The following is a 56,788-nucleotide window of genomic DNA, read 5'->3' on the forward strand; positions in this document are numbered from 1 at the left end:
GCAACGGGAAGCTCAAGATATAAGTCTTTGCCGACAACACGATAAAGCGCGTCAGGCTTGAAGCGGACTTCAAGGTAAAGATCTCCCGCAGGCGCTTCACCGATGCCCGGCGAACCTTGGCCCTTGAGTCGAATGCTTTGGCCTTCCGTGACGCCTTTCGGAATTTGCACGGTGAGATTCTTATCGCGAACGAGGACGTGGCCACTGTCGTCCATCTCCGGCATGCGCAACGTGATCGTCCGTGTGGCGCCGTCGAGCGCATCACGCAGATCGATGACGATCGAGGCGTGATGATCCTCGCCACGCATATTGAAGCTGGTGCGCGTACGGCCGCCTCGCGACGTCCTTTCACCGCGAGCCTGCGCTCCGAAGATGCTGCTGAAGAAATCGCTGAAGTCTGCGCTTTCCGGAGCACCGGAATATTCGAAACCGGCATCCCAATTGGGGGGCGGTCTGAATTCCTGCCCCGCCTTCCAGTCCTTACCAAGCTGATCGTATGCGGCGCGCTTTTCAGGATCGCCGAGCGCTTCATAGGCTTCGCCGATTTCCTTGAACTTCGCCTCAGCTCCCGCTTCCTTGTTGATGTCGGGATGGAACTTGCGCGCGAGTTGACGATAAGCCTTCTTGATGTCGTCCTGCGTTGCGCCGCGCTCGACGCCGAGAATCTTGTAGTAGTCCTTGAATTCCATTGGCTCTCACATCATCGGATAAGGTTCAGCGCGTCAGTGATAATCTTTCGATGGTCGAAGGCGATTTCAATGCCGTCGAAATTCTTTATCCAGGCCACGGCCTCGGCGTCGTCTCCGGCTTTGGCTTCTTGGTTTTCCGCACGAACGAGAAAGGCGATGGAACAGGTGTGGCCGCGGGGGTCGCGGTCAGGCTTGGAATAGACGCCGACCAATGTGAGCGTCTTGGCGTCGATACTCGTTTCTTCCATCAACTCGCGCTTGGCTGCGTCCTCCACAGTCTCTCCGATTTCGACGAAGCCGCCTGGCAACGCGTATTCACCCTTGAAGGGCGGATTTTTCCGGCGAACCATAAGCACACCGCGGGCGGGATCGACAACGACGCAATCGACGGTGAGCAGAGGAGTTTTCGGAGGCGACATGACAATTCCATTTACGTCGAAAGAGCCGACGTGAAAACGCCGGAGAGCGCAGGGCTGCTTTTATATCGCCGCCAGCAAGACCTCGAAGTCCTTCTTGCACATCCAGGCGGTCCCTACTGGCGGAACAAGGATGACGGCGCCTGGACCGTTCCAAAAGGTGAAATTCACGGCGGGGAAGATCCATACGCGACGGCGCTCCGGGAATTCGAAGAAGAGACCGGATTGCGTCCCCACGGCAAGACACTTTCGCTCGGCTCGCTGCGGCAGAGCGGCGGCAAGCTTGTTCACGTCTGGGCCGTGGAAAATGACTGGGATCCGGCATTCCTCGTTAGCAATCAATTCAGCATCGAATGGCCGCCGCGCTCGGGGCGGACCGCAACGTTTCCGGAGATTGATCGCGCGAATTGGTTCGATCTCGCGACCGCGCGCCGAAAAATTCTCAAGAGCCAAATGGATTTTCTTAACCGATTGGAAGCCGCACTCGATGCCGGAGCGGCCTGACGCCGATCAGGCCCGCGCGCGGAATCGGACGTTGAGACAGCGTTAATGCTCCAATACGAGCCGATGCTAACGGCATATTAAGCAGAACAACAGCCAGCGCTTTGAAACTCCGCAATTTTTAGGAATTCAGGCTCATACCCTTGGATACGCGCCGGCAGCCAAAAAGCGAAAACGCAGGGACGGCGAACACATTTCTCAATCGGGGTTGAGTGCGTCATGAGTAACGAGTTTTCGAACATCAAACCTGCCGAGATCTATGCGGATCTTTCGGCGGACGACATTGCCGAGATGATGGCAGAGGCCGCTGCGGTCGATGCCCTGTTCCAGTCAGGGCACGCTTCGACGACGTATCTGAGCAGCCTTTCAGCTGCCGCCTTCGCGGTCGCCAAATGCGAAGAGGAAGTTCCGGAAGCGCCGGCGACGGCGGCTTAATCGGCCAATATCCGAAAGTTCGCGAAAAGAACATGAGCGGGTCAACGAGTGGCCCGCTCATTCAGTATGTGCCGGACATCGGTTTTAAAGCGATGATGTCGTTCGGCAAAGACCAGGTTGGATCGTCGGACGAGCAGTCGGCGATGCCGTATCGTTTTTGCTCTGCGGCGCAGCGTTTTCGTGCTTCGCCATTCTGACAAGCTCGGAAATACGGACGCATGAAAGCTTCTGGTCCGTGAGAACCAATTTAAGATCGAGCTTGTAGATACGTAATTATCGGATTGGACAGGTCGCAAAACAAAGCCGGAGCCTCACGGTGTGAAGCCCCGGCTGGGATCGTCTCAAAGATCGACGAATTCTTATTTTATCGGCTCGTAAGCAGGCGCAGGAGCAGGAGCAGCTGCAGGCGCACCAAAGAGGTAGGTCAGACCGACGCGCGCAACCCAGAAGCTGTCGTCGTAACCGACACGCGCCGTACAGGTCCCTATGCAGCCGCCGCCATTAGCCGTAAACGTGTCATCCGTAGAGCCGAAATCAATGTATGATGCATCGGCGCGGAAGGCCCAGTTGTCGTTGAGGAGGTATTCGATACCGCCGCCCGCGGTCCAGCCAACCGCGGTATCGCTTTGGGTTCCGGAAAACGTCACGCCATTGAAGGCATTGCTGTTGATGGAATGATCAACTCCGCCATAGGCCAAACCACCCATCGCGAAGATGAGAAAGTTCTCGTTACCGACCAAGCCGACGCGTCCGCGCACCGTGCCGTACCAATTGATTTCCGACCCGAACGTCAGTGACCCGCCGCACGTCGGGCACGTAATGCCCGTCGTCATATCGGCGTTGAAATAGTTGATGTCGGTTTCAGCGCCGAGCAGCCAACCGTTGCACTGCCAGTTATAGCCGGCGACGCCGCCGCCGGTGAAACCTCTATCGTTGTCCTTGAGCTCGATGCCCACGTTGGTCTTCGTGCTTGCACCGCCAAAGCCAATCAGGCCGCCGGCATAGAAGCCCGAGAAAGGGCCGCCACAGGAGTTTGCAGCCGGGGGCGGCGTATAGGCATAGTCCGTCAGATCACCGCCGGCATAGGCGGAGGAGGCGCCGAGAAGACAAAAAATTCCCGCTATAAGTATTTGAAATATATTCATAATTCGTCGCCCTTCCCCCGTCCGGAAACGCGCAAAAATCCCTGCTCTGCGCCGAGTCCCGTTCACATGCCACAAAACGTGATTCGCGAGGCTGCGTCGAGCAGGGTCGAAACTCGCTGGCGTCAATCCCCCGCCCGGGCGAAACTTCCTGAATCATTTTCCGCCATAGCGACAGCCGCATTGCCCGCGATGACGTCGAGATCGGAAACGCCGCGCTCGACTTGAATTTGGACCGCCGCCGCCACGCGAGCGTAGGCGCCGTCATCGAGCAGTTCGTCCACATTCAGAGACAGGCCAGCGATCGCACAGGCCCTCTCGAAGGCCAACCGCATGAGCAAACGCTCATTTCTCTGTAACTCATCGAGTGTCACTGCCTGCTCCTAGCAAAAATGCAGGCGCCTCGGCCGGGGGGATGGGCTTCGAGGCGCCCGCTCAGTGTCAGCCGACGCGGACGCGGCGTGCTGCGCGTGAAACTCTCAAGTTTATTTGCCGCTATCTAGCTTCAGAAGCGGCAGGCACTCGACCCTGGTCGGCTTGGTGCACAATCACAATCGCCGTTAGTTGCATGGGGTGACATTGACCTTGCGCAAAGTTGGAGAACGCGAAGTTTGACGATGTAGATCTCAGTCCGGCGCGAATGGACGGTGCTGCGTAAGACCTGCAAGCTCTGCACCATGCCCGCTTGCGATCTGCGATGCGCCACAGTGAGAATTTCGCCAATATGAGCGTTCCAACTCGCCCTCATCCTTTCTGGACAGAGCCGGTCGAAACGGCAATCCAAGCGTTGGCGAGCAGGCCGACAGGTCTTCATACTGGCGAAGCTGCAGAGCGTTTGGCGAAGGACGGTCCAAATCTCATCGGCATCAGCGGCCACCCAAGCCTCCTTGTGAAAGCACTCCGACGCGTTGGCGAACCGATGACGGCCATTCTGTTGCTGTCTGCGGCGGTCTCCGGAACGGCCGGCGATTGGCAAAGCTTTTTCATCATCGTTCTGATTGTCGCGCTGTCGATTGCATTGGACCTTTATCAAGAGCGCGAAGCCGAGAGGGCCATCGACGCGTTGAAGAAGTCTGTTGCCGTCACGGCGACCGTGCTGCGCGATGGGCGGCCGATTGAGATGCCGGTCAAGGATATCGTTCGCGGCGATGTCGTGAAGCTGCGCGCTGGAGACCTTGTGCCGGCCGACGGCATCGTTATTGCCAGCCGCAACGCTCTGACGAACGAAGCCAGTCTGACGGGAGAACCCTATCCGTGTGAAAAGTGTGCAGCCACATGTGCGAGCGTGCTGATCGCGGAAGCGCATAACGCGCTATTTGCCGGAACCAGTGTTGTCTCGGGTGAGGCGACAATGCTCGTGATGGCGACCGGCCGGGCGACAATGTTCGGCGCCATCGCAGCTTCGGTCGAGGCACGCGAACCGATGACGGCGTTCGAACGCGGCGTGCATCGTCTCGGGACTCTCATTCTCCGACTGACGGCATTTCTGGTGCTCTTCGTGCTCCTGACGCAGCTTGTGCTGCACGGGCTGTCACTCGAAAGCTTCATGTTCGCGGTAGCGCTCGCCGTTGGGCTGACGCCGGAACTGCTGCCGATGATCATGACGGTAACGCTCGCGCGCGGTGCCTTGCGCATGGCGAAGCAAAAGGTCGTGGTCAAGCGGCTCTCAGCCATCCACGATCTCGGCGCCATGAACGTGCTTTGCACGGACAAGACCGGGACGCTGACCGAAGCCAAGATCGCGTTGGTCGAGAGCATCGGAATCGATGGCAGCCACAGCGAGGCTGTTGCGAAGCTCATCAGACTCAACAGCCAATTTGCCAGCGGCGTTCGGAGCAATCTCGACGACGCGGTGATCGCCGCCCTGCCGCCTGCCGACGCGAGCTGGACATTTCTGGATGATGCACCATTCGACTTCGAGCGCCGCCGTTCATCGGTGCTTGTCGCGCACGATGGCAAACCTCAAATCATCGCCAAGGGCGCGCCCGAGATGTTATTGGCGCGCTGCTCGCAAGTTGAGCTTGCGGACGGCACGGTGCATCCGCTCGACGCAGCGCGCCGGTCCGAGCTTGATCGATTATTCGAAGCCAAGGCTCACCAAGGGTTGCGATTGCTCGGTGTCGCCCGGCGCGACGTTGGTCCGGAGTGCACGACGACCCGGCCTGAGAATGAAACGGATCTGACCTTTGTCGGCTGCGCGTCCTTCCTGGATCCCCCCAAAAGCTCAGCGACGGCGGCCGTCGCAAAGCTCCGAGGCGCGGGCGTCGCGGTAAAAATCATTTCAGGAGATGCCGCTCCGGTCGTGCTCAATCTCGTCAAGCAGCTCGATCTGCCGGCGCAGGGCATCATGTCCGGTGAAGACCTCGACGGCATCTCCGAAGTCGCACTGATCGAGAAGGTGTCGAGCAACGATCTTTTCGTACGTGTTTCCCCCGAGCAGAAGGGGCGGATCGTCAGAGCGCTGCGCATGCGGGGTTTTACGGTCGGCTTTCTCGGCGACGGCATCAATGATGCGACCGCTATACATGCCGCAGACGTCGGACTATCGGTTGAAGGTGGAACCGACGTCGCGCGCGATGCTGCCGATATCATCCTGCTTCAACCCGATCTCGGCGTTCTGGCCGATGGCGTCGCCGAGGGGCGCCGGACCTATGCCAACATCATGAAATATGTTCGCATGGGGACGAGTTCGAACTTCGGCAACATGCTGTCGATGGCGCTCGCGTCGTTGATCCTGCCGTTTCTGCCGCTGATGCCGCTGCAGATTCTCATCAACAACCTGCTCTACGACCTCTCCGAGATCGGCATCCCATTCGACAGCGCCGACGACACGACGCTGTCGCGGCCGCAGACCTGGGATGTCGGCTCTGTGCTCGGCTTCACGCTGATCATGGGGCCACTGTCGTCGCTGTTCGACCTGGGAACGTTTCTGATGCTGTCGCAGGTATTCAAAGTCGACGCCGATGTCTTCCGGACGGCGTGGTTCGTCGAATCGATCGCGACGCAGATCCTGGTCATTTTCATCATCCGGACGGCCAAGCCATTCTGGACAAGCCGGCCAAACGGCGTTCTTGCGGCGAGTTCGATCGGGGCGCTCGCCGTGGCGATGGCCGTCGCGCTCTCGCCGCTCGGACATTTTGCAGGGTTCGTTCCACTTCCTGGCACGATCCTTGCGGCCATCGCCGGAATTACCGTTGCCTATTTGGCAGCCGCCGAAACCCTGAAGCCCTATGCGCTCAGGTGGGCGCCTAAAAATTTCTGGGCAATGTCAATAAGCAAAAAGGCGGACGTCGGTCGCTCGTATCTGCATTTCAAATAGTTTCCCCCTGCCATGAGCGGAGACCAATATCGACCGGCGGCCACCGACCGATGCGTGCGCCCCGGGGGGCTCTCCAAGCGGCGAAGCGACGCTTCCTGCCCGAGGAATTTTTGCGTATATCCAACATCTACTCGTCGCAGTCATAGCGATGGGGCGCCTGAACCCTGATCGGGCGCTGCTTGGAAGATCGACAGAAATCCGGGGATCGGGCGTGACGACTGAAATTCTCGTTATCGATGATGACCCGGAGATCAGGCGGCTGTTGCGGACGTGCTTTGAGCGCGAAGGTTATCTGGTCTCTGAGGCCGGAGATGCCACCGATGCTCGAGCGGCCCTGGCAAAGGGCGGCGTCAGCCTCGTTACACTTGATCTAACGCTCGGCCGCGACGACGGCCTTAGTCTTGCACGCGAAATCCGCGCCAACGGCGACATTCCGATCGTCATGGTCTCTGGAAAAGGCGATGCCGTCGATCGCATCGTTGGGCTTGAACTCGGAGCCGACGATTACATATCGAAGCCGTTCAACTTACGAGAGGTCCTTGCCAGGGTACGCGCGGTACTGAGGCGCCATGATGCGAGCCCGTCCGGCGCTCCAGCGCCGCAGGCGAAGCATGAAGTCTATCACTTCGGCTGCTGGGCCTTGGATATAACCAGCCGCGAATTGAAGGATTCAACCGGCGGCGTGCGCGAGCTGACGACAGGCGAGTTCAATCTACTCGAAATATTCATCCGGCGGCCGCATCGGGTCTTGTCGCGGGACGAGATCATGGACTTGCTCAAAGGGCACGACTATTCGCCGCTCGATCGCTCCATCGACGCGCTGGTCAGCCGTCTGCGCAAAAAAATCGACGATGACGGATCGAAGTCCGCGCAGATCAAATCCGTGCGTGGCATCGGGTACATGCTGGCGATAGACGTCCGGCGCGGCTGAGGATCACGCTCAGGTCGACGGCGCAGCGGCTTTCTTGTCGAGGACCGCGCGAAGGATGTTTGCCAAATCCTTCTGGGCATATGGCTTGCGCAAAATCGCCCATGTCTCATCGCCCGACGTCGTGGTCCCTGCGATCTCTTCGGCAAATCCTGTCGTCAGGATAACCGGCAGGCCTGGACGATTTTCTGCGATCCATTTGCCGAGGTCGATCCCTGTCATGCCGCCCGGCATCATGATGTCGGTGAAGACCAGATCGACCGCCAGGCCGCCCTTCAACGCTTCCTTCGCCTCCGCGCCAGTGACGCATTCGACGACGCGATAGCCGAGGCGTTCGAACCGCTTCACCGTCAGGGCGCGGACGTCGCGATTGTCTTCGACGACGAGCACCGTCTCGCCCGTGGCTTGGTGCGTCTCCGAAGCAGGCGACGACTGTTGGGCATTTTTGGCATCGACGCTGCGCGGCAAATAGAGATTGATGGTCGTGCCGGTGCCGGGCTCGCTGTAGATCGTGATGTTGCCTTGTGACTGCTTCACAAAGCCGTAGATGGTGCTGAGACCGAGGCCGGTGCCACGACCCGGCGGCTTGGTGGTGAAGAACGGCTCGAACACACGGTGCAAGGTTTCTTTCGTCATGCCGATGCCGTTGTCAGAGACGGAAATGCGAACGTATTCGCCAGCGGTCAGCGGGCCTTCAAATCCCGTTTCGCCCTCTTCCAGCGTGGCATTGTCGGTGCGGATCGAGAGCTTACCGCCGTCGGGCATCGCATCGCGGGCGTTGATCGCGAGATTGATGACGGCTGCTTCCACCTCGCCGGCATCGACGCGCGCCAGCCAAAGGTCGGGCGCCAGATGTGTTCGCAATTCGATCGTGTCGCCGAGCGTTCGCCGCAGCAATTCGGTCATGCCGCGAACCTGTTCGTTGAGATTGATCACCTCGGCGGCAAGCTGACGGCGGCGCGCAAACGTCAAGAGACGATTGGTCAATCGCGCACCGGAGTCAGCGGCGCGCGCCGCGCGTGTCAGCAGCTCGTGATCCTGCGGATTGGTGATCGTCTCTTCCAGCAGCTCCAAATTGCCGGAGATTATGGTCAGCAGATTGTTGAAGTCGTGAGCGATGCCGCCACTGAGCTGACCGATGGCTTCCAGCCGCTGCGATTTCAGCGCGGCTTCTTTCTGTTTGATGTCCGAAGTCATGTCGCGAAAGAGACCGACGACCGCGACGCGCGAACCATCGGCGCCGACGATATCGGCCACGTGACCTTGGCCTGGAAACCTCGTCCCGTCGCGCCGCCGGAGCGACGTCAGGATGGTCCGGCTGCCGGTGCTGTCGGCCTGATCATCCTCGAGTTTGTGAAGATCATGCGGATCGGCAAAAAGGTTCGACAGATCGGATATCATGGCTTCATCGGACGTGTACCCGAACATGCGTGTCGCCGCCGGATTGACGAGGATGATCTCTCCATCCGGGGACGAAATGACGAGCGCTTCCGGAACGTGATCGAAGACAGCCTGAAACAGCAGAGACTGACGGTCGATCTCGGCCTGCAATCGCGCACGCGCACTCAGGTCGTTGATGATACCGGAGAAGAATTTCTGGCCACCGACCTCGAACATGCCCACCGAAAGATGGATCGGAAAAATGGTGCCGTCCTTGTGCAGACCCTGCACCTCGCGGCCGACGCCGATGATTCTTTTTTCGCCGGTCGTCAAATGGCGCTGAAGATAACTGTCGTGTTGGGACTGATACGGCTCCGGCATCAGCATATTGATCGGCTTGTTGAGCATCTCGCCGGCGGAATAGCCAAACATTTGTTCGGCGGCAGGATTGACGCTTTGGATGCGGCCGGAACTGTCGATTGCCAGGATCGCAGCGACCGCCGACTCCAGGATCGCCTTCAGCATGGCAGACCTTGATATGACTGGTTCTTCCTGATCCACTCTAATGCCTCGATGCCTTGCAATCCAGATGTTGCGATCCGCGGATCGGAGATGACGTATCCCCGTGCGCCCCAGCCATCGACTGATCTCGGTCAAAGCAGTTTCGTGACAATTCCACGAAATTCGAGACATCCGATAGGAGACGTTATGGCTACCAACGACCGCCCCCAAATAGCAGGGACGACAGACAGTGAGCACCCGGCGGCGCGCTTTAAAGCAGATTGCGCTCTGCAGCTCGACATCTGCAAGTCCCTGCTGGCTGTGGCCGATAGCCTACCTGGATCGCTAAATACAACAACAATCGACATCCTGTCGAAATTGTTGCAGTCGACATGGGCAGCGCATCTGAAACTGCAGAGCGAAGTTATTGTGCCGCTCATCGCCAAGCGCCATGAAGCTATTTCCGATGTACACAAATGTTTTACGCCACTGACCCGACAGCACATTGAGATCTCGGGCATTAATGACGAACTGGCGGAATGCTTCGATATGGTCGCTAAGGGCGAGCCGGTCGAGAGCAGCATGCTGGGATTTTTAATCCGCAACGCAGCAGAGCGGCGGCATGAGCATGTCGATTGGGAAAAAACCCTGCTCGGTCCTCTTCTGCCCAAGACCTTAACTCCCGCGGAGCGCCAAGTTTACTGGGACTGGGCGGCCGCCAATCCGTGGCCCTACGAAGGTTTCAAAGTCCTTACTATCAGCAACCTCAATTGATCGAAGTCAATTCGGACTGCCGCCCCGACGCCTGATCATTGGGGGCATGGCGAAGGGCAGCAATAGTGAAACGTACCTGGATCTTAATTGCGGACAGCAGCGGCGCGCGGATTCTCGAAGCGCTCGGGAACAGTCGTGGATTTTTCGAGCACGCCGTCGGGGACGGACGCTATCCATACCGGTCGGACTCCGCGCCTCAGGAAGAGCGACCGAGAGTAACCAAGGCGCTCGATGGGCTGTTTGCTAGCCAGCTCAGCACCATGTTGGCAAACCGACTCAAAAGCCGCTCGTTCGACAGGCTGGTTCTCGTCGCTCCGACGGTGATGCTGGGAAAGCTTCGCAAAATGATCAGCCCCGCCGTTCGCGAGACCGTCATCGCCGAGATCGAAATGGATTTGACCGACGTCCCGACCAGCGAGATCGCACAACACCTAGCCGACGTCACCCTGTTCTAGGACAACGTCTTTTCAGGCGTCATTTGAGCCGCTCCAACGGCTGGCGCTTTGACCGCCGATGCCGCCGGATGCCAAACGACCTCGCGGATCGACGAGTCGCCTTCATAGGGCCGCGTTTCGAAACCGAGGTCCCTCGCCATGTCGAGCATATGGGTATTGGCCACGTTGACGAGGCCGTAGATCTGCTCGACGCCTTCGTACTGGGCGTAGCTCAACAAGGCTGACATCAATTGCCAGCCGAGGCCGTGGCCGTGGAGATCAGACCGGACCAGAATGCCGAATTCGCCACGCGTCTGATCCGGTTCGAGGACAAGGCGTGAACCGCCGATCATTTCATTCGTTTTCGCGTCGATTGCGACGAATGCCATTTCGCGGGCGTAGTCGATTTGCGTCAACGTCGCGAGGAACGGGTGCGGGAATGTCTTGCGGCCGGTAAAAAACCGCAGCCGAACGTCTTCCTCGGAGATCTGCGAAAAGAACTTAGCAAACGCCGGCTCATCTTCGGGGCGCACGGGCCGAATGAGAACTTTGCCCACCGGATTGATTGAAATCTCCCGCTCAAGGTGAGCGGGATAAGGCCTTATGGCGAGCGGCAGACGCGGGTTCGCGTCTTCGTTTGCAAGCTTCATGCGCGCGTCGATCGCGATCACGCCATCTTTGTCGACGAGCAGCGGATTAATATCGAGTTCGCGAATCTCCGGGTGGTCGACGATGAGATCGCTAATGCGAACGAGCGTGTCGGCGATGGCGTCCATGTCGGCAGGAGCGTGATCGCGATAGCCCTTCAACAGCCGGGAAATCCGCGTTTCGCAGATCATCTGGCGCGCGAGATGCATATCGAGCGGCGGCAACGCCATTGCGCTATCGCGCAGCACTTCGACCGCGACACCGCCTGCACCGAAGAGAAGCATCGGACCGAAAGTCTGGTCGACGCTCATACCGACAATCGTCTCAAGCGCATTCGGCCGCTTGACCATCGGCTCAACCGTGAAGCCGTCGATCCGGGCTTTCGGCAATTTGGCCTTGATCTTCGCCAGCATATCGACCGCGGCTTGTTCGGCGGCTGCGTCGCTTTCAAGGTTCAGGTGTACGCCACCGACGTCCGATTTGTGCGAGATGTCGGGCGAGGCGATCTTGATGACGCACGCGTCGTTGTTTTTCAGAATGCCGGCCGCGACAGAGCGAACGGCCGCCGGATCGGGCGCCAGAACTGCCTTGTCCGTCGGAATGCCATATGCTGCCAGGATTGTCTTGGTTTCGAGCGCCGACGCGACGGTTCTGCCGCTTTCGAGAATCTTCCGGATTTCCCGACCAGCGGATCGCGAGTCGTACTTGTGGTCGCCAGCCGCAATTTGCGGCGTACGCATCAGCTCGGCTTGGGAGCGCGCGTGATCGACGAGTTGCATGAACCCGGTGATGGCAGCCGACGTCGAGTCGAAGGTCGGGATGTCATGGGCTTCAAAAAGCGCGCGGGCGGCGCGAACCGCGCCGTCGCCAAGCCAACACGTCATGACCGGCTTATCGGCGACCAGCTTAGGATTGGCCGCGACCGTATCGACCACGGCTTGGCCGGCATCGGTCGCCGAGATCGTCGCTGATGGGCAATGGAGAACCAGGATCGCATCGGAATCCTGTTCGCGCAGAAGTGCTTCAAGCGCATCGGCGTAGCGCTTCGTTCCGGCGTCGCCGATGATATCGACGGGGTTGCCGTGCGACCAGGTCGGCGGCAGAATGCGATTGAGCGCCTCGATCGTATCGGGGCTAAGCGTCGCCAGCGTGCCTTTCCAGTCCTGCAGCTCGTCAGTGGCCAAGACGCCCGCTCCGCCGCCGTTCGTCAGAATGGCCAGCCGCTCGCCACCGAGCCGCGACACGCGCGACAGGGTCTCAGCAGCCGCAAAGAGATCGTCGAGCGTCAGGACGCGCAAGATGCCTGAACGGCGGAAAGCGGCATTGTAAGCAGCGTCGGAGCCGGCCAAGGCGCCCGTGTGCGAGAGCGCAGCGTGGGCGCCGCCGGCGTGACGGCCAGTCTTGACGACAACGACGGGCTTCATGCGCGCGGCGCGGCGCGCGGCTGAAATAAACTTCGGCGCGTGTGTCACGGCTTCGACGTAGAGAAGAATGGCGCGGGTGTTGGCGTCGGTTGCGAGATAGTCCAGCATATCGCCAAGGTCGATGTCGGCCATCTCACCGAGCGAGACGACGTGCGAAAAGCCGATGCCGCGGCCGGCAGCCCAGTCGATAACGGCCGTGACCAAGGCACCCGATTGCGAAACGAACGCCAAGTCTCCGGCGAGTGGCGCACGATGGGCGAAGCTGGCGTTCAGGCCGATGGGCGGGATCATCAATCCGATACAGTTCGGACCGAGGATGCGCAGGCAATTCGGCTGTGCAGCCGCAATCATCGCCTTTTTCTGCTCGCCCATCCCGGCCGCAAGTGCGATTGCAGCTCGCGTTCCCTTGGCGCTGAGCTCCTCGATGAGGCCGGTGATGGTACCGGGCGGTGTCGCCAGGACAGCGAGATCGGGCGCCTCCGGCAGGTCCGCAACAGTTGAGTAGCAACGGCGGCCGTCGATATCGCGATATTTGGGGTTTACGAGGCTGATCGGACCTTTGAAGCCACCCTCAAGCAGGTTCTTCAAAACGGTCGCGCCGACTGACCCTGGACGCTTGCTGGCACCAATTAATGCAACCGAGTGCGGCGCGCACAGGTAGTTCAAATTGCGAACAGTCATCAGCCCCAATCCTTAATCAAGATCATGCCCAGATCCAATAAGCGACCGCGCGACCTGCTGTTCTGATCTGAATCAATAATATCTCGCAATTGCTCACTTGCGCTGCGTCAATGAGATTTAATGCAATGAGCGTAACAAAGCCGCGGGACAAATCGAGCAAAGAGGGCATTTTCGTGCATATGCTAACCAACGTGCAAAATGCTCTTCCGCCGCCGCATTCGAACGTAACCGCACTTCTAACCGACCAGTCGGGAACGCGATCCGAAACGGCAAAATTTACGCCCGCGTCGCTGCCCACCCCCGAGCAGCCGGAACTTGATCGCTATGTCCATTACCTGATCGCACGAATGACCGGCGGGCTTTCTCCCGCCGCTTGCGCCAACGCTTTCTTCGACTGGGGCTCGCACATGGCGGCCTCTCCGGGGCTGCAGCTTGAATTGATGGGTGAAGGTGTCCGCCAATGGATGCGGCTGCTGGCATTCACGCAGCAAGCTATGGGCAGCAACGCGGCCTTGCCGCCGAGTGTCGAACCGCAACCGCACGATCATCGCTTCATCTCCGACGGTTGGAAGCAGTATCCTTTCAATGTTTTCGCGGAAGCCTTTCTGCTTGGTGAAGAATGGTGGCATTCGGCAACCACACGCGTTCGCGGCGCTGAAAAACAGAGCCTCAATCGCGTCGATTTCATTACACGCCAGATGCTCGACGTTTTTGCTCCGGCAAACTTCGTCGCGACGAACCCGGATGTGCTTTCCCGTACGCAGTCAGAAGCCGGGCTCAATCTGCTTCGCGGCTACTCGAACTATCTCGATGATGTGAAGCGCCTGCGCTCGCGCGAGGCTCCGCCGGGAGCGGAGAAATTCAAGGTCGGCGAAACGGTTGCCGTGACTCCCGGAAAAGTCGTCTATCGCAATCACCTCATTGAGCTGATCCAATATGAGCCGACGACTGAGACAGTGCATTCAGAGCCGATTCTGATCGTGCCGGCCTGGATCATGAAATATTACATTCTCGATCTCAGGCCCGAGAACTCGCTGGTCAAATATCTCACCGCGCAAGGCTTCTCGGTCTTCATTATTTCATGGCGCAATCCGGATGCGGGTGATCGCAATCTGGGCTTCGATGATTATCGGCGCCTTGGCGTGATGGCTGCAATCGATGCGATCACACGTATCGTCGGCGATCGCAAAATCCACGCGACGGGTTATTGCCTCGGCGGCACGCTGCTTTCCGTTGCAGCTTCCGCCATGGCCAACGAGAATGACGATCGCCTTGCGACGCTGACGCTGCTAGCCGCGCAAGCCGATTTTCGCGAGGCCGGCGAATTGACGCTCTTTATCGACGAGAGCCAGATCACGCTGCTCGAAGATATGATGGCTGAGCAGGGCTTTCTCGATAGCGCGCAAATGGCTGGCGCTTTTCAGTTGCTGCGATCGAACGATCTGATCTGGTCGCACGTCGTCAACGATTATCTGCTCGGCGAGCGACAGCCCGTTTTCGATCTGCTCGCGTGGAATTCTGACGCGACGCGAATGCCGTACCGGATGCATTCGGAATATCTGCGATCGCTGTTCCTCAACAACGATTTTGCCGAGGGACGTTTCAAGGTCGACGGTCGCTCCGTTGCGCTAACCGATCTCCGCGTGCCGATTTTCGCGATCGGCACCGAGACCGACCACGTCGCACCGTGGCGGTCCGTTTATAAATTCAACATCCTGAGCGATACGAGCGTGACGTTCCTGCTGACAAGCGGGGGGCATAATGCCGGCATCGTCTCGCCGCCCGGCACACCGCACCGCAGCTACCGGATGGCAACCAAGCTCGCAAACGACAAGTTCGTCGATCCCGACACATGGTTTGCAACGACGCCGAAGACAGAGGGATCGTGGTGGACCGCCTGGGCCGAATGGCTCGCCCGCATGTCGACCGGAATAGTCGATCCGCCGTCGATGGGCGCACCGGAGAATGGGTTGAAGCCCCTTTGCCCGGCCCCTGGCACATACGTACTGCAAAGGTGATGTCCAGGCATTTCCTGTCTTGACCTTCGTCAAGGCGCTGGAATGGCCGAGGACGAAAATTTATCATTTCACGGCGCAAGCATAGGAGTGAAGAGCATGCTTGATCGACCTGCCAGAAACGACATGAGCACACAGGTTCCGGCGCCCGGCATTGCGCCGATGCTCAATGCCTTCAATCCGATGACGGCCTATATGGCCTTCTGGGGAGGGCCCGCACTTCAGCTCGGCGGCCAAGTGGCGCAAAGCTGGCTGCATTTTCTTGGTTCTCGCTGGATGAAGGACATGAGATTTCCGCAGCAAATCGCAGGCTGCAAGACAGCAGACGATGTGGTGACCGCCGTTGCCGAGTTCTGGCAGCAGGCGTCGAAAGATTATTCGTCTGAGATCAATCAGCTTGCCAATTTGACGTGGACTGCCACGCGGACGGCGTTCGACGGCGCAGGTACATTTACCTCGAAAGATTGCAGTTGTTCCGGTAAATGTGCGTCTCACCCGGCCGGTACTGCGTAGGAGAAAGCGTCATGAAAGCCAGCGACGTAATGACGACGAAGGTCATCTCCATTCGCCCCGATGCAACGCTCAGCGAGATGATCAAGAAAATGCTCGATCACAGGATCAGCGGCCTGCCCGTCGTTTCCGAGGATGGCAAACTCGTCGGCGTCGTCACCGAAGGCGATTGTCTTCGCCGGGCCGAGACCGGCACGGAAGTGAAGCGCTCGTTCTGGCGCGATATGCTGACGGGCTCGGAGACGCTTGCCAATGAATACATTCGCACGCACGGCCGCAAGGTCTCAGAGGTGATGACGCGCGATCCGATCAGCGTTTCGCCTGATACGGAACTCAGCGAAGTCATCCATGTCATGGAGAAGAACCGGATCAAACGTGTGCCGGTCGTGAAAGACGGCGCGGTTGTCGGCATTCTGAGTCGGGCGAACTTGCTGCAGACGTTGTCGGGCCTCGTCAGAAATACCGACGTCGACGACACTGACGCGGACATCCGCAAAGGCGTTATCGCGGCGCTCGGAACATTGCCGTGGGCCGCAAACGAATTTCTGAACGTCACCGTCAAGGATGGAGTCGTCGATCTCTGGGGCTGCTATACGGCCTATCGGCAGGACGAAGCGGCCGTTGTCGCCACCGAGAACGTGCCCGGCGTCAAGCAGGTGCGCAATCACTTGTCCTGGGTCGATCCGATGTCCGGTACGGTGGTCTACTCGCCGGACGAAAAGGTGCCGCTGGCCGACGCATAAATCGGGTTGACCGCGAGCCGCGCGATTGATGCCCATGCGATAGTCGCGGCAGCGTTGCGACCATCTCCTAATTCGGATCCGAAAGATAATCCGCCGATGAAAGCCATGGTCTTCCGAGCCGTCGGAGAGCCTCTGACCCTCGAAGAAAGACCTGATCCGCAGCCGGGAAAAGGCGAAATCCGCGTTCGCGTCGAAGCGTGCGCGGTCTGCCGGACGGACCTGCACGTCATCGATGGCGATCTTCCCGATCCCAAGCATCCCGTTATTCCAGGGCACGAGATCGTCGGCATCGTCGATGCACTTGGCGCAGACGTTCACGACCACAAAATCGGCGAGCGCGTCGGCGTGCCGTGGCTCGGCCATACGTGCGGGCACTGTCCCTATTGCCTCGCGGAGCGCGAGAACCTGTGCGACTTTCCGCTTTTCACCGGGTACACGCGTGACGGCGGATTCGCCACGCATGTGATCGCCGATGCGGACTTCGCCTTTGCGATGCCGGGTTTCAGCGATCCCGTGGCGGCAGCGCCGCTGATGTGCGCTGGCCTTATCGGCTGGCGGTCTTTGCGCATGGCGGGCGACGGCAAGCGTATCGGACTCTATGGATTTGGCGCGGCGGCGCACATCATCGCGCAGGTCATCATCTGGCAGGGACGCGAGGTTTACGCATTCACGAGAGCGGGCGACAACCAAGCGCAGGACTTCGCGCGCTCGCTCGGTGCGGTATGGGCCGGCAGCTCAGACGATGTGCCGCCCAACGAACTGGACGCCGCAATTATTTTTGCGCCTGTGGGCAGCCTCGTTCCAGCGGCACTCAAGGCGGTCCGCAAAGGCGGCCGCGTCGTCTGCGGCGGCATTCACATGAGCGACATTCCGCAGTTTCCCTACGATATTCTATGGGAAGAGCGGGAGATCCGGTCGGTGGCCAATCTCACGCGCCAGGATGCGCACGAGTTTCTCGACATCGCGCCGAAGGCCGGGGTCCATACGACGACGACCGTCTATCCGCTCGCTCACGCCAATGAAGCGCTTGCCGACTTGCGGGCCGGACGTTTCTCCGGCGCCGCCGTTCTTGTTCCCTGATGCTTATTGCGCCGGGCCGTCGCGAACCTCGACCTGAGGAAGCGCGACGCGTGGGCGCGAGATCTTTTCAGTCGGCGCCATGACGGTCGCGACGCCGGTGATAACCTCCTCGCCCTTCTGATTGACCGCCTTGCAATCAAGATTGACGCGGTGGTTCTTCGGCATTTTCTCGGAGACCGTCAGTGTGACCGTCAGGGTATCGCCGACGCGCACCGGATGACGAAACTGCAACGTCTGATCGAGATAGATCGTTCCCGGACCTGGCAGCTTAGTGCCGAGCACTGTCGAAATCAGCGCAGCGCCCAACATGCCGTGCACGACGACGCCGTGAAAAATATCGGTCTTGGCGAATTCGGGATCGACGTGTGCAGGATTAAAGTCCCCGGATACCGCAGCGAACAACTCGATATCGCGGTGGGTCAACGTCCGCACAAGGCTGGCGCTATCACCGACCTTGAGTTCGTCGAAGGTGCGGTTGGTCAACGTCTCCATGAAGTCTCCTTGGTGCTATCCGAGAATGTGATAGCCGCCATCGATGTATTCGAGATTGCCGGTGAGCGCTTTGGCGTTATCGTCCGCCAGGAACGCGGCGACGTTGCCGACATCGTCGATCGAGACGAGTTGATGGTCGGGCATGCGCTCGCGCGTACGGTCCAGAAGCTCATCGAAGCGATCAATGCCGGATGCGGCGCGGGTCTTCAGCGGTCCCGGCGACAGGGCATGAACTCGAATGTTCTTCTTGCCAAGCTCGGCCGCCATATAACGCACCGAGGATTCGAGCGCGGCCTTCACCGGCCCCATCAGATTGTATTCTTCGACGACCTTTTCTGAGCCGTAGAAGGTGACGGTCAACAGGCAGCCGCCATCCTTCATCAGAGGCTCGGCGAGATGCGCCATGCGAATGAAAGAGTGGCACGAGACGTCCATCGCGAGTGAGAACCCGGCCTGCGAGCAGTCGACGACGCGGCTGTGGAGATCATCCTTCGGCGCAAAGGCGATGGAGTGCAGCAGGAAGTCGAGCTTGCCCCACTCTTTTTCGATGCGCTCGAACACCGCTTCGAGCTGGCCGGGCTCGCGCACGTCACAGGGGACGATAATCGGGCTCTTGAGCTCTTCGGCGAGCGGGCGAACGTAAGGCTCGGCTTTGGCATTGAGATACGTGATTGCGAGATCGGCACCGGCGTTACGAAAAGCTTTCGCGCACCCGTAGGCGATGCTGTGTTCATTGGCGATGCCGACGACAAGGCCCTTTTTTCCAGCAAGCGACATGCGGCGTCTCACCTCACTCGGAAAGAGTTGCGATCAACGCACCTGGATCGACGACACTATTTTCGCCGGCTACGATGGTGATACGACCATCGGAGGGTGCAGTGATCTCGTGCAGCGCATCCTCGATGCGGACGACCGCAATGCCGTGTCCGGCGGCGACGCTAGCGCCGTCGGGAACAAGCCAGCGCACGAGCGTGCCTTCCGGGAAGATGCTTGAGGCCCACAGGGCTTCGTCAATTTTGATGTCAGACATGTCAGCTCCGATTGCCTATCGGCGATGATGTTGTTTTTCGCCGGGCACCTGCATTCTTGCTGCACTTGCGTACAATTATAATGATCTCGGTCAAAAAAATTCGCTGCATCGCGAAAGACGATGCAGCGAAAAAGCACAATATATTTTTCTGAATTTGTCCGCGTTACGCGACCGGCTCGATCTTGCGAGCCTGTAGCGCCATCGCGATCAGGGCGAAACCGCCGAAGATCATGTTGATGCCGACGAGCAGACCGATCGCCCATGCCGCCGACGACGGCAGGCCGAAGAAGATCATGGCGCCGAGCACGAGATCGACGATGCCGCTCAACAACATCATGACCCAGGCACCGGGAAGCTCGTTGCGATGTTCGAGCGCGAACATAACCGACGCGATGCCTTCAAGGATGAAGAAGGCGACGAGCACAATCGTCAGCGAAACGGCCCCTGTGGCGGGCGAAAAGAGCAGGACGAGACCGGCACCGATGCCAATGATGGCCGAGAGCAACGACCACCAGAAGCCTGGCATCGGCCGCATGGAAAATGTCGTAAAGAGGCCGGCGATGCCGCTGAAGAGAAGGAGCCAGCCGATAAAGAATGTGACGGTGAGGGTCGCGATCGGCGGCACGATGATCGCTGCCGTACCGAGAACGACGAGAACAATCCCTTCGATAAGGAACATTTTCCAATTCTCGTGAAGCGACGTTACGAGCGCCTGCCTCATGCGGCGGACGTCTGATGGATCGAATGACATTTTCAAGCTCCTGTCTGGGCGGGTAACGCAGCAAGCACGGCGCTAATCTTACGATAGTTCGCGGCTCGGTGCCGTACCAAGCGTGCAAAGTCGTGAATGTCTTACGACCGAGCACATTAAAATCCGCACTTGGCGTTGATCCGCCGCAACGCACTGCACCGCGCAGATGCGCAGAGAACGGCGTTAATGCTCGTTAAACGGTGCGAAAGAAAAGTTGTAGAGGCCGGACGCAGCTTTGCTGCTTCAAAGCACGCCCGCGAGCAGCGCGTCGCGTTTGTTCTCATGCGTTCTCAAGCCCCCTCCAATCCGGACCGAGCGAGCCGTGGTCGGCGTGGCCATCGCCCGCTTTTGTCGAAGCCGTGAGCGAGTTACGCGCCGTGCATTAATCCGCTCTCTGATTTTAGCGACGGCTGAAGCCACCAACCGCTGCCGATTTTTATTCGCCATGATTTGGCCGCAACCTATTCACGTTCGCTTCATACGGCTGCCCTTATCCGCCTGGGCTTCGAGAATAGATTGCCGACGGCACAATTGCCGTGAAAGCGCGACGCCGACGTACTAACGACTAAACGGAAATCGATTCGCAGCGTTCGACCAGGACGCGACAAAATTCGAGGAAATGCCATGAATCCCAGCCGACACGCTGCTCTCGCCGCTGCGTCGCTCCTAACGGCACTGACGGTCACGCCCGCAGTCGTCATGGCGGACGATCAGCGGCCGCCTAACAAAGAAGATAAAATCAAGAGGCACGAAAAGGAAGGCAACGGCGGCCAAAATCAATGGCAGCAGGGCAAGCCGCAGGGGCAACCTGGAAAGCCTCAGGGGCAACCGAAGAATTTCGGCCAGCAAGGCGGGCGTCCGGAGAAGCACGGCAACCCGGCGTTCGGCCAGCAGCAGAAACAGCCAAATGTGCAGCAGAAGAACTTCGGAAATGGCGGCGCTGGAGGAAATCCAAATGCGTTCGTCAAGCCGAAGCCGCCACAGCCATCGGTCGTGAATAAGGCGGTGGTACCGCAGCAGCAGCCACAACAGCGCCCCAAGCATCAGAACGCGGGCCAGCAGAACTTCAACAACCAGTTCGGCGGCCCAAACAAGGCACCGAACAATGCGCCGCCGCTGAAGCCGCAGAACGAGCAAGGCTGGAAGCGCGTCACGCCGGGCACGCAGCCCGCCCCCGTCGTCAATCCAGGCCAGCCGAACAAGCCGCAGAACCAGCAGGGCTGGAAGCGCGTCACTCCGGGCACGCAGCCCGCGCCTGTCGTCAATCCGGGACAGCCAAACAGGGCGGTCACGCCGAATTTCGCCGCCCCGAACAAACCTCCGCAGACGGCTGCGGAAGCCAAGCGGCGCTTCGAGGCCATGCGTGGCCAACGCAAAGAGGTTAAATTCGACGGAGGCAAGGGCGTCGTTATCGAAGAGCCCGGCAAGCGTCGCATCTATCGCGAGAACAATCGCGTCTTCATTCAACACGACGATACCGAGCGGCTGCGGCGTGTCGCGCCGAACGCCCGCTTCGAACGCGGAAAAGGCGGTACGAACGTCGCCGTGATCGACCGCCCAGGCGGTTATAAGATCTATTCGGAGACGGATGCCAACGGCCAGCTCATTCGCCGGTATCGCCGTGGGCCCGACGGGCGCGACTTCATCATCATCGACAATCGCCGCCGCCGTCATGACAACTTCGGCAGAAATCTCGCGGCCGGAATCGGCATCGGTGTCGGCGTCGTTGCTGGTGCCGCCATCCTGAATTCGATGCTCGACGTGCCGCCGCCGCGTGTCACCATTCCGCGCGACGAGTACATCGTCGATTACGAACGTGCGAGCGACGAAGACGTTTACGAGGCACTGAGCGCACCGCCGGTCGAAGATTTCCGCGGGGGATATACCCTCGATGAAATCCGGGCGACGGCTGCGCTTCGCGACCGCATGCGCCGCGTGGACCTCGACGACATCACGTTCGATTTCGGCTCGTGGGAGGTCAATCCGAGCGAGTACGGTAAGCTCGACCGGATCGCGCGCGCCATGCTCCGGATCATCCATCGGCACCCCGATGAGGTGTTCATGATCGAAGGCTATACGGATGCTGTCGGCTCACCGGAGGACAACCTTTCGCTCTCCGACCGGCGCGCGGAATCCGTTGCGGAAGTGCTGACGCAGCAGTTCCAGATCCCCTTTGAGAACCTGACGACGCAAGGCTATGGCGAAGAGTACCTGAAGGTTCCGACCCAGGCGCCGGAACGGCTCAACCGCCGCGTCGCCGTTCGCCGGATCACGCCGCTCCTGGCTCGCGGTAATGCCGGCGCGCCTCCTCCGCCGCCGCAGGGCGCTGGCCAATATGACGACGGCCCTGGCGGTCCTGGTGATGGCGGACCGGACGATGGCGGTCCCGATGACCAGGGTTACGATGGCCCGCCGCCAGGACGTAACTAAAGGTTCTCGACGATAATTGCTCCCGCCGCCTCGATAGTAATCGAAGCGGCGGGATTTTCTTTTGGGCGCGCCGTTGCTAATTCGCCGAGGCTGGCCGCCATCCCGCTTCGATGGCTTCCTGCTCGGAGCAGAACCAACGCTTGCCTTTTCCGGGTTCCATCTTGACCCGGTCGTACCAAGGATCCCACGGCATATGAAAGATCCGGCCGCGGGATGAGACGTTGCCCTTGATCGCGCAGCCTTTGGGCGCGCTCGTTTCGGCGACCTTCCATTCGTTGTGGCGGAAATCCCAAGGTGCTTCCGCGGCACCTTGCCAAACGCCGACCCTGGCGCTCCGCGCCTCCGTTTCGACGGCGACGTATCTTTTCGAGTAGCGGACGAACGCCCAGGCAAGTCCGACGCGGACCATGGCCTCATCGATATCGACGCCGTCCGCAAAGCAGGTCGCGAGCACGCGCCGATAACGATCGGTGCCTTTGCGTTCGCACATCAATTCCCGATGTTCGGCGAGCTTGCGCAGCATCGCGGCGGCGGCAACGCCGCAGTTCCACGTCTCACCCGATGCTGTTTGGCACGTCTGCGCAATTTCAGGCGCGTCGATGCCTTCAAGACGGATGCGGGTCGCGCCAACATCGAGCGTGTCACCATCGACGACGTGGCCGATACCCGAGATGATCGCAGGCTGGCCGTCGTCGCCGGGCAATGCATGCACGACGAGCGGGAAAAGTGCGATAACGAGCGTCGCAACGCCAACGCTCGTACGCGAAGGGGGCCGGATAGGCGGGTTGATGAACATATAGCGAACATCGCGCTCGCCGGTGTCGCAACATGGGCGTCGTGGTGGTGATTTCTTGCTGTTTCATGAGTCGATACAACCGCGCGAGAATGCTCGTGCGACGGGAGCGTTTCCGCCTCGGCCGTTGGACTTTGCAGCTTGTCGATGGAATGAAGGTCGCGACTTCGACATCGCGGTGGGGAATCGCGCACAATGACGGCAGACCCTGCGCCGCAGCCAGCGGCCCGCCAGTGACATAATTCGCCGCGATATTTCGCGTGCTTTGCGCGCGGCGCCCGACGCCGACGACAACGAGGACCTGAATGACTTCCCAATACCCGCAGCCGCCCGCTCCGCCACCGCTGCCGCCGTTTGCGGCTCAGCGGCCGGCTTTCGAGCGCGCGCCCCTTGGTTCGGGGCCGCGCCGCGGACCACCGCCGCCGGGGAGCCCGCGCAAGCCGCCGCCACGCCGGCGCAGCGGCTTGCTCGTGGGCGTCGTCTATTTCCTTCTCGTCGTCCTGTTCGTCGGCGGAGCTGGCGTCGGCTATCTCGTGCTCAATCCGCCGAGCGACTTCATCCGACAGAAAATCACCGAGCAGGTAAAAGCCCGAACAGGACGCGACCTCGTGATCGCCGGACCGGCGACATTTGCGTTCTTCCCCGAGCTCGGCGTGTCGTTGCATGACGTGTCGTTGTCGGCGCCTGCGGGAATGGACGGCACGCTGCTTCATGCCGAAGCGCTTCAGGTGAGCGTTGAGCCAATATCGCTTCTGCAGCAGCGGCCGAAAATCAATGCCGTAACGCTTCGCCAGCCGGTGTTCGACTTCCACGTCGACAAAAATGGACGGAACAACTGGAAATTCGCGACCAATCGCGCGGCAACGCAGGTCGCCGAGTTGCAGAGGGCCGGCACACTGCGCGACGCAAGTGCTTTCGATGTCGCCGCCGCTGAGGTCGATGGCAATTCGGTTGCCATTCCGTCCGTCTCGAATGTGCAGCTCGATAACGTCCGCATCGAGGATGGAACGATCCGCTTCAGCGACGACCGGACCGGCCGCAAATCCCAGGTGTCAGGCATCAACGTGAAGCTCGGCTTGCCGTCGCTGGAAAGTCCGCTTGTTGCAAACGGCAATCTCGTCTGGCGCGACCAGCGTCTCGATTTCGACGGCAAAATCGAAAACGTGCGCGGCTTGCTGATGAACGCGCCCGCACATCTCACATTCTCGACCAAGAACGGGCTGATCAATGCCTCCTATAGCGGCGACCTGACCGTTCAGGATGGCGCGATTCTCGACGGCCAAGTTTCGGCCAAGGCGGATTCCGCTCGCCAGCTTGCCGAATGGTTCGGCTCCCGACTGCCCCCCGTCACCGGCTTCGGGCCGCTGTCAATCGAAGGCAAGCTGCAGACGGCCGACAACGTCACTGAGTTTTCGAACGCGACATTCGCGCTGGATGGCGAAACGGCGAAAGGCACGATCAAGGTAACGACGGGCGGTGTGAGGCCGTTCGTTGAGGCGAACCTTGCGATTTCCGCGCTCGATCTCAACAAGTATCTAACGAACGCCGTCGTCGGCACGCTGGTAACTGAAAGTGCGAATGCTCCGGCCGATCCGGCACCGGCGGCCGCGCCTGCCGCTGGCCCCGACGAGATTCAGAAGCTTTTGCAGAAGCAAGGCACCAAGGTTTACGGCGTCGAACAACGCGCGGGCTGGTCAAGCGAGCGACTGAACCTAACGCTCCTTGGACTCGCCGATGGCAAGGCGCAGCTCGCTATCGGCAGGCTGCATTTCAAGAACGTGTCGATCGGCCAATCGTCCGTCGATGTCACCGTCAACAATCGGGCGATGCAGGCGTCGTTCAACGACGTTGCGCTCTACGAAGGCCATGGTCGCGGCGTGCTGACGCTCGATGGCTCAGCCGACACTGCTAACATTGGCGCCAATTTCAATTTCGACAGCGTCTCGGCTCTGCCGTTCCTGAAGGATGCTGCCAACTTCGGCTGGGTGTCCGGGAACGCCAACGTCAAGCTGCAGCTCGCGGCAAACGGCGCCAGTCAGCTGCAATTGATCGAGAGCCTGAACGGCAACGCCGGGTTCCAGTTCTCGAACGGCGCCATCGTCGGCTTCAATCTGCCCGGCGCCCTGCGCGGGCTGTCGCAGGGCAACTTCGGGGCTCTCAGAACGTCACCGACGGAGAAAACGGATTTCAGTGCGCTGGCCGCGACGTTTACGGTTACGAATGGCGTCGCGCAGAACCAGGATCTGCAGCTTGTCAGTCCGCTTTTGCGGGCGACCGGCAGCGGCGTCATCCACATGCCGCAACGGACCGTCGACTATACCGTGAAGCCGAAGCTCATCGCCTCACTCGAAGGCCAAGGCGGCAATGCACAGGCATCCGGCATTGAGGTTCCGGTAAGGATTACCGGGTCCTGGGATCATCCGAGCTATCATCCCGATCTAAACGGGGTGCTCGCTGACCCGAACAAGACAATGGATGCCATCAAGAACATCGGCAAAAAACTCAAAGGGAAGAATTCAGACGAAATCGTCGATTCTCTTTTCGGCAAGAAGGGTGACGAGGATCCGCAGACCGAAAAGACGAAGAAAAAAGCCAAGAAGCTGCTGAACCAATTATTTGGCAAGGCAGACGATCAAAATTAGCAAAAATTTCACGGCTGAGTTTCGCTTCGATGACGGCAAAAGCGACCGAGCGAGGCGTCACAAAACCGGTTGTTAAGCCGCTGGCGCACCACGGCTAAAAAAAATTGGCGCAGGGCACAAAAAGCTCTTGCGTAGGGGGGGCGTTGGCCTCATATGCACGCTCTCTCGTCTGTCCACCTGCCAACATGGTCGAGGTTTCCCAGAACCAATGAGGTAAGGAGCGGGCGGGTCAAACCTATCTGCTGGTTGGGGAGGGTCACATGGCCTTTAATGACACCCTCTTCCAATTGGGGATGGACTTGACTCGTTCAAGCACCGCCCAAGAGGAAGATCACGCGCGCGCTGAGTTCAACGCGGAAGTCGAGGACTCGATTGTGAGTCCGATTGCTGAGCAAAGCGTACCTAGTGCAGGGACTACGATCTTTATCGATCTCCATGGCGCCATGCGCCTCGGCGACGTCAAGTCCGCCGAGCGTGCGATGAAGCGTGCCGTCGAGAACTTGGGCCTCAAGCTCAAGAGCCTCCACCTTGACCGCGCCGCTGGCGGCGACGTGTCGGGTGTCGCGGTCTTGAGTTCCGGGCACCTGTCCTTGCAGGCTTGCTCGCGGACCGGCTTTGCCGCTGTCGACGCGCGCGGATGCGATGGGCTGACGCCGTCAAAGGCGCTGCTCGCACTCGCGGGCGCTTTCGGAGCGCGCGAGGCTGTCATCCAGCGCAAGCGCACGGCTTCGGTCGTTGAAATGCCGACCGTACGTGCCGTACGGCCCGCGCAGCGCCAGAAGGCCCAGGCGAAGGCGGCTTAAGAAGAGAGTTTTGTCTTGGCACCGAGCGACTGCTTTTTGTTGCGCTTGGCAGCTCCCTACGGGAGCCGGCCGCCAAGCGCGAAGCGGACTGTCGGTGCAGCTGACTTCTCTGAACTGACTCCCTACCAGCAATAGGTTGCCGCGATCGGGTATGTCTCGATCGCGGCTTTTGGCGTACCCGGATGCTCCGCTACAATCCCAATTAAGATTAAGTATGCTCAAAATCCTGTCGTGTGCTTCGATAGCGAGATAGAAAACTCTTCGAAGCTGTCTGCAACTATATGTGAATTTGCCTTTTAGACCCGTTTGCGCAGAGGATTTGTTCAAATGGAAATTTTATATTCGCCAAAGTTTTATGCCAATCAGCAGGCAGGTTCATTATCTTCCGCTGAGGTCGTCATTCCGATCGTGCTTAGTTTGTTCAAGGTGAACTCGGCGGTCGATATCGGATGTGGAGTCGGAGGGTGGCTAAAGACGTTGTCACAGCACGGCGTGAGCGACTACCAGGGGCTCGATGGCGATTATGTGAGCGCCGAGATGCTACAAATTCCGGCCGAGCATTTTACGCCCACCGATTTGTCACGCTCCTTTTCGCTTTCGCGCAAATATGATTTGGCGATTTCTCTGGAAGTTGCTGAGCACCTACCTGAGAGCAGTGCTGACGAATTCGTTGAATCAATCGTAAATGCTGCGCCGGTCGTTTTGTTCTCGGCTGCAATACCGCTGCAAGGCGGACTCAATCATATCAATGAGCAATGGCAGAGCTATTGGGCGTCGAAGTTTGCTACGCACGGATACGTTGCGATTGATTGCATTCGCCCCGCTATCTTCCGAGATCCGCGTGTTGCAAGCTGGTATAGGCAAAATATACTAATTTTCTGCGAGCCGGCTAAAGTCCCATCTTCTCTATCGCCCGTGACATCGCCTTATCAGTTAGATCGCGTCGATCACGGCCTTCTCGCGTATTTTCAAGGCGGTTCGTCTCAACCAGGAAGCGGCAGGGAAGCCTTACAGAGCATAAAGCAAGCTGTACCGGTGCTCATAAATGCGGCCCTTAAGAAAGTGCGATTGGCTTAGCGTACAACGGTTTGTTTCGGTCTAAGTCATATGCCCTTCGCGCTGGCGCGCGACTTCCTTGGCGGGCTCGGCGGCTTTCAGGGCCTCCGTCGGCAATAGAGATGCTCCTGCTCCGCGGGAGAGGCGTGAGAAGAACAGAATCGATGACATCGACACCAAGCCAATCAGCAAAAAGACAGGCGGAAAATGTGCGGCGTCGATGGCGCTTCCACCACGCAAATACTGCATGGCCTGAAGTCCCATCGCGGCGATGGTGACACCCACTGAACCCGACAATTCCTGCAACGCAGCGGCGAAACTCGTGGCGCGGCTCAGGCGCTCGGGCGGCACGTCGGCGTACGCCAGCGTGTTGACGCTCGTAAACTGCAGCGAGCGCGACAGGCCACCGGCGAGAAACAGCCCGACGATCAACAGCGCGGGCGTGCTCGATACGAACAGCGACGGCAGGGCGGCAAACAGGCTTGAGACCACTGCGTTCGCGATCAGCACGCGCTTGAAGCCGTAACGACGGATGATAGCCGCGGCCTGGGTCTTCATGAACATAGCGCCGATGCCGGTCGCGAAGGTCATCAAGCCAGACTGGAACGCGGTCATACCAAAACCGGTCTGAAAGAGCAGCGGCAGCAGGAACGGTCCAGCGCCAAGCCCCGTCCGAAACAGGAAGCCACCGACCACGCCCGCGCGATACGTTGGGATCGCAAGCAAACGAAGGTCGATGATCGGCTGGGGGACGCGGAATGCGTGCCAGACGTAGAGCCCCAGCAGAACGGCACCTGAGAGCGTAATCAAAACCACCAGATCGCGATCGAGAAGGCCAAGCCCCATCAGGGTGACGCCCGTCAGGAACAGCGACAAACCGGGTCCGATCAGGAAGAAGCCGCGCATATCGAAGGTGCTGGGGGTGCTTTCGCGCGTGTCTGGGATCAGACGCGTGACCAACACGATACCGACCAGTGCGACCGGAATGTTGATCCAGAAGATCCAGCGCCAGCTAAAGTAGGTCGTAAGGAAGCCGCCAAGCGGCGGACCGAGCACGGGGCCGACGAGCGCCGGAACCGTGAGCCACGCAATCGCATTGATCATATCGGTCTTTGGAATTGTGCGGAGCACAATAAGCCTGCCGACCGGCGCCATCATCGCGCCGCCGATGCCTTGCACAACGCGCGCGACAACGAGCGAACCGAGATCCGACGACAATCCACAGGCAATCGAGCCGACGGAGAACACCACCATAGCCGCGCGGAAGACGTTTTTCGCACCGAAGCGGTCTGCCATCCAGCCCGACGCCGGAATGAAAACCGCCAACGCCAGCAAATACGTGGTCACCGCGAGTTTAAGGTGAATGGGGTTGGAATGGAGATCCTTGGCGATCGCCGGCAGCGACGTGGCAAGCACGGTCGCGTCCAGGTTCTCCATGAAGAGACCTGTCGCAACGACCAGAGGTATGAAATTGCGGCGAAAAAGTTCGGTCATGATGGGTTGTCTAGCAAGCGTACAAACGATTAACGCTGTCGCAATCCGGCGCGCGACTTATGCAGATCTCGATTGCAAATTGGGTGCGGCATATACCACCGCTGACCCTCGGATAGGCTGCCATTACCCCGTTGAGTGGTGCGGACCTAACAGAGCTAAGCTATGCGCGATCATCGGCCAGGCGCATAATCTGGTGTTCGGCATAAAACAAACAACAGCGCGGGTTTTGCGAGGGCCGGACGAAGCCCTCTTTGATCCAAGGCTGTGACTTGGGGAAACGCATCGCATGGTTACCAACAAGGTCATGTCGGCTGACGAAGCCATCGCCCGGATCGGCGATAACGCCGTCGTCACGACAACGGGGTTTGTCCAGAGCTGCATTCCGGAAGCGTTGCACGCGGCGCTGGAGAAGCGGTTCGTCGAGACCGGCGCGCCGCGCGACCTGACGTTGATCATGTGCGCCGGCGCTGGCGACAGCAAAGGCCTCGGGACCGGCCGCCTCCACCACGATGGTCTCTTGAAACGCGTGATCGCCGCCAACTTCGGACGCATGCCGAAAGTTGCGCAGGCGGCGCAAGACGACAAAATCCAGGGCTATAACCTGCCGCAGGGCGTGATCTCGAAGCTTTATCGCAGTTGCGCCTCGGGGAGCCCCGGCCTCTTTACGCGCGTCGGCCTGCACACCTACGTCGATCCGCGTCTCGGCGGCGGCAAGGTCAACACCAAGACGAAGGAAGATCTCGTCAAGCTCGTCGAAGTCGATGGCAAGGAATGGCTGTTCTACAAAGCCACGCCGATCAACGTGGCGCTGATACGCGCAACGAGCGCCGATCCGCTCGGAAACTTGAGCATGGAGCGTGAGGCGCTGACGCTCGACGTACTGGCGCAGGCGATGGCCGCACATAACAACGGCGGCATCGTCATCGCGCAGGTCGAACGTATCGTCGCGGAAGGTTCGATCAAGCCAAAGGACGTGAAGGTTCCAGGCATTCTCGTCGATTGCGTCGTCATCGCCGACCCGCCGGAGATGCACCGCATGAACTACGGCGTGATCTACGATCCAGGCCTTGCGGGCGAAGTGCGTGTGACCGTCGACAGCCTGCCGACGATGGAGCTGGATGAGCGCAAGATCATCGCGCGACGTGCATCCTTTGAACTGCCGCCGAACGGCGTCATCAATCTCGGTGTCGGCGCGCCGGACGGCGTTGCGAACGTCGCCAACGAAGAAAAGGTGACGCCCTACCTCGTCATGACGACGGAAGCGGGTGCCGTCGGCGGCGTCCTGGCGGGCGGATCTAGCTTCGGCTCATCGGCGAATGCACATTCGATCCTCGACCAGAACCAGATGTTCGACTTCTATCATGGCGGCGGCTTGGACCTCACCTGCCTCGGCATGGCGGAATGCGACAGCATCGGCAACGTCAACACCAGCAAATTCGGCGGCAAGCTCAACGGCTGCGGCGGCTTCATCGACATTTCGCAGAACGCGCGCGCTGTGGTGTTTGCTGGCACGTTCACAGCCGGCGGTCTTAAAGTTGCAATCGAAGACGGCAAAGTTCGCATCCTGCAGGAAGGCCGCGCGAAGAAATTCGTAAAGCAGGTCGAGCAGGTGACGTTCTCGGGCAAATACGCGGCGCAGAAAGGTCAGCCCGTCATCTATGTCACCGAGCGGTGCGTGTTCCAACTCACCGAGCATGGCCTTGAATTGATCGAAGTGGCGCCCGGCATCGATATCGAGCGCGACATTCTCCCCAACATGGCGTTCAAGCCGCACATCCACAAACCGGTGACGATGAACCCGCGGATCTTCCTCGATCAGCCGATGGATCTGCTGGCAGACCTTTTGAACCAGCATCTGAAAGATCGCATCAGCTATGATGCGGGCCGCAACATCCTGAATATCGATCTGCGGGCGTGGAGCGTGCGCAAGAAGGCCGACGTCGCCGATCTCAAGAAGGCGATCGTCGAGGCTTGCCAAGCGACCGGCAAGCGCGTCGATGCGATGATCAATCAGGATGGTTGCCGTATCGCCGAAGACCTGTACGACGACTATGCCGATATGGTGGCCTACGTCACCAAGAACCACTACGCGCGTTCCGCGCGCTATGCGACGAGCGCGGTCACGCGGCAAAAGCTGCAAGACGCGTTGCGGCGACGCGGGCTCAATACGCACGTATTCGAGAATGCCGATGCGGCCTTTGAGTCGCTGGAGCGCCAAGCCGCGGAATAATTTTTGGGAGGCGCAGGCGACTCTCCTCCGTCGAGCCGGCCGTAGCTATGTTGGCGCAGGCGACTCTCCTCCGTCGAGCCGGCCGCCTGCGCGTGCTTGCTTCAACTTCCGTCATGGCCGCGAAGGCGGCCATTCGACGATTCTCCATACCGTTCATGGTGATGGGCCGCATGGCTCCCGGCCTACGCCGGGATGACGGCTGCTCGTGGTGCCGCCGTTCCGCGTGGGTCTTGATGTGATTAATGACAGTCGCCATTTATCCGCGACTTCATCCTCATCAGGTGCATCATGGAACACACCATTTTCCGAGTCTTCGATGACTCTGGCGTCGAGCGCCAACCCGCGCAGGCCGAAAGCGTGGCCCGCGATGACACAGCGCTCATGGATGCCTACAGCAACGCGGTCGTCGACGTCGTCGATGCGGTGTCGCCTGCCGTCGTCCACGTGCAAGTGAAAAGCACGCGCGGCGGACGTAGCGGACAGGGCTCCGGCAGCGGCGTCATCGTTTCGCCCGACGGGCTCATCCTCACGAACAATCACGTCATCGACGGCGCACAATCGATCACGCTCGCGCAGGGCGATGGTCAGCATTTCGGTGCGCGCCTCGTCGGGCGCGATCCCGATACGGATATCGCCGTTCTGCGGGCCGAGACGACGGAACGATTGAAGTTCGCAAAGCTCGCGGATTCCAAGAAGCTGCGTCCGGGTCAGATCGCGATTGCAATCGGCAATCCGCTCGGTTTTCAATCGACGGTGACGGCTGGCATCATCAGTGCAGTCGGACGATCGCTGCGTGCCGAGAATGGCCGCTTGATCGACGACGTCATCCAGACGGATGCGGCGCTGAACCCTGGCAACTCCGGTGGCCCGCTCGTCAATTCGTCGGGCCATGTGATCGGCATCAACACCGCGACGATCATGGGCGCGCAGGGGCTTTGCTTCGCCGTTGCGTCGAACACGGCCGAATATGTGCTGACGCAGATCCTCAGTCACGGTCGCGTGCGGCGGGGCGTGATGGGCATCGTCGCAGAACATGTCGTGCTGCCACAGCGCATTCGTCACGCGCTGCATCTGACGCAAGCGGGCGCCATCGGCATTCGCAGCGTTCAGGCGAATGGACCCGCAGACGCCGCGGGGCTGAAGGCGGGCGATATCATGATTGCGCTCGACGGCGTCGCGATTGCGGGTGTCGATGACGTGTCGCGCGTGCTTGACGCGAAGCACATCAATCAGAAAGTGATCGCGACGGTGCTTCGCTCCGGCGAGAAGCTGGAGTACGCGATCGTTCCGGAGGAGCGGGATTAGTTTTTAGTTGGCGCAGGCGACTCTCCTTCGTCGAGCCGGCCGCCTGCGCTTTTACTTATTCCCGTGTCAGTCCTTTGGCGGACAGTTCTTCGAGGTATTGGCCCCAGCGCTGGTCCTTCTCGCGGCCGATCAGGTGGAGATAGCCCCACGTATAAAGGCCCGTGTTGTGGCCATCATCGAAGGCGAGGCGCGTCGCGTAGTTCCCGACGGCATTCATGCCGGTGAGCTTGACGTTCTTCTTGCGCGGGACGGTGATGCGCTGCGATGGCGAATGGCCCTGCACTTCCGCCGACGGGCTGACGACGCGAAGGAATTCGGCGGGCAATTCGAACGTGCGGCCGTCCGGGAAGGCGGCTTTCAACACCTTACCGCCATCGATAATTTCGAGCACGGGCGGCGGCGTCAGCGTACCTTTGGCGCGCTCGACCTCGCTCCATGTGCGTGCGGCGATGTCACGGAAAATCGCTGCGTATTGGCTTTCCGGCGCGGCGACCGTGACGGGCTTGCCGCTGTCGGACGTCTCGCGGATTTCCATATGCAGGGGCACTTCACCGAGGAACGGGACACCAAGCTTCTTTGCCTCGTCGTGCGCGCCGCCGTGGCCGAAGACGTCGGACCGCTCGCCGCACTTCGGGCAGAGGAAGTAGCTCATGTTCTCGACGATCCCGAGAATTGGCACTTCGACACGCTTGAACATGGCGATACCCTTACGGGCGTCGATCAACGCCAGGTCCTGGGGCGTGGAAACGACGACAGCGCCAGACAGCGGCACGCTTTGCGAGATCGTCAGTTGCACGTCGCCGGTGCCAGGCGGCATGTCGATGATGAGCACATCAAGATCGCCCGTCGTGCCGGCCCAATCGGTTTCGCGCAGCATCTGGCTCAGCGCCGAGACGACCATAGGTCCGCGCCAGACGACAGGGGTGCCTTCATCAACGAGGAAGCCCATCGACATGACTTTCAGGCCCCAGCCTTCGAGCGGCGTGATGGTCTTGCCGTTCGCGACCTTGGGCTTGCCAGTGATGCCAAGCAGGCGCGGTTGCGATGGGCCGTAGATATCGGCGTCGACGATGCCGACTTTCAAACCAATCGCCTGCAGCCCGAGCGCGAGATTGACGGCGACCGTCGATTTGCCAACGCCACCCTTGCCGGAGGCGACCGCGATGACATGCTTCACGCCCGGAATGGCTTGTGCTTTGGCAGCGGGCTGAGCCGCGGCTGCGGCTTGGCGTGGGCCGGCGCCATCGCCCGTCGCGCCTTTCTCACGCGCCGCCTGCACGCGGGGATGCTCCGGCCGTGGTCCCGATACCGCTTTCACCGGACCGCCAGCAACGCGCGTATCCCTCGATTGGCCAGCAGGAGCATCAGCGGTCAGGACGGCGGTGACGCCCGAGACGCCGCCGATCTCGGAAACGACCTTCTCGGCAGCAAGGCGAAGCTGCTCCAGCTCTTCCGCGCGGCTCGCCGGAATCGTGATCGAAAAATACGGATGATCGTCCTTGATGAAGATCTCGGACACGAGGCCGAGGTCCACGATATTGCTTTCAAGGTCTGGGCCTTTGACCCGACGCAGGGCGTTGAGCACCTGTGTCTTATCGACTGGCATGAGCGTCTCCCGGAGGCGCCGAAGCGACGGCGCATTTTATCTGGGCGATATAAGTCGCGCCGCGGCCGGTGGGAAGCGCCTCGCGCGGCTGATTGCAAGCAAAGCCCGGAATTCGGCGGGTTGCGGTGCCTGCGAAGCCAGCCTAATCGTGTCGCATGGTGGCGAGTGATCACATTCTTGGCGTTATCCTGGCGGGCGGACGGTCGCGGCGCTTCGGCGGCGGCGACAAGACGCTTGCCGAGATTGACGGGAAATCCATCCTTGCGCGCGTGATTTCGCGGTTTCGGCCGCAGGTCGGGCGGCTGGTCTTGAGCATCAATGGCGATGCTCAGCGCTTCGCCAATTTCGGGATCGAGACGATCACGGACGGCGAAAGCCCGGAGCTTGGGCCGTTGAGCGGCATCCTTGCGGCCATGGATTGGGCCAAGGCGCATGCGCCAGGCGTTACCCTAATCGCGACCGTGTCATCGGACGTCCCGTTCCTGCCCGACGACCTCATCACCCGCCTCGACGCGGCCCGTGATGAGGACCAGAGCGTTGCAATTGCTGAATCGGCGGGGCGGCGTCATCCGACCGTCGGGCTATGGCCCCTGAAAAGACGGTCTGACGTAGCCAATGCCCTTGCCCGGCGGGCATTGAGCGTCAATCGGCTGGCGGCCGATCTCGATGCTGTTGCAGTGATCTTTCCGATGCGCGACAGTGATGGCGATGAGATCGATCCGTTCTTCAACGTCAATACTCGTGACGATCTCGATGCTGCCCGTGTGCTCGCGCAAAAAAAAGGATGACCGTTTTGGGCAAAGCCTTTCTCTCGCACGCCACTCTGCCGCTGTTCGGGATTGCCGGCTGGTCGAATTCCGGCAAGACAACGCTGATCGAAAAGCTCGCCACGCATTTTTCCGGCGAAGGGCTGCGGGTGGCAACGATCAAGCACACACACCACAAATTCGATATCGACGCACCGGGGAGCGACACCGAACGGCATCGTTCAGCAGGCGCTGCTGAAACCGCGATCGTCTCGGGCTCGCGCGTGGCTTTCATCGAGGAAATCGACCGGGCGGGCGAGCCGACGCTCGAAGAAATTGCCGCGCGGCTGCGTCCGGCGGACATTATCCTGGTCGAGGGCTACAAGTCGGCGCACATCCCTAAAATCGAGGTTCGTAGGGCGGCGGTCGCGGCCGAAAAGCTGTTATCGACGACCGATCCATTGGTCGTTGCCATTGCAGCGGATCACGAGGTCGATGCGCACGGCAAGCCGGTGTTCGATCTTAACGATATCGATAATATCGCGGCCCTGATCGTCAGGACCGTGGGGCCATTCAACCCCGTCCGCCAGCTCGCCTAGTGGCCGCTGAAGTGGGAAAAGACGTTGAGGAGCTGGTCTCCCAGCACCGTCAAGGCTATGAGCCAAAATACTGAGGCCACAACCGCCCCCAATACGAAATAACCCGCCGGACTTTTCATCGATTTTTCCTCCCCTCAGCCGATTTTTTTCTACAATACAGGAAAATGTGACGCGAGAGCTTCGCTTGTCCTTGACGGGCTAAGGCACGATATACGAACTCAAGGCCTATACGGGAGAATGTTCATGCAGGGCGCAACCGCCCAGAACTCCGAAACGCCGCTCGTCGACCCCTTTGGCCGGTCGATCGAGTATTTGCGCGTCTCGGTGACAGACCGCTGCGATTTCCGCTGCGTCTATTGCATGACCGAGCATATGACATTCCTTCCAAAGAAGGATCTGCTGTCGCTCGAAGAGCTCGACCGGGTTTGCGCGGCCTTCGTCCGGCGCGGCGTACGTAAGCTTCGGATTACCGGCGGCGAACCGCTTGTGCGGCGCAACATCTTGTGGCTGTTCCGGTCGCTCGGCCGCCATCTCGAAAGCGGTGCGCTCGATGAGCTGACGCTGACGACGAATGGCAGCCAACTCGAAAAGCATGCCACCGATCTTTATTCCGCTGGCGTCCGCCGGATCAACGTTTCACTCGACACACTCGACCCTGAGAAGTTCAGGACGGTCACGCGTTGGGGCGATCTTTCGACGGTGCTGCGCGGTGTCGATGCGGCGGAGGCCGCAGGTATTCAGGTGAAGTTCAACGCCGTGGCGCTGAAGGGCATCAATGAGGATGAGATCGAAGACCTCATTCGCTTCGCGCATGGCCGCGGCGCCGACCTGACGCTGATCGAAACGATGCCGCTCGGCGACATCGGCGAAGACCGCACGCATCAGTATCTGCCGTTGTCAATCGTCCGTGCGCGGCTCATGGACCGGCTGACGCTCGAAGACAACCCGTATCGCACCGGCGGCCCCGCGCGTTACGTGACGGTGAAGGAAACCGGCGGCCGTCTGGGCTTCATTACGCCGCTGACGCACAATTTCTGCGAAAGCTGCAATCGCGTGCGCCTGACGTGCACAGGCCAGCTCTATATGTGCCTCGGTCAGGAAGACGACGCCGATCTCCGAGCACCGCTACGGGCTTCTTCTGACGATACCCTGCTTGACGCGGCGATTGTCGAAGCGATCTCGCGCAAACCGCGCGGTCATGATTTCATCATCGACCGGCGCACGAAGCAGCCCGCCGTCAGCCGGCATATGAGCGTCACGGGCGGCTAGGTCCTGCTGCGTCGCCGCGCCCCGGTCTGCCTTCACTCTTACTCAATCACATTGCTTTAGCGTCCAAAGCGGTAGGTCCGGTTTTACCGATCGTTAAAGTTGTGCGTATCGACGATGAGCGAAGCTGCTGCACTCGAAATCCGCGGTTTGACCAAGTCATTCACGCATAAGGCGGTCGACGACCTTTCCCTTTCCATCAGGCGCGGCGAATTCTACGCCCTGCTCGGCCCCAATGGCGCCGGCAAGACGACGACGCTGCGCATGGTGGCGGGACTGCTGCGGCCGGATGGCGGGTCGATCGAGATCCTCGGCCTCGACGCACTCAACGATCCGGTCGCGGCGAAAGCCGTCACCGCCTGGGTGCCGGACGAGCCGCTGGTCTACGACAAGCTCGACCCGATCGAATATCTCGAATTCATCGCCGGGCTCTGGGGCATGGACGAAGCCAAGGCAGCCGACCGCGCCGAGCATCTCATCGACCTCTTGGATCTTGAAACGCAGGCACGCACGCGCTGCCAGGGGCTTTCGAAAGGCATGCGCCAGAAGGTGGCGCTTGCAGGCGCACTCATTCACGAGCCGAGCCTGATCATTCTTGACGAACCGTTGACCGGGCTCGATGCGGGCTCGGCGCGCAGGGTCAAGACCGTGCTCAAAGAGCATGTCGCCAACGGCGCGACCGTCGTGATGACGACGCACATCCTCGAAGTCGCCGAGCGCATGGCCGAACGGATCGGCGTGATCGCGCGCGGCCGTCTCGTCGCGGAAGGAACACTCGATGAGTTGCGGGCGCGCGCCGGGCGCCAAGACAGCAACCTAGAAGATATTTTCCTGACGCTCGTCGCCGACGAGAGCGCAGCCGCATGACCGTCGCAAGCGTCTCATGGTTCGCACGCCACGAATTCAGGTTGGCGTGGCGGGACATCGCGCAGATGCTCGCAGGAGGCCGGACCCGGCGCGAACGCACGCTGCTTGCCGGCGCCGCCGTTATCATCGCAGCCTTGCACGGGCTTGCTTATATCGTTCTGTCGCGTGTGCTTACGGATGCCGATCTCGCCAGCAAGGGCACGCTCATTACGCTGACGGCGTCGATCCTATTGACGTTTTCGATGATGCTGTCGCAGGCGGTCGAGCAGGTGACGCGAGCATTTTATGCGCGCTCCGATCTTGATCTTATTTTGTCCTCGCCCGCATCGTCGCGAAACCTGTTTGCTGTGCGCATCTGTTCCATCGCGATCACCGGTGCGATCATGACGGCAGCGATGATTGCGCCTGCGATCAACGTTGCCGCCTGGATCGACGGTCCGCGGTGGCTTTCGGCTTATGCCGTGATCGCCGGATTAAGTGCCTTCGCGACAGGCCTCGCCGTGCTCGTCACGCTCGGCCTTTTTCGAGTTGCAGGAGCGCAAAAGACGCGCTTCATCGCGCAGATCATTGCAGCGGTCGTCGGCGCGACGCTTTTGATCGGCTTGCAGGCGGCGGCTGTTTTCGCCTACGGCCGGTTATCGCGCTTCTCTGTGTTGAACTCCGAGGCCGTGAGCCGCGCCGCTCCCGCGCTCGACAATCTCATCTGGATGCCCGCCAGGGCAGCGCTCGGAGACGTCAACGCTGCGATTGCTACCATCGCGGCGGGGGTCGCATTCCTGGCGCTCGTCATCATTGTTTTCTCGCCGCAATTCAGCGCGAACGCGATTGCAGCTTCAGGCGACAGCACGCAACAGAGCGAACGCCGATCGAACGGCAAATCATTCCGCGCAGCTTCGAGCGTCAGCGCGCTTCGGCGCAAGGAACTCATTCTGCTGGCGCGCGATCCGTGGCTGCTATCACAGACGCTGATGCAGGTCCTCTATCTCATCCCTCCCGCGCTTCTTCTTTGGCGCGACATGGGCACAGACACGCATGGTGCGGTCATTCTGGCGCCGGTCCTGGTCATGGCGTTCGGTCAGCTCTCAGGTGGCCTCGCGTGGCTGACCATCTCGGGCGAAGACGCGCCTGACCTCATCGCGACAGCGCCAGTTATTTCGACCACGGCGATCCGCGCCAAAATCGAAGCGGTCCTCCTCGTCATCGGCTGCGTCGCGGTGCCGTTCGTTGTCGGCATGGCGTATCTGTCGCTATCTGGCGCCGTTGCAACGGCCGCAGCCATCACGGCAGCCAGCGTTTCGGCCATCGTCATCCAGCTCTGGTTCAAGAGCGCGGCGCGGCGCGCCCAGTTCCGCCGCCGTCAGACGGCAACCAAGATCGCGACGTTTTCGGAAGCGTTTTCGTCGGTGTTCTGGGCGGCGGCCGCGGGCCTTGCTGCGGCTTCGTCGTGGTTCGCCCTGGCGTTTGTTATGCTCGCGCTGGCGACACTTTGGCTGACGCGACTGATCAAGCCGCAGGGCGACAGACTTCTCAGCTCAGGACCGTCCGGACAATCTGCTTGATCTGATCGAGCGTGAACGGCTTCGTGATCGACAGCAGCTTGCGTGCGCGCAGGCGTGCGGCGCGTTCCAGCTGATCGGAGAAGCCAGACATCAGGACGATGGCAAGGCTCGGTTTCAGCGCCAATGCCTGTTCGGCCAGCGATATGCCATCGAGCTGAGGCATATCGACGTCGGAGATCAGGATATCGATGCCCGACGCCGAGGTTCCGAGAATATCGAGCGCCTCCAGACCGTCTTGCGTGACTTGCACCTTATGACCTTCGGACGTCAGCGCGCGGCGAACGAGATCCCGCACAGCCGCATCGTCGTCAGCAAGCAGGATCGTTGCCATGCCGCCCCTTCCCTCTCCCGAACCAGGTGCGCGTAGCCCTAGTCGACAATGCGGCCGACGAAAGGCAGCTCACGATAGCGATGCGCGACGTCCATGCCGTACCCGACCACGAACACGTCGGGACATTCAAAAGCGCAATAGTCCGGCTCGATCGATACGGCGCGAGGGGCCTTCTTGTCGAGCAAAACGCAGGTTTGAATGAGATTGGCGCCTCGGGCGGCGATCAAATCCTTCGCGAAAGCGAGCGTGCGGCCGGAATCGAGCACATCATCGATCAGAATGACGTGGCGGTTCTCAACGTCGAGGTCGAGGTCGCGCAGGATGGAGACCTGGCCGGAGGAAACCCGACTTTTGCGATAACTGGACAGCGTCAAGAAATCGACCTCAGGCGCCAGTCCGGCAGCGTGGAGCGCCCGGATCAGATCGGCGGCGAAAACGAAACTGCCCTTGAGGATAGGAACGACCAACAGATTTTCCGGCTGTTTGGCCGCGATCTCGGCGGCGAGCACGCGCAGGCGGACCTGAATATCCTCGGCTGAAAAGATCGTTTCGATGGTCGGAGAGATGTCTAAATCGCGCATGTCGTTATCCTGCAACTCGCGGCGGCCGGGGTCCACTGACCGGAAAGGTTCCTGTGTACACGACCGCGCCACAATCGTAATCGATTGATCATTGTGTCTTCGAGGTGTCTATAGACGCGGGGACCCGTAAAGAGCCCAAAATATCCACTATCAAGGCGAGTACCTCTTGATTCGCTTGACGAATGTCGGACTGAAATACGAGGGCGGGCCAGAGGTGCTGTCAGATGTGACGTTTCATCTGCGGCCCGGATCCTTCCACTTTCTGCATGGTGAATCGGGAGCGGGAAAGACCTCTCTCCTGCGCCTGATGTTTATGTCGTTGCATCCAACGCGCGGCGAGCTGCGCATGTTCAGCGAGGACGTCACCCGGGTGAAGTCGCAGATGCGCGCCGAGATGCGGCGGCGTATCGGCATCGTTTTCCAGGATTTCCGCCTCTTAGACCATTTGACGGTGTGGGAGAACGTCGCGTTGCCGCTGCAGGTGATCGGTAAGAAACCCTCCGACTACCGGGAAGATGTGACGGACCTTTTGCAGTGGGTGGGCCTCGGCGACAGGATGTATGCAAACCCGTCCGTGCTGTCAGGCGGCGAGAAACAGCGGGCCGCTATCGCGCGGGCCGTCATCGGCAAGCCCGAGGTGCTGCTGGCGGACGAGCCGACGGGCAACGTCGACCCGCAAATGGCGCGACGTCTGCTGCGGCTGTTCGTCGAGCTCAACCGGCTTGGAACCTCCGTCGTCATTGCGACGCACGATCATCAGCTCATGCGGCAGTTCAAGGCGCCGCGTATCGAGGTGCATAAGGGTCATGTCCGGATCATCTAGCCGCTTCACCGGACGGGCCGACCCAGCGATGCCGCTGCCGGGCTACGATCCTTATGACGAACCGGTGACGGGGCTGCCCGCACATACGGGCGGCTATCCGGCTTTCCATGCCGATCGCACAGTCACTCCGGAAGACACGCCGCACGATCTCAAGCCGCCGTCCCGCGATCGCGACCGTGGACGCAAAATGAAGGTCACGGCGCCTGTCGTCCCGCCCGGCTCGGTCACGGGACGCTCGCTGACGCTCGTCATTGCGATCATGTGTTTTCTCGCCTGTCTCACCGCGGGTGCCGTCTGGATGATCAAGGAATCGTCCGACGCTTGGCTCAGCGACATCGCGAGCGAGGTAACCGTGCAAGTTGTGCCGCAAGAGACCGGCAATATCGACCGAACGGTTTCCGACGTCGTTACCTTCCTGCGCAAGCAGCGCGGGATCGCCAATGTCAATCCCTTGAGCCTCGATCAGTCAGCGGCGCTGCTGCAGCCTTGGCTCGGCTCTTCGGATGCGCTCAAGGCGTTGCCGGTGCCGCGGCTGATCGCCGTTGAGATCGACCGCACCGATCCGCCCGATCTACGCCAGGTCAGCGACGACCTTGGTAAGACTTTCAAGGGCGCATCGCTCGACGACCATCGCCGTTGGCAGCAACAGATCCGGGCCGTGACGCGGTCGTTTGCGCTCGGCGGCCTGGCAATTCTGGCGCTTGTCGGCGCAGCGACGACGGCGATCATCGTTTCGGCAACGCGCAGCGCCATGGCGTCCAACCGAGAAATCGTCGAAGTGCTGCACTTCGTCGGCGCCACCGACAAGTTCATTGCCCGCGAATTCGAGAAGCACTTCCTGCGTCTCGGCATCAAGGCCGGCATCGTTGGGGCGGCCTTCGCCATGCTTGTCTTCATGAGCATGCCGGCCATCACGGAGCTGCTCGGCGGGGGAGCCGTCAGCGCCGTCGAGATGCAGAGGCTGATGGGGACCGGCGCGCTCGACGCGCTCGGTTACGTCATTTTGGGGTTTGTCGTCGTCACCATTGCGGGGCTATGCATGGTGACGTCGCGCGTCGGCGTCTATCGCATCCTGAACGGCAAGCACTAGCCGCCGTCCGATAAGACATCTGCAGGGGGAACTACCGTGATTTGCTTGGCACAGCGTCAGGCTCAGCCGGAGGAGACGGCTGCCTATCCGGTCCGAAATCGGCTAGAGTCCGACGCCTTGGCAAGCAGCAGTCCGGCGCGCGAGATCGAACCAACATTCCAACCATGACAAGGATTTCTAAGGCCTTCGTTTTGATGCTGGCGCTCGGCACGGCTGCGCTCGTGTTCGGGTTCGTGCTGTTTGCGGTTTCCGTGACACGCGACGACGCAACGGGCTGGGACAAGGCCGACGGCATCGTGGTGCTGACGGGCGGGGACAATCGCATCGAGGCCGGCGCCAAGCTCATGAGCGAGGGCCGCGCCAAGCGGATGCTGATTTCCGGCGTCAACCGCAAGGTCAGTCGCGAAGAGATGCAGAGGCTGCTCGGCATCGATAAGCAGATCTTCAATTGTTGCGTCGATCTCGGCTATGAAGCGCTCGACACGGTCGGCAACGCTGACGAAACCCGAACCTGGGCCAACTCGAACGGCTATACGAGATTGATCATCGTGACGTCACGCTACCACATGCCCCGTAGTCTCGCCGAGCTGGCGCTCGCCATGCCGGGCGTGACGCTGCTTCCCTATGCGGTAACGCCGCGGCGGTTCCCGGAAACCGCCTGGTGGCTGCATCCGACCACCACGCGCGTGCTCATTTCGGAATATTTGAAATTTCTCCCCGCCGTCGCCCGCCTTACGGCGCAGAGGATCATGAACTGGAGCGACGGGCGGTCTGTTGCGATTATGCCGGATAAGCGCGCCGATGGCTAATTCAGTAGCAGCCGGGCCTGGCGCTTTGGTTATCATCAGATCGCTGATCTATTTCGTCGTGTTCTACATCGTGACGGCGCTCTATCTCGTGCTTGGCTCGTGGCTGCTCATCGGGCCACGGCCATGGGCGATGAAAGGTCTCGAAGTTCACGGCCGCACCTGCGTCTGGCTGCTGCGCCTCATCTGCGGCACCAAACTCGAAGTTCGTGGACACGAAAATCTGCCGAAGACGGGCTGCCTCGTCATTTCAAAGCACCAATCGGCATGGGACACATTCGGGCTCATCTCGCTCTTTCGTGATCCGGCGATCGTGCTGAAAGACGAGTTGAAATGGATTCCATTCTACGGCTGGTTTTGCATCAAGTTCGAGCACATCCTGGTCAAGCGCGAGAAAGCCTCGGCGGCGCTCAAAGCCCTGATCCGGGACGCCCGGCAGAGGATCAGCATCGGCCGCGAGGTCGTGATTTTCCCGGAGGGGACGCGGACCATTCCGGGTGCGGCGCCCGACTATAAGCCCGGCTACGTAGCTCTTTATGAAGCGCTCGGCGTCGTCACCGTGCCCCTGGCGCTCAATTCCGGGCTGTTCTGGCCGCGCCGCAGTCTTTGGCGCTATCCGGGCACCATTGTCGTGGAATTCCTGCCGCCACTGCCGCCGGGATTACCACGCGCAGAGTTTCGCAAAAAGATCGAGACGGCCATCGAAACCGCGAGCATGCGACTTATTGAGGAAGCGGCACGCAGTCCCTCGCCGCCGCCCCTGGCGAAGACGCAGAATCCGGCTCAAGCCGCATAGGTTTTCCACATTTTATCCAACCGCCTGATGTGCCGATGCCGCAACGCGGTGAAAATCGTCGGTGTGGTTGCGATTTGTTATGCACGGCGTTCTCATCGCTGTGGCACGATCTTACGTCTGATCGTTTCAGCAATCATGGAGCCATCCAATGCGTACTTCCGCCCGGTTGATGTGGGCCATTCTTGCCGTCGGAGGCGTCGCTATGGCCGCCGCTCCGGCCGAAGCCAAGCAGTGTTTCAAGAAAGCCGCCCAGGGCGTTGCGCTCACGGAAGGGCTTGCACATTTCCAGGTCGATGCCGCGCTTCTGCAAGCGACCGACTGGAACATTTACTTCACCTGGGTTTCGGGCAACGGCACGCCGGGATATTCGTTCGGTCCCCGCCACTATAAGTGCAACTCGGAGGCGATCGGCTATTCGTGCTACGGCGAAGCGACGCTCTGCAAACTTTGAGGCGATCAGCCTTCCCGAGATAAACGTTCGCCGCAAAGCCCGCCAGATCGGCGGGCTTTTTCAATTGCCGTTGACCGCAAATTCCAGGCCCATCGAAGGCGGTGCTTACCATACGACCAATTGTTTTTCCGCTAACCATTACAATTGGAAGCAAATGCTTTCTAATGGTCTGGCGGGGAGTTTTATTTTGAGGAGTGCGTATGTTGAAAATCAAAGCAGCTCTCGCGACGTTTGCTGTCGCGATGCTCTGGGCTAACAGCGCGTTCGCCTTCTGCATTGGTCCGTGGTGCTTTGGCGGCGGTGGCGAGGGAGGCGGTGGTCCGGCTCCTGCGCCCGAGATCGATGGGCCGGCTAGCCTCACGGCTGTCGCCTTGCTCATCAGCGTCGGCGCCATCGTCTACCGCAAGATGAAGGACTAAGGTCGGCTCGCCTCTTTGGGCGCGCAACGATTCCAAAGATGGGACCGCGGCTGTCGTCGGCCGCGGTTATTTTATTTGAGCGATTGACTTGGCGAACCCGGGAACATATAGTGAACACGCATTGAAGATTGGTTGGCAACGCCTATATCCCGGTGTCCCCGATGTCTGCGATTTTATCAGCTCTGCCCGCGATTTCCGACGCCATTTGGCGGCGCAAGTATCGCTTTGCCGGGTCGCCGACAGCGGCTGGCGATGAGACGATCGAAGACACCTTCCGGCGCGTAGCCAAGGCTGCAGCATCGGCGGAAGCCGACAGCGCCACGCAAGCGAAGTGGGGCGCTGCCTTTTACGATGCGATGGCCGATTTCGGCTTTCAGCCGGCCGGTCGCATCCTGGCCGGGGCCGGTACGGACCGCAACGTTACGCTCTTCAATTGCTTCGTTCTCGGCGCAATCCCTGACGATCTTTCCGGCATTTTCGAAAGCGTTAAAGAAGCCGCGCTGACGATGCAGGCCGGTGGCGGCATCGGGCATGATTTCTCGACGCTTCGCCCCAGCGGCGCGACCGTCAAAAGCATCGGCGCAGATGCGTCGGGACCGGTCAGCTTTATGGACGTCTGGGACGCCATGTGCCGCACGATCATGTCGGCGGGCCAGCGCCGCGGCGCGATGATGGCGACACTGCGCTGCGATCATCCCGATATCGAAGCTTTCGTCGCAGCGAAATCCGATCCGCTGCGGCTCAGGAATTTCAATCTTTCGGTTCTCGTGACCGATGCCTTCATGGAGGCCGTGAAACGCGGCTCGCCTTGGGAACTCGTTTTCGAAGGCAAGGTCTACAAGACGATCGACGCCAAGGGCCTTTGGGACAAGATCATGCGGGCGACGTATGATTACGCAGAGCCCGGCGTCATTTTCATCGACCGGATAAACGCGGCCAACAATCTTGCCTATTGCGAGACAATCTCGGCGACGAACCCGTGCGGTGAGCAGCCGCTGCCACCTTATGGGGCCTGCCTTCTCGGTTCGATCAATCTTGCCCGTTTCGTGGAGAAACCATTCTCGCCGGACGCGCGCGTCGATCGCCAAAAGCTCGAAGCGCGCGTTGCAACCGCCGTTCGCTTTCTCGACAACGTTATCGACATCTCGCGCTATCCGCTCGAAGCCCAGGCGCAAGAGGCGCGCGCGAAACGGCGCATCGGCCTCGGCATCACGGGGCTTGCAGATGCGCTGATCTTCCTCGGCCTTTCGTATGGCAGCTTGGCTGCTCGCGAGAAGGCGGCCGAATGGATGGCGATTATCCAGAATGCCGCCTATCGCGCCAGTGCAGCGCTGGCCGCTGAGAAAGGCGCGTTTCCGCTGTACGACGCCAGCGCTTTTCTCGCGCGGCCCAATGTCGAGCGTCTCGGCAAGGATGTGCGCGCGGTGATTGCGACCAACGGCATCCGCAACGGCTGCCTGACTTCGATCGCGCCGACCGGCACGATCTCGCTGCTCGCGGGCAATGTTTCGAGCGGCATCGAACCGGTGTTCGATTTCGTCTACCAGCGGCGCATCCTCGGCGATGGGGCGACGGCGAGCGAAGAAACCGTCGAGGATTACGCTTACCGGAAGTTCCGCGCCCAGTTCGGCGAGAATGCGCCACTGACGCATGCGTTCGTGACGGCTGAAACATTGTCGCCCGCCGAACACGTGGCGATGCAGGCAGCGATGCAGCCCTACGTCGACAGCGCCATCTCGAAGACGATCAACACGCCTGAAGCCATATCCTTCGAAGACTTCCGGGATATCTATGCGGAAGCGTTTGCGCTTGGCCTCAAGGGTTGCACGACCTATCGGCCGAATGCAGTCACGGGCGCGGTGCTGTCCAAAGCGGAAGGGGCAAACGATGCGAAACCCGCGCCGACCTCCAGCGTCGGTGCTTCGGAAGACCCGGCGAAATTCGGCGACGTCGTCTATATGACGAAGCCACTCGAACGCGACGCAGCGCTCGAAGGCATAACGTACAAGATCAAATGGCCGGCGAGCGCGCATGCGCTCTACGTCACGATCAACGATATCGTTCGCGACGGACGACGACGGCCGTTCGAGATCTTCATCAATACGAAGAACCTCGAACACTACGCCTGGACGGTGGCGCTGACGCGCATGGTCAGCGCCGTATTCCGCCGCGGCGGCGATGTTTCGTTCGTTGCTGAAGAGTTAAAGGCGGTGTTCGATCCCGAAGGCGGGCGCTGGATGGGTGGCCGCTACGTGCCTAGCCTGCTGGCCGCCATCGGTAACGTCATCGAACAGCATATGCTGCACATCGGTTTCCTCACGCGCGAAGATGCCGAAGGCAGCGACGCCAAACCTATGCACCTACCCGTTGCGGCCATCGAACGATTGGGCGGCGGCCCGCAGACAGCGGCGCGTGACGGCACGGCATCACAGGTGGCGGTGGCACGGATTTGCCCGAAGTGCGGCGAGCGCGCCCTCCATCATATCGAGGGCTGCTGGACGTGCACGAATTGCGATTATTCGCGCTGCGGCTAAAGCCGTCAGAATTAACGATGTCGGAACGACTTTTTCGCGCGCACCGGAATGGCGCGCTGCGTATTCGCTAACGCCTATTCAGAATTGCGCGCGAAACGTCTCTCTGCTCAGGCAGAGTGTTTGCAATTCTTCCTGTTCTCAACACCTCATTGACCATCGAGGCGCGATCAGGGCGAGCACGTCAAATTTTCGAACCAAAGTTCACCATTTTTCACGGGGATGCGGGGTATCACGGTCTCAAGAGCAATATTCGGCGACAGTCGCCGATCAGGGGTCATGCGTAATGAGTGCCGAAATTATTCAGCTTGCCGATTTCCGGGCGCGTCGTCAGAGCGGTGACGAAGCGCAGCAGGTGAGCATCAGCGGGACGTATCCGGAGCAGCCGCCGCGGTTCCACTTCTGGACCGGCGCGTCAGGCAAGCGCTACGTCCACACGGTCTACAGCTTGTTCGATTGCCCGACGCTCGAAGACGCCAACTACATCCTCGTGCGCCGCAATGATCGTTCGACGCGCGCCGTTCTCGCCATCGGCCGGTTGTCGAACAACTGCCCATCGGAGAACCTGGCCGAGATCCGTCAGCATGCGGCAGCGCTCGGCGCCGATGAGGTCCACGTGCATCTGCTCGCGTCGTCCAATCAGGAAGCGGCGGCCGTCGAAGCCGATCTCATCACCGCGCAATTCATGAACACGCCGCACTCGGCGTAAGCCACGATTACGCTTGGGTCGGCCTCAAGCCGATCCCTTGCCGGTGCGCGCTGCATTTCTACCGAAATCGGGCTGCGCCGTATCCTGGCCAGCCTGAATGATACCGCGGCGAATGGCACGGGCGTTGGCGAATGTCTTCTCCAGCGTCGGCCCATCGCCGAAACGGATTGCACGCTGAAGCGCAACGAGGTCTTCCGAAAAGCGGCCGAGCATCTCGAGCACAGCCTCTTTGTTGTTCAAAAAGACGTCGCGCCACATCACCGGATCCGATGCGGCAATGCGCGTGAAGTCACGGAAACCGGCCGCCGAGAACTTGATGACCTCGCTGTCCGTCACGCGCTCCAGATGTGCTGCCGTATTGACGATGTTGTAGGCGATGAGGTGCGGCACGTGACTGGTGATCGCCAGCACCATATCGTGGTGCTCGGGCGTCATCAGCTCGACATTAGAGCCAAGCTTGCGCCAGAACGTTTCAAGCTTTGCGAGCGCGGCCGGGTCGGCATCCGGGCCGGGGGTCAGGATACACCAGCGACCGTCGAACAGTTCGGCAAAGCCCGCGTCTGGACCCGACTGCTCGGTTCCTGCAATCGGATGGCCGGCGATGAAATGCACGCCATCGGGCATGCTCGGCGCGATGTCACGCATAGCCGCGCCTTTGACCGAGCCAACGTCTGAGACGATCGCGCCCTTCTCCAGGTGCGGACCGATCGCCTCGGCGACAGTCTTGAAGGCGCCGACCGGCGTACACAGAATGACGAGATCGGCACCTCTGACGGCCTCAACGGGATCGGCGTAAGCCTTCGTAACAAGGCCCAGCACCTCTGCCCGCTCGCGTTCTTCAGGCGTTAGCGCGCTGCAGACGATCTCTCCTACGAGCCCGGCACGGCGCGCAGCGTGGCTGATGGAGGAGCCGATCAACCCGATACCGATGAGCGCCAGGCGCTTGAACATCGGCTTTGTCTCACTGTCTCCGGAGGCCATCAGGCAGCGCCCTTCATGTAGTGCGCGAGCGCATCGACAGCGCGTTTGTTGTCGCTCTCTGAGCCGATCGTCATGCGGAGCGCATTCGGGAAACCGTAGGCGCCCACCTTGCGGACGATGACGCCTTGCGATTTCAAGAATTCGTCGGCGCCTGCCGCGGTCTTGTCGCTGCCTTCGGGGAAATGCATCAGCACGAAGTTGGCGACGCTCGGCGTGACGGTGAGGCCGAGCTTTCTCAACTCGCCTTCGACCCATGGTAGCCAGACGTCGTTGTGGTGCTTGGCGCGCTCCATGTGTGCGACGTCTTCGATCGCGACGGCGCCTGCTGCAATGGCGGGCGACGACAGATTGAAGGGGCCGCGGATGCGATTAAGCACGTCGGCGATTTCCGGCGGACAATAAGCCCAGCCAATGCGTAGCGCCGCGAGACCATAAATTTTCGAGAACGTGCGCGTCATCACCGTGTTCGGGGTGGTCGCGACAAGTTCGATACCAGCCTCGTAGTCGTTGCGGCTGACGTATTCGCTGTAGGCCGCGTCAAGCACGAGTACGATGTCGCCGCGCAGCCCAGCGCGCAGTCGGCGCACCTCTTCGATCGGAATGTAGGTTCCGGTCGGATTGTTCGGATTGGCGAGGAAGACCATGCGCGTCTTGGGCGTGACGGCGGCGAGAATGGCGTCGACGTCGGTTTTCAGGTCGCGCTCGGGCACGACGACGGGCGTCGCGCCGTTGGTCAGAATGGCGATGCGATAGACGAGAAATCCGTGGGCGGTGTAAATCGCCTCGTCGCCGGGGCCCAGGTAGCCGCGCGCCAAAAGACCCAGCAGCTCATCAGACCCTGATCCGCAGACGATGCGTGCCATATCGAGGCCGTAGCGGCGTGCGATGGCTTCGCGCAGGCGGGTTGCCTGACCGTCGGGATAACGCTCCAGTTCGCCGGCAGCGGCCTTGAACGCCTCGATCGCGGCGGGGCTCGGTCCGAGCGGCGTCTCGTTGGACGACAGTTTGGCAGGGGTCAGGCCGCCCGGTACCTTGCTTTCGCCCGGCACGTAGGCTGCGATATCGAGTATGCCCGAACGTGCAATTGGAGCAGTCGCCACCATATAAGATCTCAAATTGTTGACCGAAACTGGGGATTTCGGGCGCATTGATAGGGGCTTCACCACTTGAAATCAAAGTTTAAAGTTGACTTTATCGGCCGCTCAGCCAGACCGCTTTCGACGCCCTTAACACTGGGACTTCTTTCGCAGCCATGACCGCAGCTCCACCAGATCTCATCGCTCCGGCTGCGCGGCGCTATTCGGAGGTGCATTCGCCTTCGAGCCCGGTCGCGCGCTTTGACGCGAGCGCGCCGTTGCGGCTGGCGTGTCAGCAAGATTTAGCCCCGTTTTCAATTGCATATGAGACTTACGGCGAACTCAACGCCGCAAAATCGAATGCCATTCTGCTCTGCCACGCGCTGACGGCCGACCAGTACGTCGCAAGCAAGCATCCGATCACGGGCAAGCCCGGCTGGTGGGAATCGCTTGTCGGGCCTGGCAAGCCGATCGACACAAACCGGTTCTTCGTCATCTGCTCAAACATTCTCGGCGGCTGCATGGGCTCGACCGGCCCGGCCTCGATCAATCCCAAAACCGGCGAGCCCTATGGCTTGAACTTTCCGGTCATCACCATCGGCGACATGGTGGAGGCTCAGGCGCGGCTCATCGACTCTCTGGGCATCGATCAGCTCTTTGCCGTTATCGGCGGCTCGATGGGCGGCATGCAGGTGCTGGAATGGGCGTCGCGGTACAAGGATCGCGTGTTCGCAGCTGCGCCTATCGCAACGGCCGCCTGGCACTCGTCGCAGAACATCGCGTTCCATGAGGTCGGGCGGCAGGCCGTGATGGCGGACCCGGAATGGAAGGGCGGCAACTATTACGCCTCGGGCACGGTGCCGAAGAACGGCCTCGCGGTCGCGCGCATGGCGGCGCATATTACGTATCTTTCGGAAGAGGCCTTGCACCGCAAGTTCGGCCGCTCTCTGCAAGACCGCTCGGAGAAAACGTTTTCGTTCAGCGCCGATTTCCAGGTCGAGAGCTATTTGCGGCATCAGGGCTCGACGTTCGTCGATCGCTTCGACGCCAACAGCTATCTCTACATCACGCGCGCGATGGACTATTTCGATATGCGCGAAAGCGCGGGTGGCACCTTGGCGAATGCGTTTCGCGGCACCAAAACGCGCTTTTGCGTCGTCTCGTTCACATCCGACTGGCTTTACCCGACGAAGGAAAGCCGCGAGATCGTGCAAGCCTTAAACGCCGTTGCCGCCAACGTGTCGTTCGTCGAAATCGAGAGCGATAAGGGACATGACGCGTTCCTGCTCGAAGAGCCGACGTTCTTCGCGACGATCCGCGGTTTTCTCAATGCCGCCGCGGTAAAGCGCGGCCTTAGCGCGCCGAAAGAGGTGTCGCGATGAATGCCCCGGATCTCGGCAAAATCGTCGGCGCCTCGAAAACACCGCGCCTCGACCACGTTCTCATTACCGAGATGGTCGAAGCGGGCTCGCGCGTGCTCGATGTGGGCTGCGGAGACGGCGAACTTTTGCAGCTTCTGACCGAGCGCAAAGGCGTCGACGGTCGTGGCGTGGAATTGCAGCGCGACAAGGTCAATGCCTGCGTTGCGCGCGGACTTTCCGTCATCCAGGGCGACGCCGACCGCGATCTCGACAACTATCCGGATCAGGCGTTCGACTACGCCATTCTTTCGCTGACGATCCAGGCGACGCGGCAACCGAAGACGGTGCTCGAAAATCTGCTGCGCATCGGTCGGCGGGCCATCGTGTCGTTCCCGAATTTCGGGCACTGGCAGGTGCGCACGAAGCTGCTGTTCACCGGCCGCATGCCCGTCAACGACAATCTGCCGGACGCCTGGTATCTGACGCCAAATGCGCATCTGTGTACGATCCGCGATTTTGCCGATCTCTGTGCGTTAGTGAACGCTGATGTCGAGCAGGCCGTTGCCTTCAACGCTTATGGTGCGCGGCTTCCGATCCGTTGGTCGCTGTCAATGCAGAACCTGTTCGGGGAAAAGGCCGTGTTCCTGTTGCGTGGTTCCAAGCCCGAAGCCGCCGCGACGACCCTCACCTGAAAGGGCGAATACCGGCGGTCGTTCGCGTATCGGCCGGCTTCAGGATCGCAGGTTGGGTGACGACGCGTTTGCCGCTGCCGACGGGCGCCATCACTTCTTTCGTCGCTTCAACCAGTATGACGCCGGCAACGCCGATGGACATACTCGGGCCGAAGCGCTCCAGCGCAGGCGCCATGCGTAGCATCAGGCGTTGGTTGACCGGCGGGAAGTAGAGCGATTCCCCCCAATCGACAGGCGTAAAGAGCGCATCCGTCAATTGCGTTTCGAGCTGGCCACGGCTGAACGGCAGTCCGTAACCGAAGGGCGTACGGTCCATCCGCGACCAAAGTCCGCGGCGGTTGGGGACGACGAACAGCGCGCGGCCGTCCGGCTTCAGCACCCGCCAGATTTCCCGCAGCAGCGGGCCGGGCCGTTCTGATTGCTCCAGGCAATGGACCGCCAGCAACCGATCAATCGAATTATCAGGGAGCGGCCACTGGTTGTCGCCGACGAGCACCGAATGACAATGGCCCGAGCGCGGCCATACGATGGCGCCCTGGCGCGCGGGCATCAGGCAGGCAAGGCTCTGGGCTTCGGTGCGAAACGTGCCGAGAAACGGCGATGCAAAGCCGGCGCCCGCGATCGCGAGGCCGTTAACCCGTTTCCATCTTTCCCGGATGGCCAAGGTCAGCTGGCGCCGGGCGACCCGCCCGAGCGGGGTCCGGTAGAAATCTCTCAAGGTTTTGGCGTCGAGAGGCATCTTGGCGCTTAAGTAATTCGATCAAATCTGAGCATCGGACCCTCTCTAGACGATCCGACCATCGAGAGACAGTCCGGACACGCAACAAACGGATTTTCACTGCGTCGTTTCGCTGCGTTTGACAGGGCGTGCCGAGCCAACCAAAGTCCCCCGCCATGGGAGCCCTTGATATCGTTCTTCTGCCGTGTCTCACGGACAATTACTGCGTCATTCTGCATGAGCCGGAAACCGGTGAAACAGCAGCAATCGACGCGCCGAGCGCGGCTGCCGTCAAAGCCGCATTGGCTGAGCGCGGCTGGCGGCTCAATCACCTCTACATCACGCATCATCATACCGACCACACAGGCGGCATCGAAGAGCTGAAAGCTTTCTACGGCATGCCCGTCACGGGGCCGGAGGCCGAGTCCGACCGAATTCCGGGCTTGACGCAAGGCGTCGCTGCGAAAAGCGAATTGTCTTTCGCCGGTCATCCGATCCAAGTGCTCGAAACGCCTGGGCATACGCTCGGCCACATCACCTACTATTTCCCCAACGACGGAATTGTCTTTACCGGCGACACGCTGTTCTCGCTCGGTTGCGGCAAGATCTTCGAGGGCGACCCGAGGATGATGTGGGAATCGCTGTCGAAAATTGCAGCCCTTCCCGGCGATACCAACATCTACTGTGGGCACGAGTACACGCTGAACAATGCCCGCTTTGCGCTGACGATCGAACCGGAAAACGAGGCACTAAAAGTCAGAGCGGCGGAAGTCGAAGCCTTGCGCGCAAGTGGCAAGCCGACGCTGCCCACGACAATCGGGCTCGAAATGGCAACGAACCCATTCCTCAGGCCGCAATCGCGCCCAATTCAGGCGCGGCTCGGAATGCTCGGTGCTCCCGACTGGGAGGTTTTCTCGCGCATCCGGCAGTTGAAAAATAAGGCCTAGGGCCCGCGCATCCGGGAGAAGACCGCTATGAACCCCGACCTTTCCGGCGATGACGTCATTGCCCTGCTCGAGCTTTCTCCGCATCCCGAGGGCGGGCATTTCCGCGAAACCTTTCGCGACAAGGCCGAGCCGGGAAAGCGCGCGGCATCAACGGCGATCTACTTTCTACTCAAAGCCGGAGAACGTTCGCATTGGCATGCGGTGGACGCAGCCGAAGGCTGGCATTTCTATGCCGGTGCGCCATTGTTGCTCGAAATCTCGCCAACGGGCGGCCCGATCGAAAAGATCCATCTTGGCAGCAATCTCGCGGACGGCGAGCGGCCACAGGCGATTGTTCCCGCAGGGCATTGGCAGCAAGCGCGCAGCCTTGGAAAATGGACGCTCGTCGGCTGCACGGTCGCGCCCGCTTTCACGTTCGAGGGCTTCACGTTGACGGCTCCGGATTTCTCACCCGTGTCGCGTCCATCTGTCGATTAAGCGGCGCAACGGCAACAGCCAAACGCGTTTCAACGATCTCCACACGCCATCCCCAGAGCAATCAGCCTAGAGCGTGGCGCGCTCGACCTCCATCCACGGGTTAATTGTCTCTTTGGTGCAGGAGCGGGCTGCCGCTTCTTGTGGGGGGCCTTCGACTCGTCAAATAGTGACTGCGAATCAAGTTCCGATTCACGGGGGTTGCAGTCCATGAAACGCGAGTCCTTAGGGCCCGTCCTTACAACGGTGTTCGTCGATTACGACAACATCTATCTGTCGCTGAAGCGAAAGAACGAAGATGCTGCAAAGCGCTTCGCCAAAGACAGCGGCGTGTGGCTGCAAGGCATTGTATCTGGTGAGCTGATCACCGCGACGAACGGATTTGCGTTGTCGGGCGAACGCCGGATCGTGATGAACCGCTGCTACGGCAATCCAGTGCCGCGCCGAAATACGCACGACAATTCGACGGACATGAATTCGTTTCCGTTTATCCGTCACCATTTCCTGCGCTCGGGCTTCGAGGTGATCGACTGCCCGCCGCTGACCGCGCAGCTCAAGAACTCCGCCGATATCCGCATCGTGATGGACGTGCGCGATATTCTCAATCACGACACGTATTTCGACGAGTTCATCATCCTGTCGGGTGACGCGGATTTCACGCCGTTGCTGCATCGCCTGCGTGCGCATGCACGGCGGACGGTGGTCTTCGCGAACGATCATACGGCGCAGCCCTACACAGCGATCAGCGACGGCGAAATTCGCGAGTCGGATCTCATCGCGCTGCTGACGAGCAACCGGGCCATCTCGGGCGAGACTGCACGGGAAATTCCGGCGCCTGCACCGGCCATCGACGTCGAGGCTGCGCGCAAAGCGATCCTGGCTGAGGTCGTCGATTTCGTTCGCAGTGCGCCGCAGGCCGTACCGCTGGAAACGCTTGCGGATCGCGCCGTGCGCATCATCGGTCGCGACAAGACGGTCGGAACGAACTGGGGCAACTATGGATCGTTCCGCGATCTGCTGCTCGCCGACCTGCCGGACGACATCCATTTGAGCGATACGCCGCCCTATACGGTGTTCGACGCCAACCGGCACATCTCGGCAACCGGGCTTATTGCTCCGCAGTTGGCCGCACCGGCAGTCGAGCCGCAGCCGACGCCGCGCCGCGAGTATGCACCAGAGCCGGTTCGCGCCGAGCCGTCGCAGGTTCAGGCGCAACCACCGCGGCGCGAATACACGCCGGAACCCTCCCGGATCGAGGCACAGCCGCAACAGCCTCAGCGCCGCGAATACGCACCAGAGCCCGCTCGCATAGAGGCCCAGCCGCAACCGACAGCACTCGCGCCGGCAGCGCGAATTGCAGCGCCTCAGCCGGCTCCTACACCGGCTCCGGCCTTGCAGCCCACCCCTTATCAGGCGCCCGCGCCGCAGCAGCGCTACATCGACCGGACCTCGGCGCCTCCGGCGCCGCCGATGGCCGCGCCGCGACCCGCTCCTCAGCAGGCGGCTGCCCCGTTGATGCCGCAGCGGCCGGTGTCGCAAGCTCCGGCACCGACGTACCAGCCCGAGCCGAGGCGGGAGTTGCCGCGTGCTCAGGCTCAGCAGCCTGCACCGCCGCCGACCGTGACGGCTGCGCCGCGCAATGCCGATCAGGCGACGCAAATCCAGCAGTCCATCGCGCGCATTCACGAAGCGTGTCAGGCTCCGGCGCTGGCGCCTGCCGAATATCGAGTGCTCTTCGACGTCATGTCGCAAGAGATTTCGACGAACGGGCTGCAGGGTGCGCAGACGCTCGTCAACATCACGCAGCGGGCCCGCGAGTTCGGCCTCGACATCAAGCGGGACGATCTGCGCTTCATCTACGACGTGGTGAGCGAGAGCGATCCGTGGTTCGAGCAGGGAACGTCAGCGGGCTTGTTTGCAAGCCGCTTTCGGAACTTCGTTGTCGCGCGCTGCCGCAGCCAGGGCCTCAGTCTGTCGGCCGATGAGCTCGATCTGATCGAAGCGTGGTTTTCGGCCCCGCAGCAACAGCAGCACGCCCAACCGCAGCAGACCGCACGTCAGCAGCAACAGGCTTATGGCGGCGGGCGGCCGGCGACTCCGGCTCCGCAACAGCCGATCTCCGGGCAGCTTCCGGGGGCGCCAGGGGCCGGCGGCGAGCGCTGGTGGAACGTCGAAGGAAGCCGCCAGAACATGCCCGAGCAGCGTGGCGTCGATCCGCGCGGGGCGAACGCTTACGCTCAGCAGCAGGGCGAAAGTGAAGATGAATTTCCGCGTATCGTTCGCTCGCGATTCCGCGGCTAACGGCCCGATTTAACTCCGATACGAAAAAAGGCTCTGGCAGGACATCCTGCCAGGGCCTTTTTCTTTTGCGCTCGCTGCAATCAAGTACGCCGGTCGCGCCGACAGGGGTCAGTGCTCGGCAATGATCAGCGCACGCTGGAAACTTGGCTGGCTCCCGGCCTGCGCAGGGATGACGGGAAATGGAGCAGCTTTCCCTCAATCCATTCCCGGATTTGTCCAACTGACGGGGACGACAGCCATTTGCAAACCGTCGCTCTTAAAAAACATGGCCGGGCGCGAAACGGCCCGGCCATGACGAAGTGGTACGCTCTGAGTATCTTTTGGCCGGCTACGAGAATTAGCTCGCGAGGTACTGGCCACCGTTGGCTGTCAGCGTCGAGCCGGTGATGAAGCCGGCATCGTCGGACGCCAG

General features: G+C 60.5%; 54 protein-coding genes (2 of these 54 cut by a window edge). 35 read left to right on the forward strand and 19 right to left on the reverse strand.

The window, feature by feature from the left end:
* A protein-coding gene (locus HYPMC_RS18610; RefSeq protein WP_013949626.1) for a DnaJ C-terminal domain-containing protein crosses the window boundary here: on the reverse strand, positions 1-689 show its 5' portion. 259 nt of this gene lie to the left of the window's left edge; the window shows 689 of its 948 coding nt (coding positions 1-689); its start codon is at positions 687-689; its stop codon lies beyond the left edge, outside the window.
* Between the two features lie 11 nt (positions 690-700).
* The gene (locus tag HYPMC_RS18615) at positions 701-1,108 is read right to left on the reverse strand and encodes an NUDIX hydrolase (RefSeq protein WP_024276449.1); all 408 of its coding nucleotides are present in this window, start codon (positions 1,106-1,108) and stop codon (positions 701-703) included.
* A gap of 30 nt (positions 1,109-1,138) precedes the next feature.
* Between HYPMC_RS18615 and HYPMC_RS18620 the strand changes: the two genes are divergently transcribed.
* The 3 genes from HYPMC_RS18620 (at position 1,139) to HYPMC_RS18630 (ending at position 2,238) form a co-directional block, all read left to right on the forward strand.
* Positions 1,139-1,609 (forward strand): NUDIX domain-containing protein, encoded by a 471-nt coding sequence (locus tag HYPMC_RS18620; RefSeq protein WP_024276450.1) that lies wholly within the window; start codon positions 1,139-1,141, stop codon positions 1,607-1,609.
* Positions 1,610-1,825: 216 nt separating this feature from the next.
* Complete coding sequence (locus HYPMC_RS18625; RefSeq protein ID WP_013949628.1) at positions 1,826-2,041, forward strand: hypothetical protein; 216 nt, start codon at positions 1,826-1,828, stop codon at positions 2,039-2,041.
* A gap of 32 nt (positions 2,042-2,073) precedes the next feature.
* On the forward strand, positions 2,074-2,238 hold the full coding sequence (locus tag HYPMC_RS18630) for a hypothetical protein (protein ID WP_155831282.1): 165 nt from the start codon (positions 2,074-2,076) through the stop codon (positions 2,236-2,238).
* Between the two features lie 162 nt (positions 2,239-2,400).
* Here HYPMC_RS18630 and HYPMC_RS18635 read toward each other — a convergent pair whose 3' ends face one another.
* Together HYPMC_RS18635 and HYPMC_RS18640 are read right to left on the reverse strand one after the other, a co-directional pair.
* Complete coding sequence (locus tag HYPMC_RS18635) at positions 2,401-3,186, reverse strand: outer membrane protein (protein WP_013949630.1); 786 nt, start codon at positions 3,184-3,186, stop codon at positions 2,401-2,403.
* 122 nt (positions 3,187-3,308) lie between these two features.
* Positions 3,309-3,557, reverse strand: a complete 249-nt coding sequence (locus tag HYPMC_RS18640; RefSeq protein WP_013949631.1) for a hypothetical protein — start codon at positions 3,555-3,557, stop codon at positions 3,309-3,311.
* Positions 3,558-3,907: 350 nt separating this feature from the next.
* Between HYPMC_RS18640 and mgtA the strand changes: the two genes are divergently transcribed.
* Positions 3,908-6,502, forward strand: coding sequence for a magnesium-translocating P-type ATPase (gene mgtA, locus HYPMC_RS18645; RefSeq protein WP_013949632.1), 2,595 nt, complete (start codon positions 3,908-3,910; stop codon positions 6,500-6,502).
* Between the two features lie 211 nt (positions 6,503-6,713).
* Positions 6,714-7,433, forward strand: coding sequence for a response regulator (locus HYPMC_RS18650; protein WP_013949633.1), 720 nt, complete (start codon positions 6,714-6,716; stop codon positions 7,431-7,433).
* A gap of 9 nt (positions 7,434-7,442) precedes the next feature.
* Here the strand turns inward: HYPMC_RS18650 and HYPMC_RS18655 are convergent, their stop codons facing one another.
* Positions 7,443-9,335: a PAS domain-containing sensor histidine kinase gene (locus tag HYPMC_RS18655; protein ID WP_013949634.1), complete on the reverse strand. Its 1,893-nt coding sequence runs from the start codon at positions 9,333-9,335 to the stop codon at positions 7,443-7,445.
* Between the two features lie 183 nt (positions 9,336-9,518).
* Between HYPMC_RS18655 and HYPMC_RS18660 the strand changes: the two genes are divergently transcribed.
* Positions 9,519-10,085: a hypothetical protein gene (locus HYPMC_RS18660; protein WP_013949635.1), complete on the forward strand. Its 567-nt coding sequence runs from the start codon at positions 9,519-9,521 to the stop codon at positions 10,083-10,085.
* A 65-nt stretch (positions 10,086-10,150) separates the two neighbouring features.
* Positions 10,151-10,540, forward strand: coding sequence for a host attachment protein (locus HYPMC_RS18665; protein WP_013949636.1), 390 nt, complete (start codon positions 10,151-10,153; stop codon positions 10,538-10,540).
* On the opposite strand, the gene HYPMC_RS18670 is transcribed toward HYPMC_RS18665, so the two are convergent.
* Positions 10,537-13,272 (reverse strand): bifunctional acetate--CoA ligase family protein/GNAT family N-acetyltransferase, encoded by a 2,736-nt coding sequence (locus HYPMC_RS18670; RefSeq protein ID WP_013949637.1) that lies wholly within the window; start codon positions 13,270-13,272, stop codon positions 10,537-10,539. The genes HYPMC_RS18665 and HYPMC_RS18670 overlap by 4 nt on opposite strands.
* 125 nt (positions 13,273-13,397) lie before the next feature.
* On the opposite strand from HYPMC_RS18670, the gene HYPMC_RS18675 reads away from it, so the two are divergent.
* The 4 genes from HYPMC_RS18675 to HYPMC_RS18690 all read left to right on the forward strand — a co-directional run bounded on the left by HYPMC_RS18675 (position 13,398) and on the right by HYPMC_RS18690 (position 17,620).
* A complete protein-coding gene (locus HYPMC_RS18675) occupies positions 13,398-15,290 on the forward strand; it encodes an alpha/beta hydrolase (protein WP_013949638.1) in 1,893 nt (630 codons plus the stop codon).
* Positions 15,291-15,386: 96 nt separating this feature from the next.
* On the forward strand, positions 15,387-15,800 hold the full coding sequence (locus HYPMC_RS18680; RefSeq protein ID WP_013949639.1) for a hypothetical protein: 414 nt from the start codon (positions 15,387-15,389) through the stop codon (positions 15,798-15,800).
* Between the two features lie 11 nt (positions 15,801-15,811).
* A complete protein-coding gene (locus tag HYPMC_RS18685) occupies positions 15,812-16,540 on the forward strand; it encodes a CBS domain-containing protein (RefSeq protein WP_013949640.1) in 729 nt (242 codons plus the stop codon).
* 96 nt (positions 16,541-16,636) lie between these two features.
* Positions 16,637-17,620, forward strand: coding sequence for a zinc-dependent alcohol dehydrogenase family protein (locus HYPMC_RS18690; protein ID WP_024276455.1), 984 nt, complete (start codon positions 16,637-16,639; stop codon positions 17,618-17,620).
* Positions 17,621-17,623: 3 nt separating this feature from the next.
* Here the strand turns inward: HYPMC_RS18690 and HYPMC_RS18695 are convergent, their stop codons facing one another.
* From HYPMC_RS18695 to HYPMC_RS18710, 4 genes are all read right to left on the reverse strand, one after another.
* Positions 17,624-18,112: a MaoC/PaaZ C-terminal domain-containing protein gene (locus HYPMC_RS18695; RefSeq protein ID WP_013949642.1), complete on the reverse strand. Its 489-nt coding sequence runs from the start codon at positions 18,110-18,112 to the stop codon at positions 17,624-17,626.
* A gap of 15 nt (positions 18,113-18,127) precedes the next feature.
* Positions 18,128-18,889 (reverse strand): enoyl-ACP reductase FabI, encoded by a 762-nt coding sequence (fabI, locus tag HYPMC_RS18700; RefSeq protein ID WP_013949643.1) that lies wholly within the window; start codon positions 18,887-18,889, stop codon positions 18,128-18,130.
* 13 nt (positions 18,890-18,902) lie between these two features.
* Positions 18,903-19,142 carry a lipoyl domain-containing protein gene (locus HYPMC_RS18705; protein WP_013949644.1) on the reverse strand — a complete coding sequence of 80 codons (240 nt, stop codon included), beginning with the start codon at positions 19,140-19,142 and terminating at the stop codon, positions 18,903-18,905.
* Between the two features lie 163 nt (positions 19,143-19,305).
* The gene (locus HYPMC_RS18710) at positions 19,306-19,893 is read right to left on the reverse strand and encodes an HdeD family acid-resistance protein (RefSeq protein WP_013949645.1); all 588 of its coding nucleotides are present in this window, start codon (positions 19,891-19,893) and stop codon (positions 19,306-19,308) included.
* Positions 19,894-20,517: 624 nt separating this feature from the next.
* Between HYPMC_RS18710 and HYPMC_RS18715 the strand changes: the two genes are divergently transcribed.
* Positions 20,518-22,323 carry an OmpA family protein gene (locus HYPMC_RS18715; RefSeq protein ID WP_013949646.1) on the forward strand — a complete coding sequence of 602 codons (1,806 nt, stop codon included), beginning with the start codon at positions 20,518-20,520 and terminating at the stop codon, positions 22,321-22,323.
* Between the two features lie 76 nt (positions 22,324-22,399).
* Here HYPMC_RS18715 and HYPMC_RS18720 read toward each other — a convergent pair whose 3' ends face one another.
* Entirely contained in the window at positions 22,400-23,119 is a 720-nt protein-coding gene (locus HYPMC_RS18720) for a thermonuclease family protein (RefSeq protein WP_013949647.1), read from the reverse strand.
* Positions 23,120-23,421: 302 nt separating this feature from the next.
* Between HYPMC_RS18720 and HYPMC_RS18725 the strand changes: the two genes are divergently transcribed.
* From HYPMC_RS18725 to HYPMC_RS18735, 3 genes are all read left to right on the forward strand, one after another.
* Positions 23,422-25,758 (forward strand): AsmA family protein, encoded by a 2,337-nt coding sequence (locus HYPMC_RS18725; protein WP_013949648.1) that lies wholly within the window; start codon positions 23,422-23,424, stop codon positions 25,756-25,758.
* A gap of 293 nt (positions 25,759-26,051) precedes the next feature.
* On the forward strand, positions 26,052-26,561 hold the full coding sequence (locus HYPMC_RS18730) for an S-adenosylmethionine decarboxylase family protein (protein WP_244421066.1): 510 nt from the start codon (positions 26,052-26,054) through the stop codon (positions 26,559-26,561).
* A 327-nt stretch (positions 26,562-26,888) separates the two neighbouring features.
* Positions 26,889-27,638 (forward strand): bifunctional 2-polyprenyl-6-hydroxyphenol methylase/3-demethylubiquinol 3-O-methyltransferase UbiG, encoded by a 750-nt coding sequence (locus HYPMC_RS18735; RefSeq protein WP_013949650.1) that lies wholly within the window; start codon positions 26,889-26,891, stop codon positions 27,636-27,638.
* A gap of 21 nt (positions 27,639-27,659) precedes the next feature.
* Here HYPMC_RS18735 and HYPMC_RS18740 read toward each other — a convergent pair whose 3' ends face one another.
* Entirely contained in the window at positions 27,660-29,111 is a 1,452-nt protein-coding gene (locus HYPMC_RS18740) for a DHA2 family efflux MFS transporter permease subunit (RefSeq protein ID WP_013949651.1), read from the reverse strand.
* A 286-nt stretch (positions 29,112-29,397) separates the two neighbouring features.
* Here HYPMC_RS18740 and HYPMC_RS18745 point away from each other — a divergent pair, with 286 nt between their 5' ends.
* Both HYPMC_RS18745 and HYPMC_RS18750 read left to right on the forward strand, forming a co-directional pair.
* Entirely contained in the window at positions 29,398-31,341 is a 1,944-nt protein-coding gene (locus HYPMC_RS18745; protein ID WP_013949652.1) for an acyl CoA:acetate/3-ketoacid CoA transferase, read from the forward strand.
* 288 nt (positions 31,342-31,629) lie between these two features.
* Complete coding sequence (locus tag HYPMC_RS18750; protein WP_013949654.1) at positions 31,630-32,646, forward strand: S1C family serine protease; 1,017 nt, start codon at positions 31,630-31,632, stop codon at positions 32,644-32,646.
* A gap of 55 nt (positions 32,647-32,701) precedes the next feature.
* Here HYPMC_RS18750 and HYPMC_RS18755 read toward each other — a convergent pair whose 3' ends face one another.
* Positions 32,702-34,252, reverse strand: coding sequence for a P-loop NTPase (locus HYPMC_RS18755; protein WP_013949655.1), 1,551 nt, complete (start codon positions 34,250-34,252; stop codon positions 32,702-32,704).
* 155 nt (positions 34,253-34,407) lie between these two features.
* Here HYPMC_RS18755 and mobA point away from each other — a divergent pair, with 155 nt between their 5' ends.
* From mobA to HYPMC_RS18780, 5 genes are all read left to right on the forward strand, one after another.
* The gene (gene mobA / locus HYPMC_RS18760) at positions 34,408-35,040 is read left to right on the forward strand and encodes a molybdenum cofactor guanylyltransferase MobA (RefSeq protein WP_013949656.1); all 633 of its coding nucleotides are present in this window, start codon (positions 34,408-34,410) and stop codon (positions 35,038-35,040) included.
* Positions 35,037-35,597, forward strand: coding sequence for a molybdopterin-guanine dinucleotide biosynthesis protein B (gene mobB, locus HYPMC_RS18765; RefSeq protein ID WP_013949657.1), 561 nt, complete (start codon positions 35,037-35,039; stop codon positions 35,595-35,597). The genes mobA and mobB overlap by 4 nt, the downstream gene beginning before the upstream one ends.
* A 243-nt stretch (positions 35,598-35,840) precedes the next feature.
* Positions 35,841-36,866 (forward strand): GTP 3',8-cyclase MoaA, encoded by a 1,026-nt coding sequence (gene moaA, locus HYPMC_RS18770; protein WP_013949658.1) that lies wholly within the window; start codon positions 35,841-35,843, stop codon positions 36,864-36,866.
* Positions 36,867-36,980: 114 nt separating this feature from the next.
* Positions 36,981-37,730, forward strand: a complete 750-nt coding sequence (locus HYPMC_RS18775; protein WP_013949659.1) for an ABC transporter ATP-binding protein — start codon at positions 36,981-36,983, stop codon at positions 37,728-37,730.
* Complete coding sequence (locus HYPMC_RS18780) at positions 37,727-39,289, forward strand: hypothetical protein (RefSeq protein ID WP_013949660.1); 1,563 nt, start codon at positions 37,727-37,729, stop codon at positions 39,287-39,289. The genes HYPMC_RS18775 and HYPMC_RS18780 overlap by 4 nt, the downstream gene beginning before the upstream one ends.
* Here the strand turns inward: HYPMC_RS18780 and HYPMC_RS18785 are convergent.
* Together HYPMC_RS18785 and hpt are read right to left on the reverse strand one after the other, a co-directional pair.
* On the reverse strand, positions 39,258-39,620 hold the full coding sequence (locus HYPMC_RS18785) for a response regulator (protein WP_013949661.1): 363 nt from the start codon (positions 39,618-39,620) through the stop codon (positions 39,258-39,260). The two genes, HYPMC_RS18780 and HYPMC_RS18785, sit on opposite strands and share 32 nt — an antisense overlap.
* Positions 39,621-39,658: 38 nt before the next feature.
* On the reverse strand, positions 39,659-40,201 hold the full coding sequence (gene hpt / locus HYPMC_RS18790; RefSeq protein ID WP_029671142.1) for a hypoxanthine phosphoribosyltransferase: 543 nt from the start codon (positions 40,199-40,201) through the stop codon (positions 39,659-39,661).
* A gap of 166 nt (positions 40,202-40,367) precedes the next feature.
* Here hpt and ftsE point away from each other — a divergent pair, with 166 nt between their 5' ends.
* The 8 genes from ftsE to HYPMC_RS18830 all read left to right on the forward strand — a co-directional run bounded on the left by ftsE (position 40,368) and on the right by HYPMC_RS18830 (position 47,826).
* Positions 40,368-41,024, forward strand: coding sequence for a cell division ATP-binding protein FtsE (ftsE, locus tag HYPMC_RS18795; RefSeq protein WP_013949663.1), 657 nt, complete (start codon positions 40,368-40,370; stop codon positions 41,022-41,024).
* Entirely contained in the window at positions 41,008-42,114 is a 1,107-nt protein-coding gene (locus HYPMC_RS18800; protein WP_013949664.1) for an ABC transporter permease, read from the forward strand. Before ftsE ends, HYPMC_RS18800 begins: the two co-directional genes overlap by 17 nt.
* Positions 42,115-42,278: 164 nt before the next feature.
* Positions 42,279-42,923, forward strand: coding sequence for a YdcF family protein (locus HYPMC_RS18805; RefSeq protein ID WP_013949665.1), 645 nt, complete (start codon positions 42,279-42,281; stop codon positions 42,921-42,923).
* Positions 42,916-43,716: a 1-acyl-sn-glycerol-3-phosphate acyltransferase gene (locus tag HYPMC_RS18810; protein ID WP_013949666.1), complete on the forward strand. Its 801-nt coding sequence runs from the start codon at positions 42,916-42,918 to the stop codon at positions 43,714-43,716. The genes HYPMC_RS18805 and HYPMC_RS18810 overlap by 8 nt, the downstream gene beginning before the upstream one ends.
* A gap of 148 nt (positions 43,717-43,864) precedes the next feature.
* Positions 43,865-44,167, forward strand: a complete 303-nt coding sequence (locus HYPMC_RS18815; RefSeq protein WP_013949667.1) for a hypothetical protein — start codon at positions 43,865-43,867, stop codon at positions 44,165-44,167.
* Positions 44,168-44,367: 200 nt separating this feature from the next.
* Positions 44,368-44,586 (forward strand): hypothetical protein, encoded by a 219-nt coding sequence (locus tag HYPMC_RS18820; protein ID WP_013949669.1) that lies wholly within the window; start codon positions 44,368-44,370, stop codon positions 44,584-44,586.
* 161 nt (positions 44,587-44,747) lie between these two features.
* Positions 44,748-47,120 carry an adenosylcobalamin-dependent ribonucleoside-diphosphate reductase gene (locus tag HYPMC_RS18825; protein WP_013949670.1) on the forward strand — a complete coding sequence of 791 codons (2,373 nt, stop codon included), beginning with the start codon at positions 44,748-44,750 and terminating at the stop codon, positions 47,118-47,120.
* A gap of 283 nt (positions 47,121-47,403) precedes the next feature.
* Entirely contained in the window at positions 47,404-47,826 is a 423-nt protein-coding gene (locus HYPMC_RS18830) for a hypothetical protein (protein ID WP_013949671.1), read from the forward strand.
* Positions 47,827-47,850: 24 nt separating this feature from the next.
* On the opposite strand, the gene HYPMC_RS18835 is transcribed toward HYPMC_RS18830, so the two are convergent.
* Together HYPMC_RS18835 and hisC are read right to left on the reverse strand one after the other, a co-directional pair.
* Entirely contained in the window at positions 47,851-48,807 is a 957-nt protein-coding gene (locus tag HYPMC_RS18835; protein WP_013949672.1) for a prephenate/arogenate dehydrogenase family protein, read from the reverse strand.
* Complete coding sequence (hisC, locus tag HYPMC_RS18840; RefSeq protein ID WP_013949673.1) at positions 48,807-49,910, reverse strand: histidinol-phosphate transaminase; 1,104 nt, start codon at positions 49,908-49,910, stop codon at positions 48,807-48,809. The genes HYPMC_RS18835 and hisC overlap by 1 nt, the downstream gene beginning before the upstream one ends.
* A gap of 149 nt (positions 49,911-50,059) precedes the next feature.
* Here hisC and HYPMC_RS18845 point away from each other — a divergent pair, with 149 nt between their 5' ends.
* Both HYPMC_RS18845 and metW read left to right on the forward strand, forming a co-directional pair.
* Positions 50,060-51,265 (forward strand): homoserine O-acetyltransferase, encoded by a 1,206-nt coding sequence (locus HYPMC_RS18845; RefSeq protein WP_013949674.1) that lies wholly within the window; start codon positions 50,060-50,062, stop codon positions 51,263-51,265.
* Entirely contained in the window at positions 51,262-51,936 is a 675-nt protein-coding gene (metW, locus tag HYPMC_RS18850; protein ID WP_013949675.1) for a methionine biosynthesis protein MetW, read from the forward strand. The genes HYPMC_RS18845 and metW overlap by 4 nt, the downstream gene beginning before the upstream one ends.
* Here the strand turns inward: metW and HYPMC_RS18855 are convergent.
* Positions 51,929-52,675 (reverse strand): class I SAM-dependent methyltransferase, encoded by a 747-nt coding sequence (locus tag HYPMC_RS18855; protein ID WP_013949676.1) that lies wholly within the window; start codon positions 52,673-52,675, stop codon positions 51,929-51,931. The two genes, metW and HYPMC_RS18855, sit on opposite strands and share 8 nt — an antisense overlap.
* Before the next feature lie 155 nt (positions 52,676-52,830).
* On the opposite strand from HYPMC_RS18855, the gene gloB reads away from it, so the two are divergent.
* The 3 genes from gloB (at position 52,831) to HYPMC_RS18870 (ending at position 56,376) form a co-directional block, all read left to right on the forward strand.
* Positions 52,831-53,601 (forward strand): hydroxyacylglutathione hydrolase, encoded by a 771-nt coding sequence (gloB, locus tag HYPMC_RS18860; protein WP_013949677.1) that lies wholly within the window; start codon positions 52,831-52,833, stop codon positions 53,599-53,601.
* A 27-nt stretch (positions 53,602-53,628) separates the two neighbouring features.
* On the forward strand, positions 53,629-54,078 hold the full coding sequence (locus tag HYPMC_RS18865; RefSeq protein WP_013949678.1) for a cupin domain-containing protein: 450 nt from the start codon (positions 53,629-53,631) through the stop codon (positions 54,076-54,078).
* A 207-nt stretch (positions 54,079-54,285) separates the two neighbouring features.
* Positions 54,286-56,376 carry an NYN domain-containing protein gene (locus HYPMC_RS18870; RefSeq protein WP_013949679.1) on the forward strand — a complete coding sequence of 697 codons (2,091 nt, stop codon included), beginning with the start codon at positions 54,286-54,288 and terminating at the stop codon, positions 56,374-56,376.
* Positions 56,377-56,713: 337 nt separating this feature from the next.
* Here the strand turns inward: HYPMC_RS18870 and phbB are convergent, their stop codons facing one another.
* Positions 56,714-56,788: the 3' portion of an acetoacetyl-CoA reductase gene (gene phbB, locus HYPMC_RS18875; RefSeq protein WP_013949680.1), read on the reverse strand. 654 nt of this gene lie beyond the right edge of the window; the window shows 75 of its 729 coding nt (coding positions 655-729); its start codon lies off the right edge, out of view; it ends in the stop codon at positions 56,714-56,716.

It is taken from the genome of Hyphomicrobium sp. MC1, assembly GCF_000253295.1.
In the GTDB taxonomy this organism is placed as follows: Bacteria; Pseudomonadota; Alphaproteobacteria; order Rhizobiales; family Hyphomicrobiaceae; genus Hyphomicrobium_B.

Bases quoted from the DNA above. Each gene is read 5' to 3' on its own strand.
- hisC (WP_013949673.1), bottom strand. From the start codon at position 49,910: ATGGTGGCGACTGCTCCAATTGCACGTTCGGGCATACTCGATATCGCA.
- fabI (WP_013949643.1), bottom strand. From the start codon at position 18,889: ATGTCGCTTGCTGGAAAAAAGGGCCTTGTCGTCGGCATCGCCAATGAA.
- HYPMC_RS18870 (WP_013949679.1), top strand. From the start codon at position 54,286: ATGAAACGCGAGTCCTTAGGGCCCGTCCTTACAACGGTGTTCGTCGAT.
- HYPMC_RS18720 (WP_013949647.1), bottom strand. From the start codon at position 23,119: ATGTTCATCAACCCGCCTATCCGGCCCCCTTCGCGTACGAGCGTTGGC.
- HYPMC_RS18775 (WP_013949659.1), top strand. From the start codon at position 36,981: ATGAGCGAAGCTGCTGCACTCGAAATCCGCGGTTTGACCAAGTCATTC.
- HYPMC_RS18635 (WP_013949630.1), bottom strand. From the start codon at position 3,186: ATGAATATATTTCAAATACTTATAGCGGGAATTTTTTGTCTTCTCGGC.
- mgtA (WP_013949632.1), top strand. From the start codon at position 3,908: ATGAGCGTTCCAACTCGCCCTCATCCTTTCTGGACAGAGCCGGTCGAA.
- HYPMC_RS18785 (WP_013949661.1), bottom strand. From the start codon at position 39,620: ATGGCAACGATCCTGCTTGCTGACGACGATGCGGCTGTGCGGGATCTC.
- mobA (WP_013949656.1), top strand. From the start codon at position 34,408: ATGGTGGCGAGTGATCACATTCTTGGCGTTATCCTGGCGGGCGGACGG.
- HYPMC_RS18630 (WP_155831282.1), top strand. From the start codon at position 2,074: ATGAGCGGGTCAACGAGTGGCCCGCTCATTCAGTATGTGCCGGACATC.
- HYPMC_RS18820 (WP_013949669.1), top strand. From the start codon at position 44,368: ATGTTGAAAATCAAAGCAGCTCTCGCGACGTTTGCTGTCGCGATGCTC.
- HYPMC_RS18815 (WP_013949667.1), top strand. From the start codon at position 43,865: ATGCGTACTTCCGCCCGGTTGATGTGGGCCATTCTTGCCGTCGGAGGC.
- HYPMC_RS18810 (WP_013949666.1), top strand. From the start codon at position 42,916: ATGGCTAATTCAGTAGCAGCCGGGCCTGGCGCTTTGGTTATCATCAGA.
- HYPMC_RS18695 (WP_013949642.1), bottom strand. From the start codon at position 18,112: ATGGAGACGTTGACCAACCGCACCTTCGACGAACTCAAGGTCGGTGAT.
- HYPMC_RS18660 (WP_013949635.1), top strand. From the start codon at position 9,519: ATGGCTACCAACGACCGCCCCCAAATAGCAGGGACGACAGACAGTGAG.
- metW (WP_013949675.1), top strand. From the start codon at position 51,262: ATGAATGCCCCGGATCTCGGCAAAATCGTCGGCGCCTCGAAAACACCG.
- HYPMC_RS18710 (WP_013949645.1), bottom strand. From the start codon at position 19,893: ATGTCATTCGATCCATCAGACGTCCGCCGCATGAGGCAGGCGCTCGTA.
- HYPMC_RS18730 (WP_244421066.1), top strand. From the start codon at position 26,052: ATGGACTTGACTCGTTCAAGCACCGCCCAAGAGGAAGATCACGCGCGC.
- HYPMC_RS18855 (WP_013949676.1), bottom strand. From the start codon at position 52,675: ATGCCTCTCGACGCCAAAACCTTGAGAGATTTCTACCGGACCCCGCTC.
- HYPMC_RS18745 (WP_013949652.1), top strand. From the start codon at position 29,398: ATGGTTACCAACAAGGTCATGTCGGCTGACGAAGCCATCGCCCGGATC.
- HYPMC_RS18685 (WP_013949640.1), top strand. From the start codon at position 15,812: ATGAAAGCCAGCGACGTAATGACGACGAAGGTCATCTCCATTCGCCCC.
- HYPMC_RS18715 (WP_013949646.1), top strand. From the start codon at position 20,518: ATGAATCCCAGCCGACACGCTGCTCTCGCCGCTGCGTCGCTCCTAACG.
- HYPMC_RS18835 (WP_013949672.1), bottom strand. From the start codon at position 48,807: ATGGCCTCCGGAGACAGTGAGACAAAGCCGATGTTCAAGCGCCTGGCG.
- HYPMC_RS18625 (WP_013949628.1), top strand. From the start codon at position 1,826: ATGAGTAACGAGTTTTCGAACATCAAACCTGCCGAGATCTATGCGGAT.
- HYPMC_RS18740 (WP_013949651.1), bottom strand. From the start codon at position 29,111: ATGACCGAACTTTTTCGCCGCAATTTCATACCTCTGGTCGTTGCGACA.
- HYPMC_RS18690 (WP_024276455.1), top strand. From the start codon at position 16,637: ATGAAAGCCATGGTCTTCCGAGCCGTCGGAGAGCCTCTGACCCTCGAA.
- HYPMC_RS18655 (WP_013949634.1), bottom strand. From the start codon at position 9,335: ATGCTGAAGGCGATCCTGGAGTCGGCGGTCGCTGCGATCCTGGCAATC.
- mobB (WP_013949657.1), top strand. From the start codon at position 35,037: ATGACCGTTTTGGGCAAAGCCTTTCTCTCGCACGCCACTCTGCCGCTG.
- gloB (WP_013949677.1), top strand. From the start codon at position 52,831: ATGGGAGCCCTTGATATCGTTCTTCTGCCGTGTCTCACGGACAATTAC.
- moaA (WP_013949658.1), top strand. From the start codon at position 35,841: ATGCAGGGCGCAACCGCCCAGAACTCCGAAACGCCGCTCGTCGACCCC.
- HYPMC_RS18755 (WP_013949655.1), bottom strand. From the start codon at position 34,252: ATGCCAGTCGATAAGACACAGGTGCTCAACGCCCTGCGTCGGGTCAAA.
- hpt (WP_029671142.1), bottom strand. From the start codon at position 40,201: ATGCGCGATTTAGACATCTCTCCGACCATCGAAACGATCTTTTCAGCC.
- HYPMC_RS18750 (WP_013949654.1), top strand. From the start codon at position 31,630: ATGGAACACACCATTTTCCGAGTCTTCGATGACTCTGGCGTCGAGCGC.
- HYPMC_RS18680 (WP_013949639.1), top strand. From the start codon at position 15,387: ATGCTTGATCGACCTGCCAGAAACGACATGAGCACACAGGTTCCGGCG.
- HYPMC_RS18830 (WP_013949671.1), top strand. From the start codon at position 47,404: ATGAGTGCCGAAATTATTCAGCTTGCCGATTTCCGGGCGCGTCGTCAG.
- HYPMC_RS18825 (WP_013949670.1), top strand. From the start codon at position 44,748: ATGTCTGCGATTTTATCAGCTCTGCCCGCGATTTCCGACGCCATTTGG.
- HYPMC_RS18675 (WP_013949638.1), top strand. From the start codon at position 13,398: ATGAGCGTAACAAAGCCGCGGGACAAATCGAGCAAAGAGGGCATTTTC.
- HYPMC_RS18865 (WP_013949678.1), top strand. From the start codon at position 53,629: ATGAACCCCGACCTTTCCGGCGATGACGTCATTGCCCTGCTCGAGCTT.
- HYPMC_RS18735 (WP_013949650.1), top strand. From the start codon at position 26,889: ATGGAAATTTTATATTCGCCAAAGTTTTATGCCAATCAGCAGGCAGGT.
- HYPMC_RS18800 (WP_013949664.1), top strand. From the start codon at position 41,008: ATGTCCGGATCATCTAGCCGCTTCACCGGACGGGCCGACCCAGCGATG.
- HYPMC_RS18805 (WP_013949665.1), top strand. From the start codon at position 42,279: ATGACAAGGATTTCTAAGGCCTTCGTTTTGATGCTGGCGCTCGGCACG.
- HYPMC_RS18780 (WP_013949660.1), top strand. From the start codon at position 37,727: ATGACCGTCGCAAGCGTCTCATGGTTCGCACGCCACGAATTCAGGTTG.
- HYPMC_RS18615 (WP_024276449.1), bottom strand. From the start codon at position 1,108: ATGTCGCCTCCGAAAACTCCTCTGCTCACCGTCGATTGCGTCGTTGTC.
- HYPMC_RS18705 (WP_013949644.1), bottom strand. From the start codon at position 19,142: ATGTCTGACATCAAAATTGACGAAGCCCTGTGGGCCTCAAGCATCTTC.
- HYPMC_RS18670 (WP_013949637.1), bottom strand. From the start codon at position 13,272: ATGACTGTTCGCAATTTGAACTACCTGTGCGCGCCGCACTCGGTTGCA.
- HYPMC_RS18725 (WP_013949648.1), top strand. From the start codon at position 23,422: ATGACTTCCCAATACCCGCAGCCGCCCGCTCCGCCACCGCTGCCGCCG.
- HYPMC_RS18845 (WP_013949674.1), top strand. From the start codon at position 50,060: ATGACCGCAGCTCCACCAGATCTCATCGCTCCGGCTGCGCGGCGCTAT.